This is a genomic window from Pseudomonas sp. B33.4, assembly GCF_034555375.1.
In the GTDB taxonomy this organism is placed as follows: Bacteria; Pseudomonadota; Gammaproteobacteria; order Pseudomonadales; family Pseudomonadaceae; genus Aquipseudomonas.
The window spans coordinates 6,130,028-6,185,856 of sequence record NZ_CP140706.1 but is presented as its reverse complement, the minus strand read 5'-3'; the positions used below and the strand labels follow the sequence as shown (position 1 = coordinate 6,185,856).

The following is a 55,829-nucleotide window of genomic DNA, read 5'->3' as shown; positions in this document are numbered from 1 at the left end:
CGTCGAGCATCACTGGAATCAGTGCGCGCAGAAACAGCAGATCGCCGTCGCGCAACGACACAAAACCATTGGCCGCGACGCTCGACGAGCAACCGCTGAGGCTGGCGCCGAGTCCGGCGGTGGCAAGGAAAGCCGTAGCGGCGAGGCTGAATTTCAGCAGGCCACGGCGGGACAGTGCAGGTGTTTCGGTCAGGCTTGGGTGCATTGTTTTTATTACCCGGCGGTGACGAAGGTTTAGCGAATGAACAGCTTCTGGATCAGCCTCTGAATCGATGTGCCGTAGGGCGGGTAAATCAGTCTGGCTGCGTTGAAGCGCTGTTTAATCAGCACGCCTTTGGCTTTGCTGAAGGTCAGGAAGCCTTCGTGGCCGTGGTAGTGGCCCATGCCGGAAGCACCGATACCGCCAAACGGCATATCGTCCTGAGCCACATGCAGCAACGTATCGTTCAGGCACACGCCGCCGGAATGGGTCTCATGCAGCACGCGGTTCTGTTCGCGTTTGTCGTAGCCAAAGTAGTAAAGAGCCAGAGGACGTGGCCGCTTATTGATGTAAGCAAATGCCTGCTCCAGATCCTGATACGGCACGATTGGCAGCAGCGGGCCGAAGATTTCGTCCTGCATGACGGTCATGTCGTCGCTGACATTCAGCAGCACACTGTGCGGCATGCGTCGGCCCTGGCCCTGCTCGAACAGCGGAATCAATAGCGCGCCCTTGCTGGTGGCATCGCTGACGTAGCCGTTGAGCCGGGCCAATTGGCGTTCGTTGATGATCGCGGTGTAGTCCGGATTGTCGGTGAGTGTCGGGTAAAAACCCTGCACGGCCTGGCGATAGGCTTCGACGAAAGCGCCGACCCGATCTTCCGGCACCAGCACGTAATCCGGGGCAACGCAGGTCTGCCCGGCGTTGAGGGTTTTACCGAATGCGATGCGTTCGGCGGCATCCTTGAGCGGGACATCGCGGGAGACGATGGCCGGCGACTTGCCACCTAACTCCAGCGTCACCGGGGTGAGGTTTTCGGCGGCGGCGCGCATCACGTGTTTGCCGATGCTGGTGGCCCCGGTAAACAGCAAGTGGTCGAAGCGCAAGCGGGAGAACGCCACGCCGATGTCGGCTTCACCGAGCACTACACAGACCAGGTCTTCGGGGAAAATCCGCGCCAGCAGTTCTTTCATCAACAAGCCGGTGGCCGGGGTCGATTCGCTCAGTTTGAGCATCACCCGGTTGCCCGCCGCCAAGGCGCCGACCAGCGGGCCCACCGCCAGATACAACGGGTAATTCCACGGCACAATGACGCCGACTACGCCGAGAGGCTGATACACCACTTTCGCCGACGCTGGCTGGAACGCGATGCCGACCTTGCGCCGCGAAGCTTTCATCCAGCCTTTGAGATGACGGCTGGCGTAATGAATACCATGCAGGCTTGGCATCAGCTCGGCGAGCAGGGTTTCATCGGCGCTGCGATGACTGAAATCGGCGCTGATCGCCTCGATCAATGCCTGACGCTCGTTGCTCAGCAAATCGCTCAGCGCCTTGAGCCATTGCTGGCGTTGGGCGGCGGGCGGCATCGGGTTCGCGGCATACGCGGCCCGCTGCGCCTCGAACAACCTGTCCAGCTCCGCCAGGGGTTGTTGCAGCGTTTGCAGGTAAGCAATGTCGGCAGTCATGGTCTGCTCCGGATTTATTGTAGTGATGAACTTTTTAGAGTCTATGCTCTAGAAAGTCAAATGACTTCCCTGCACAGCAGTGTTTTATCCATTTCCGGTTAGGTCGTAAGATGCCCCCCAACGCACTCTGAATTAAAGCTCAAGCCATGGCCCCACGAATAAAAACCAGCGAGCGTATCGTGCTCAACAGCCTCGAACTGTTCAACCAGCAGGGCGAGCGCAGTATCAGCACCAATCACATTGCTGCCCACATGGAAATTTCTCCGGGCAACCTGTACTACCACTTCCCCAACAAGCAGGCGATCATCGCCGTGTTGTTCAGTGAGTACGAAAGCCTCGTCGACAGTTTTCTGCGCCCGCCGCAGGGGCGTGCGGCGACGGTCGAAGACAAGCGTTTCTATCTCAAGGAACTGCTCTCGGCGATGTGGCGCTACCGCTTTCTGCACCGTGATCTCGAACATCTGCTCGACAGCGACCCGGAGCTGGCCGCCCGCTATCGGCGCTTTTCCCAGCGCTGCGTGATTCAGGGCGCGGCGATCTACGAAGGTTTTGTTGCCGCCGGGATTCTCGATATGGACCGCGTGCAGATCGAATCCCTGACCCTCAACGCCTGGATCATCCTGACATCCTGGGTGCGCTTCCTGTGCACCACCCGCGAAAACTCCAACCACCTCAGTGAACAGGCCATTAAACGTGGCGTGTACCAGGTGCTGGTGCTGGAAGCCGGGTTTGTTACCGAACAGGCGCGTGACGAGGTCAATGCGTTGTTCGAGGAGTTCTACGTGCCGCTGGCCCAGGCCCTTGAAGACGTGAAATAAACCGTTCTGTTGAAATCCCTCAGGAGCCCGTTATGCCGATTGCGCAACTGATCAGCCCCCAAGCACTGGATGCCCGCAAGGCGCAGCCGGGGCTGGTGATTCTCGATTGTCGTTTTGCCCTCGAAGACCCGGACTACGGCCAGCGCAGCTATGCCGAAGGGCACATTGCCGGGGCGAGCTTCGCCGATCTTGAGCGTGACCTCAGCGGCACCGTGGTCAAAGGCGTGACCGGTCGCCATCCATTGCCCGAGCCGGCGGCGCTGATCGAGCGTCTGCAAGCCTGGGGTATCAACAACGACAGCGACGTGATTCTGTATGACGACGGCCCCGGTGCCTATGCCGCGCGGGCATGGTGGTTGCTGGCGTGGCTGGGCAAACGCGACGGCGTGTTCATTCTCGATGGCGGGCTCAAGGCGTGGCATGCGGCGGGGCTGCCGCTGAGCCTGGATGCGCCGACGGTCAATCGCGGCACCTTCAGTGGTCAGCCGGATATGAGCCTGCTGCTCAGCGCCGAGCAACTGCAACAGCGCCTCGGCCAACCGACGCTGACGTTGATCGATGCCCGGGGCTTGCCGCGTTTCAAAGGTGAGGTCGAGCCGATTGATCCGATTGCCGGGCATATTCCCGGTGCTCAGTGCGCAGCGTTCACCGACAACCTCGGCAGCGATGGGCGCTTTCTGCCCGCCGATCAGCTCAAACAGCGTTTTGCCGCGAAGCTCGGCGAGCGCTCGCCAGCGGATCTGGTTGCCTATTGCGGGTCTGGCGTGACGGCGTGTCACAACCTGTTTGCGTTGTGCCTGGCGGATTATCCGTTGGCTGCGTTGTATGCCGGATCGTGGAGCGAGTGGATCAACGAGCCTTCGCGCGGTATCGCCATCGGCGAATAGTCACCACACATCCCTGTAGGAGTGAGCCTGCTCGCGATAGCGGTGTGTCAGTCACCTTTACCTTTACTGACACACCGCTATCGCGAGCAGGCTCACTCCTACAAGGGAACGGCGTTGTCTGAAGGGAACTGTCGGGCGCTGCGGTACGCGGCGGGTCCGACGCCATAAGCCTGCTTGAACTGCCGACTCAAATGGCTCTGGTCGGCAAACCCCAGTTGCGTGGCGACCTCCACCGGCAGGCAGCCGTGTTGCAGAAGTGCGCGCGCCTGGGCGATGCGTTGCTGCATCAGCCAAGTGTGCGGGGGCATACCGGTGGCCCGGCGGAACACGCGGGCGAAATGGAAGGGCGACAGATTGACCGCCGCCGCGAGTTCTTCCAGTGACGGTGGCGCTGCCAGTTGCGCGTGCAACAATTCTTTGCCTAGCAGCACCGCGCGGTGTTCTTTGCCGGCTCGACCGGGCACCGGCACTGCCGCATGGCGCTGTAACAGCAGCAACATCATTTCGCGCCACACCGTTTGCTGCTGCAGCGCTGTGGCCGGGCTTTCGAGCAGGCGGTGCAACTGCGCAAAGCCGTTGACCAGATCCGGATCCCTATACAGCGTGGCGCCGAACGCCGGCAGGTTGGTGGTGGACAGCTCCAGCTCATCGAGCAGCGAAACGATTTGCGAGGTGTCGGGATAAAACGCCCGATACAGCCAGCCATCCTCAGTGCCTTTATGCCCGGTGTGCAACTCGTCCGGATTGATCAACACCAGTGTGCCGCTGCCGGCCAGATGCTCGGCGCCGCGATAACGGTAGCGCTGGGCACCGGCCATTATCATGCCGATCACGAAGCCGTCGTGCACATGCGGGGCGAAACGCTGCTCGATGTAGCGCGCCGACAACAATTCGACCCCGGCCAGCGGCGCGGTTTGCCAGAATCGGATCGACTCGCCCTGATCGCTCATGCGGGCAGGCTGGCCAGCCATTGCGGGATGCGGCGTTCGAGGTAGTAGCCGGGCTGGCGCACTGAGCCGTCGACGAATCCGACGTGCCCGCCGCGAGCCTGCAATTCAAATGCGGTCGAGGCCGACAGTTCATCAGCCTGGGGCAAACTGTGAGGGAATACGAATGGATCGTCCGCTGCCTGAATGATCAACGTCGGCGTGCGGATCTCGCCGAGGAAATAGCGGCTCGACGCTCGACGGTAATAATCCTCGGCATCGGTAAAACCGTGCAGCGGCGCGGTCACCCGGCCATCGAAATCCCAAAACGTGCGCATGTTCTCCAGCGAACCGAGCGCTGCCAAAGCCGCCAGTCCATCCTCGCGCCCGTCATGCTGAAACTGCCGCTGCTTGTTCTTGATGTAGGCAACCATCTCGCGCATGAAGTGCGCCTGATACACCTTGGAAAATCCCCGGCCGATACGGTCGGCGCACTGGTCGAGGCGGAACGGCACCGACACCGCCACCGCACCCAGCACGCCACTGGCGCTACCGGTTTCACCCAGATGTTTGAGCAACACGTTGCCGCCCAGCGAATAGCCGACGGCGTACAACGGCGCCAACGGTCGTTTCGCGCGCAGGTGTTTGATGGATTCGGCGAGGTCTTCGCTGGCACCGGAGTGGTAGCTGCGCGGCAGCAGATTCGGTTCACCCGAACAACCGCGCCAGTTCAGCGCAACGCTGGCCCAGCCTTGATCGGCCAAGGTTTTTTGCACGCCGGCGACGTAAGGCGAATTGGAAGAACCGGTCAGGCCATGCAGCACCAGCACCAAAGGCGCATCGGCCGTGTGCGGGCCATACCAGTCGAGGTCAAGAAAGTCGCCATCCTCAAGCCACAAGCGCTCGCGCTCACGCTGGATATGCACGGTTTTGCGCCACAGCGGCCCCCACAAGGTTTGCAGGTGCGGATTGCCGAGGCCGAGGGCGGGGGTGAAGCGTTCTGAAGAGGCGGACACGATGGTTCTCGATGCAGCGCGGCGACCCTGTGGGAAGGGCCACCGCTCATTCAGACCGGTCGGTTAACCGGCGATCTCTGCCGTACGTTGCCACAGCGCGTAGTAAACCCGGCCGGATTTCTGTTCGCGGTGCAGGCGCCAGTTGCCCGGCAGGCCCAGCGTCGATGGCGCCGTTTCGCTTTCAGTGTAGATCCACGAGTCGGGCGCCAGCCACTGACGTTCTTCGAGCAAGGCGCAAACGGTCGGCAGCAGGTTCTGATTGAACGGCGGGTCGAGGAACACCAGGTCGAACGCACTGGCGGTCTGGGTTTCCAGATAACGCAGGGCGTCGGCGGTCTGCACCTGGCCGTTGGTGCAGCGCAGGGTGCCGAGGTGTTCCTTCAGGCTGGAGACGGCAATGTTGCTGGCATCCAGCGCCTGGCCCATGGCGGCGCCGCGGGACAGTGCTTCGAGAAACAGCGCGCCGCTGCCGGCGAACGGGTCGAGTACCTTGGCCCCTTCAACGTACGGCGCGAGCCAGTTGAACAGGGTTTCACGCACGCGATCCGGCGTCGGGCGCAGGCCCGGTGCGTCGGGGAAGCTCAGTTTGCGGCTGCGCCATTGGCCGCCAATGATGCGCAACTGGTTCACGCCGTTATGGACGTTCTGCGCGGGTTTTTTAGGCGATCGGGTAGCCATTAATGCTCCGGAACCCCGAGCGGTTGCTCGGCAGGTTTATCAGATGGGGCCGGTAACGGCTTTTGCGGCACGGTCGGGCCAGCGGTGACGATGACCATTTTGTCCGTGCTCAGGTGTTTGTTCAGGGCGTCGCGGACTTGTTCTACGGTCAGGCTTTGCGACTGACGCATGAAGTCGTCCAGGTAGCTCAGCGGCAGATTATAGAAGCCCATCGCGCCGAGTTGGCCGACGATATCGGCATTGCTCGCGGTCGACAGCGGGAAGCTGCCGGCCAGTTCACGTTTGGCGTCGTCGAGTTCTTTCTGTGTCGGGCCGGTTTTCAGGTAGTCGGCGAGCACGTCTTGCACCAGTTTCAGCGTGCCTTCACTCATTTCCGCACGGGTCTGCAGGTTGATCATGAACGGGCCGCGTGCCTGCATCGGGCTGAACGCCGAGTACACGCCATAAGTCAGGCCACGTTTCTCGCGCACTTCGCTCATCAAACGAGTGCCGAAACCACCGCCACCAAGGATCTGGTTGCCCATCGACAGCGCGGCGTAATCCGGGTCGTCACGGTCGATGCCCAGTTGCGCGAGCATCAGGTTGGTCTGCTTCGACGGGAACTCGATGTGGTTGACGCTGGCTTTCGGTTCCTGCGGCTTAGCGATCTTCACCAGTGCCGGGCCTTTCGGCAGGGCAGAGGAGACTTGATTGGCGATCGCCTCGGCGTCCGCACGCGAGAGGTCGCCGACCAGCGCGATTACGACGTTGCCAGCGGCGTAGGCCTTGGCGTGGAACTCACGCAATTGCGCGAGGGTGATCTTCGGCACGCTTTGCGGATTGCCGTCGCTCGAGTGCGCGTACGGGTGATCGCCGTACAGACGCTTCATCAGCTCGAGGCTGGCGAGTTTGCCGGGGTTCTGCTTCTGGTATTCGAAACCGGCGAGCAGCTGATTCTTGATGCGCGCGAACGAGTCGGCCGGGAACGTCGGTTTGCCGACTACTTCCGCGAACAGCTTCAGTGCCGGTTCACGCTTGTCGGCAGCACTCAGGCTGCGCAACGAGGCCAGCGCCATGTCCTTGAAAGCGCCGTTGCCAAAATCCGCACCGAGGCCTTCAAAGCCCTGAGCGATGGCGCCGACGTCTTTGCCAGCGACACCTTCATTGAGCATCGCGTTGGTCAGCACTGCCAGGCCCGATGCGCTGCCGTCCTGGCTGCTGCCGGCGGCGAAGATCAGGCGCATGTCGAACATCGGCAGTTCATGGGCTTCGACGAACAGCACTTTGGCGCCTTCGGCGGTGTTCCAGGTCTGTACATCGAGTTTGCGACTGGCCGGGGCTTTGCCATCGAGTTCGGCCAGCGATTGCAGCTTCTGGCTGGTTTTGGCGTTGTCGAGGGCTTCACTGGCCTTGCTGTCAGCGCTTGGCGTCAGATAAAAAGCCGCAGAACCGATCACCGCCACGGCGATCAGGCCGAGCAGCATTATGCGTGGGGTTTTGCGCTCACTCATGAGTCGTCTCCAGTGGCAGGACGTGGGCGACGCTGAGACGTTCGCGGGTGAAATACAGCTTGGCGGCGTTCTGGATGTCTTGCGGGGTCACGCTTTCCAGATCAGCCAGTTCGGTGTCCATCAGTTTCCACGACAGGCCTACTGTTTCCAGTTGACCAATTGCGGTGGCCTGGCTGGTGATCGAATCACGCTCGAAGACCAGGCCGGCAATCACTTGTGCACGCACGCGCTCCAGTTCTTCAGCGGACGGTGCGGTGGTTTTCAGCTGTTCCAACAGTTTCCACAGACCGGCCTCGGCTTGCGCCATGGTCTTTTTCTTCTGCGTGTTCGGGGTTGCCGACAGGGTGAACAGGCTGTCGCCACGGGTGTAGGCGTCGTAGCTCGACGAACCGCCAGAGACCAGCTCTTCGCCGCGCTCCAGTTGCGTCGGGATGCGCCCGCTGTAACCGCCGTCGAGCAGCGCCGAGATCAGGCGCAGAGCGTTGACCGAGCGCTTGTCTTCAGCGGTGGCGATGCTCGGCACGTTGAAACCAAGCATCAGGCTCGGCAACTGAGTCTGCACGTGCAGGGTGATCTGGCGTTCACCTGGCTCGGCCAGTTCCAGCGGTTTTTTCGCCGGTGGCACGTCGCGCTTGGCGATCGGGCCGAAGTAGCGTTGGGCGAGGGTTTTTACCTCGTCCGGGGTGACGTCGCCGACTACTACCAACGTGGCGTTGTTCGGCACGTACCAGGATTGGTACCAGTGACGCAGCTCTTCGACCTTCATGCGGTCGAGGTCAGCCATCCAGCCGATGGTCGGCGTGTGGTAACCGCTGGCCGGGTAGGCCATGGCTTTGTAACGCTCGTAGGCTTTGGACATCGGCTTGTCATCGGTGCGCAACCGGCGCTCTTCCTTGATGACTTCGATTTCCTTGGCAAACTCGTCGGCCGGCAGGCGCAGATTGGCCATGCGGTCGGCTTCCAGTTCGAAGGCCACGCCCAGACGGTCGCGGGCCAGCACCTGGTAATAGGCGGTGAAGTCGTCACTGGTGAAGGCGTTCTCTTCGGCGCCCAGATCACGCAGGATCAGCGACGCTTCGCCGGGGCCGACTTTCTCGCTGCCCTTGAACATCATGTGCTCAAGCGCGTGGGACAGACCGGTCTGGCCCGGGGTTTCGTAGCTGGAACCGACCTTGTACCAGACCTGCGACACCACTACCGGCGCGCGATGGTCTTCGCGCACGACGACCTTGAGGCCGTTGTCGAGGATGAATTCGTGAGTCGGTTGCGGGTCGGCCGCCAGGGCCGAAAGGGGCAGGCAGACTGTGCTGAGCAGCAGGCCTGCAGCGCGGCGGGCTAGAGCATTCATTCGTTTTTTAACCTGTTGGGCTGCCCGCTTGGTCTTAGCCTAGGCGGGCGAGGAGGTGCTAGGATACTGATCCGTTTTACTGGCGGCCACGCCTATCAGGTTTTCAGGCCTGATCCGGCTGTATGGGTTTGCGGCAGAAAGCTGCGGTTTATCGACTAAACTTCGCTTTTTCGCCGAATTTGCCGGTTTAGTCCTTCGTTTATACGATTCTTTGGGGTGCCGCTGGCGCCTCGACAAAATGTTGCGCGTGAACAAGCTGGATGAAACACAGTCTGTTCTGCATCGAATATTTATTTGCCGGGGCGCCCTTATGGCGCGTCGCTACCGTGAGATAGCCGTCCTCCATGTTTGGTTCCAACGACGACAAGAAGACCCCAGCTGCGGCTGGCGAGAAGAAAAGCCTGTTCGGATGGCTGCGTAAGAAACCGCAGGAACCCGTCGTCGAACAGCCGCCCGTGATTCCTGAGCATGCGCCGGAACCTGCTCCGGCTATAGAAGAAGAGCCGGCACCGATTGTGCTGCCGATTGCCGAGCCGGTGTTGCAACCGGTTGAGCCGGAACCCGAGCCTGAAGCGCCTGTGGCGGCTGAACTGCCGCTGACGCCGGCGGCTGAGCCATGGCTGACCTTGCCAGTGGCGGAAGAGCCGGTGGCATTGGTTGAAGAGGCTGCGCCGCACATCACCCCGGAGATTCCTGCGCCTGCTGCGTTCGTTCCAGAGGTTGCTCCGGCGCCGGTGGTTGAGCCGGTTGTCGAGCCTGCGCCGGTTGTTGTCGAGCCTGTTGCGCCCGTGTTTGTTGCGCCAGTTGTTCAACAATCCGAGCCTGCACCTGCACCTGCACCTGCACCTGCACCTGCACCGGTTGTCGCTGCGCCAGTTGCGCCGGTTGAAGTGGTCGCCGAAGCGCCAGTCGAAGGCCCGCGCACCGAAGAAACCAAAGCCGGTTTCTTCGCCCGCCTCAAGCAAGGCCTGTCGAAAACCAGCGCGAGCATCGGCGAGGGCATGGCCAGCCTGTTTCTCGGCCGTAAAACAATCGACGACGATCTGCTCGATGACCTCGAAACCCGTCTGCTCACCGCCGACGTCGGTGTCGAGGCCACCACGCAGATCATCCAGCGCCTGACCCAGAAGGTTGCCCGTAAAGAGCTGGCCGACGCCGACGCGTTGTACAAATCCCTGCAGGCCGAGCTGGCCGCGATGCTCAAACCGGTCGAACAACCGCTAAAGATCACTTCGCAGAACAAGCCATTCGTGATTCTGGTGGTCGGCGTCAACGGCGCCGGCAAGACCACCACCATCGGCAAACTGGCGAAGAAGCTGCAACTGGAAGGCAAGAAAGTCATGCTCGCCGCCGGTGACACCTTCCGCGCCGCTGCCGTGGAGCAATTGCAGGTCTGGGGCGAGCGCAACAAGATCCCGGTGATCGCCCAGCACACCGGCGCCGACTCGGCTTCGGTGATCTTCGACGCCGTGCAGGCCGCCAAGGCCCGTGGCATCGACGTGCTGATCGCCGACACCGCTGGTCGTCTGCACACCAAAGACAACCTGATGGAAGAACTGAAAAAGGTTCGCCGGGTCATCGGCAAGCTCGACGCCGATGCGCCGCACGAAGTGCTGCTGGTGCTCGACGCCGGTACTGGCCAGAACGCCATCAACCAGGCCAAGCAATTCAACCAGACCGTCGAACTGACCGGCTTGGCGCTGACCAAGCTCGACGGCACCGCCAAGGGCGGGGTGATCTTCGCCCTGGCCAAGCAGTTCGGCTTGCCGATCCGCTACATCGGTGTCGGTGAAGGCATCGACGATTTGCGTACCTTTGAAGCCGAACCCTTTGTCCAGGCATTGTTTGCCGAGCGGGAGCGTTCATGATTCGTTTCGAACAGGTCGGTAAACGCTACCCGAACGGTCACGTCGGCTTGCATGAGCTGAGCTTTCGAGTCCGCCGTGGCGAGTTCTTGTTTGTCACCGGCCACTCCGGTGCCGGTAAATCCACTTTGTTGCGCCTGTTGCTGGCGATGGAACGTCCGACCAGCGGCAAACTGCTGCTGGCCGGGCAAGACCTGAGCACCATCAGCAACGCGCAGATTCCGTTCCTGCGCCGGCAGATCGGCGTGGTGTTCCAGAATCACCAGTTGCTGTTCGATCGCACGGTGTTCAACAACGTCGCCTTGCCGCTACAGATTCTCGGGTTGTCCAAGGCCGAAATCGCCAAGCGTGTCGATTCGGCGCTGGAGCGCGTGGCACTGTCGGATAAAACCGATCTGTACCCGGGTGACCTGTCCACCGGTCAGCAGCAGCGTGTCGGCATTGCCCGCGCCATCGTGCATCGCCCGGCCTTGCTGCTGGCGGACGAACCGACCGGTAACCTCGACCCGCGTCTGGCGGCCGAGATCATGGGCGTGTTCGAAGACATCAACCGGCTGGGCACCAGCGTGCTGATCGCCAGTCACGACCTGGCGCTGATCGCTCGCATGCGCCACCGCATGTTGACCCTGCAACGTGGCCGATTGATCGGTGACGGGGAGGCCGGGGTATGAGTGCGACACGCAGTCCCAAGGTTTCCGAGCGCGTGGCCCCGAAAGCCGCCGATCCGCAGCCGTCGAAGAAGAAAAAACACGACGAAGACGATGGCCCGGACTTCGCCACGCTGTTCCGTGCGTGGATCGAAAGCCATCGCGCCAGCCTGCTCGACAGCCTGCGCCGTCTCGGCAAGCAGCCGATCGGCAGCTTCTTTACCTGCATGGTGATGGCGGTGGCGCTGAGCCTGCCGATGGGGCTGTCGCTGTTGCTTAACAACGTCGAGCGTCTCGGCGGTTCGTGGCAGCGTGCGGCGCAGATATCGTTGTATCTGCAACTCGACGCCAGCCCGGAGCAGGGCGAGTCGTTGCGTGAACAGATCAAAGGCATGCCTGGCGTAGCTGATGCTGAATATGTCGGCCGTGATCAGGCGCTGGAGGAGTTCCAGCAACAGTCCGGGCTGGGTGAAGCCCTGCGCGAGCTGCCGGAGAACCCGTTGCCGGGCGTAGTGCTGGTGACGCCGAACGAAGTCGACAAGCCGACGCTGGAAGCATTAAGACAAAAACTTTCCGAGCTGCCCAAGGTACAACAGGCGCAACTTGATCTAGTCTGGGTCGAGCGTCTGGCCGCCATCCTCAAGCTTGGCGACCGTTTTGTTTTCGGTCTGACGGTGCTTTTGGTTTCTGCATTACTTTTGGTGATAGGCAATACCATTCGTCTTCATATTGAAAACCGCCGCACCGAGATAGAAGTGATTAAACTCGTCGGCGGCACTGACAGCTATGTGCGACGTCCCTTCCTTTATATGGGGGCGTTGTATGGCTTCGGTGCGGGACTGTTGTCCTGGGGTGTATTGGCGTTCGGCCTGAACTGGCTGAACGACGCGGTGGTTGGACTGGCCGGCTTGTACGGCAGTGATTTCGCGCTGGCCGGAGTGCCAGTTGCCGACGGTCTGTCGCTCTTGCTTGGCGCGGTGCTGTTGGGTTATATCGGTGCATGGATTGCAGTCGCACGCCATCTCAGGGAGCTGGCGCCGAAGTAGAATCTTTTTTGCGCGTGATTGACCTCGCGGTTTTTTGGGAACTTGTACTTGAGTTCCCGGTCAATTTTTCGCAGTGCCGAGAGGCACGAGTATGTAAGTGGGAGGTTTTTTCGTATGACCAATTCTTTGCAACCTGCGTATGCGTTGGTTCCGGGTGCGAACCTGGAAGCCTACGTGCACACCGTCAACAGCATTCCATTGCTGACGCCGGAGCAGGAGCGTGAACTGGCCGAGAGTCTCTACTATGAGCAGGATTTGGGGGCGGCTCGGCAGATGGTGCTCGCCCACCTGCGTTTTGTCGTACACATTGCCCGTAGCTATTCCGGCTACGGTCTGGCTCAGGCTGACCTGATCCAGGAAGGTAACGTCGGTCTGATGAAGGCCGTTAAACGCTTCAACCCGGAAATGGGTGTGCGTCTGGTGTCGTTCGCCGTGCACTGGATCAAGGCGGAAATTCACGAGTTCATCCTGCGCAACTGGCGCATTGTGAAAGTCGCGACCACCAAGGCCCAGCGCAAGCTGTTCTTCAACCTGCGCAGCCAGAAGAAACGTCTGGCGTGGCTGAACAACGAGGAAGTCCACCGTGTGGCGGAAAGCCTTGGCGTTGAACCGCGTGAAGTGCGCGAGATGGAAAGTCGCCTGACCGGCCATGACATGGCCTTCGACCCGGCTGCTGAAGCCGACGACGACAGCGCTTTCCAGTCGCCGGCCAACTATCTGGAAGACCACCGGTACGACCCGGCGCGTCAACTGGAAGATGCTGACTGGAGCGACAACTCCAACAGCAATCTGCACGAAGCACTGGAAGTGCTGGACGAACGCAGCCGCGACATCCTCTACCAGCGCTGGCTGGCCGAAGAGAAAGCTACGCTGCACGACCTGGCGCAGAAGTACAACGTGTCGGCCGAGCGGATTCGTCAGCTTGAGAAGAGCGCGATGAACAAGCTCAAGTTGTCGATCGCCGCATAACCGGCGCTCAGGCAATAAAAAACGCCCCGATCAGCGATGATCGGGGCGTTTTCATTTCTGGCGTCACACAAAACAATTGTAGGAGTGAGCCTGCTCGCGATAGCGGTGTGGCAGTCAGCATTGCCGTCACTGATGCACCGCTATCGCGAGCAGGCTCACTCCTACATTTCGATCCTCGGTGTTATCGCGACCACGGTGCCCGCCGCGAATCATTGAGCCCCAGCAAGTAACTGTCCCCACCCAACTGATTCATCTGCTGCCGAATCCACCCTGCCCGACGCGACACATAAGCGGTTGGATGGCTCGCACTCCATACCCGCGGATTGGGCAGTACAGCCGCCAGATAACTCGCCTGCTGCCGCGACAACGACTTCGCACTCACACCAAAGTGATGACGGGCCGCAGCTTCCGCGCCAAACACCCCGTCATCCCACTCGACACTGTTCAGATACACCTCAAGAATCCGCTGCTTGGGCCAGAATACTTCGATCAGCGCGGTAAACCAGGCTTCCAGGCCTTTACGCAGATAGCTGCGCCCGGCCCACAGAAACAGGTTCTTCGACACTTGCTGGCTCAAGGTGCTGGCGCCACGAATCGAGCCGCCCAGTTCGTTGTGCGCCAAGGCGGCCTGGATTGCGCTGAAATCAAAGCCCCAATGCTCGGGAAACTTCTGATCCTCACCGGCCATGACCGCGACTTTGAGGTCATCGGAAATCTCGTCCCATGGCTTCCAGGTACGTTGCAGGTCAATCGGCTCGCCATCGACCCAGGATTCGACTTTGCGCTCGACCATCAACGCCGTGCCCGGCGGCGGCACGAAGCGAAACACCAGCACCAGCAAGATGCTGCCGCCCGCGAACCAGAGCAGGGCCTTCGTGAGACGACGGAAAATAGTACGCAGCATAGAGATGGCTTGGCCGAACCCGTGGAGCGGGCCATTATACAGACCCTGCCGATCGCGTCTGACTGGAGTTCCCCATGCTGCGTGGCTTTTTAATGTTGGCTGCTTTTTTCGGTTTCACCGGTGTTGCACTGGGCGCGTTTGCCGCCCATGGCCTGAAAAACCGCCTGACACCCGACTACCTGGCGATTTTCCACACCGGCGTCACGTATCAACTGGTACACACCTTGGCGCTGTTCGGGGTGGCGCTGTTGGCCACGCAGATTCAGGGCCGACTGGTCACTTGGGCGGGCGTATCGTTCACCGTCGGTATTCTGCTGTTTTCAGGCAGTCTGTACGTGCTGACCACCACCGGCATCAGCAAGCTCGGCATCATCACCCCGTTCGGTGGCCTGGCATTTCTGGTCGGCTGGCTGTGCCTGGGGCTCGCCGCCTGGCGCCTGCAGCCAACCGCTTGACGCTTGGTGCTGACCTTTAGGTCATGATCGGGCTAGAATGCCAGCCCCTAAAAATGATGGCGGCGTTGTGCATGCGCATTCAATTGAACGGCGAATCCCTTGAACTGCCCGACGGCGAGACCGTTGCGGCCCTGATCACCCGTCTGGAACTGACCGGACGCCGGGTGGCAGTCGAACTCAATCTGGATATCGTCCCGCGCAGCCAGCATGCCGACACCACGCTCAATGACGGTGACAACGTCGAAGTCGTGCACGCCATCGGCGGCGGCTGATTGTGCGGCCCGCGAGGGCACAGAATTCTGCAAGACCCTCACCCTTAAAGAGGATTCCCCATGAGCATCGTTCGTAGCGACAAGCCTTTTGTGCTGGCCGGTCGTACTTACCAGTCGCGTTTGCTGGTCGGTACCGGCAAGTACCGTGACATGGAAGAAACCCGTCAGGCCATCGAAGCCTCGGGTGCCGAGATCGTCACCTTCGCCGTGCGCCGCACCAATCTGGGCCAGATCGAAGGCGAGCCGAACCTGCTCGACGTGCTGTCGCCGGAGCGCTACACCTTCCTGCCGAACACCGCCGGTTGCTACGACGCCATCGAAGCCGTGCGCACCTGCCGCCTGGCCCGTGAGCTGCTCGACGGCCACAACCTGGTGAAGCTGGAAGTCCTGGCTGACCAGAAGACCCTGTTCCCTAACGTCATCGAAACCCTCAAGGCTGCCGAAACGCTGGTCAAGGAAGGTTTCGACGTGATGGTGTACACCAGCGATGACCCGATCATTGCCCGGCAACTGGCGGAAATCGGCTGCATCGCGGTGATGCCGCTGGCCGGTCTGATCGGCTCCGGTCTGGGGATCTGCAACCCGTACAACCTGCAGATCATCCTCGAAGAAGCCAAGATCCCTGTGTTGGTCGATGCCGGTGTCGGCACTGCATCCGATGCGACCATCGCCATGGAACTGGGTTGTGATGCGGTGCTGATGAACTCGGCCATCGCCCACGCCCAGCAGCCGGTGATGATGGCTGAAGCCATGAAACACGCCATCGTTGCAGGCCGTCTGGCCTACCTCGCTGGCCGTATGCCGAAAAAACTCTATGCCAGCGCCTCTTCGCCGCTGGATGGTCTGATCAAGTAAGAGCCATTGATGACTGAATCGAACGACACGCCTATCCAGACGGAAGAAGGCGACGAGCGCCAACACCGCCGCATCAAGAGTTTCGTGATGCGCGCCGGGCGCATGACCGAAGGCCAGCAAAAAGGTCTGGATCAAGGCACGCCGCTGTTCGTGCTGCCGCTGGCCGACGCGCCGGTGGATTACGATCAAGTGTTCGGCCGTTCGGCACCGCGCTCGCTGGAGATCGGTTTCGGCATGGGCCACTCGCTGCTGGAAATGGCAGCGGCTGCACCGGATCAGGATTTCATTGGTGTGGAAGTTCACCGTCCGGGTGTCGGCGCGCTGCTCAATGGCGTGCTGACTCAGGGCCTGACCAACCTGCGGGTCTACGATTGCGACGCGATCGAAGTGCTCAACCGCTGCATCGCCGACAACAGCCTCGATCGCCTGATGCTGTTTTTCCCGGACCCGTGGCACAAGAGCCGTCACCACAAGCGTCGTATCGTTCAGGCGTCGTTCGCTGAACTGGTGCGCAGCAAGTTGAAGGTCGGCGGCATTCTGCACATGGCCACCGACTGGGAACCGTACGCCGAATACATGCTGGAAGTGATGAACGTCGCCCCGGGCTATCGCAACCTCGCCGAAGACGGCAAGTGCGTACCGCGCCCGGCCGAACGCCCGATCACCAAGTTCGAACGCCGCGGCGAACGTCTTGGCCATGGCGTGTGGGATCTGAAGTTCGAAAAACAGTCCTGAGTATCACGCGATACCCCTGTAGGAGCTGCGGCACGCTGCGATCTCTTGATCTTCAAATCAAGATCAAAAGATCGCAGCGTGCCGCAGCTCCTACGGTCGTTTTGGGTGTACTGAAAGATCAGCGGCGGTCGGCGACTACGCCGATGAGGACAAGGACTACCAGCAGGACTGGCGCCAGGCTGTAGTTGTTGAACTGGCTCAAACCCTTGATCACCCATGGCGTGGCGTAGATCAGTGCGGCGCCGCTGCCGATCACGCAGAGCAGCGCCATCAATGGCACGCGCAAGGCGCCGGCGATGCTGCCCAGGCGTTGCTCGACCCAGCCTTTGAAGTCGGCGCCGAACAGCACCAGCAGGCAGCCCACCAAGGCCAGAGCGATTTCCGAGAGGTTGCTGCGGCTCCAGCGGGAGACGGTGGCGAGCAGGTCGAGTATCAAATCCATGCGGTTTTCCTTGGGGCTGAAGTTGAGGGTTGGGCTCAGTTCAGAAATTGTTGCAGCAAGTCGTTGAGAAACAGCTGTCCGCGCTCGGTGGCCGCCAGACGTGACGGTTCGACCTGCAACAGACCGCTTTGTTCTGCCGCTGCCCGGCCTTCGGCGAGGCTTTCCAGTGACAGGCCAGTGCGCTCCGGATACAGGCGCGATTCAACTCCGGCGGTCAGGCGCAAGGCGTTCATCAGAAACTCGAACGGCATCTCGTCGTTGGTCAGCGCTTTCTCGCCGGCCTGAAAGCTTTTTGCCGGGTTGAGATAGTCCTTTGGCAACCGGGTTTTCCAGGTGCGCACAATGCGCCCGTCCGGATGACTCAACTTGCCATGGGCACCCGCACCGATGCCGATGAAGTCGCCAAAACTCCAGTAATTGAGGTTATGCCGTGCCGGACGCCCGGCCTGTGCATAGGCCGAGACTTCGTACTGCGCGTAACCGTGCTCGGCCAAAAGCGCCTGCCCGGCTTCTTGAATGTCCCATAGCGTATCGTCTTCCGGCAGCACCGGTGGCTGGTTCCAGAACACCGTGTTCGGCTCCAAAGTCAGCTGATACCAGGAAATGTGCGTAGGATTCAGCGCGATAGCCTGACGCAGATCGCTCAGGGCGTCGTCCAGCGACTGATCGGGCAAGCCGTGCATCAAGTCGAGGTTGAAGTTATCGAACCCGGCCTGACGCGCCATGCCGGCCGCACGCACCGCTTCGTCACCGTTGTGAATGCGGCCGAGCGCCTTGAGCTTTTCCTGCTGGAAGCTCTGGATACCGATCGACAGACGATTGATCCCCAACTTGCGGTAGGCGACGAACTTCTCTTGCTCGAACGTGCCCGGATTGGCTTCCAGGGTAATTTCGATGTCGTCAGCAAACGGGACGCGCTGCTCGACGCCTTCGAGCAAACGCCCAAGCGCTTCAGCGCTGAACAGGCTCGGCGTACCACCACCGAAGAAGATCGACGTCAGCTCACGACCATAAACCGCGTGCAGATCCTGATCGAGATCGGCCAGCAAGGCGTCGACGTATTCCTGCTCCGGCAACACCGGGCTGGCGGTGTGCGAGTTGAAATCGCAATACGGGCATTTGCGCACACACCACGGGATGTGGATGTACAGCGACAAGGGCGGCAGCGTTGGCAGCGGCGCCCGAGGCGAAGAAGCGGCGCCGCCGATGATCAGCGACGACGCAGAAGAGTCACGGGTCATTTCAAGCCCAGACGCTGGCGCAGCAGATCCATTGCACGGGCGCGGTGGCTGATCTGGTTCTTGTCGGCCGGGCTCAGCTCGGCGCTGGACACATCACGCTCCGGCACCCAGAACAGCGGGTCATAACCGAAACCGTGCTCGCCGCTGGCAGCGGTCAGAATCCGTCCGTGCCACAGGCCTTCGCAGAGGATCGGCAATGGATCATCGGCATGACGCACCAGCGCCAGCACGCACACGAACTGCGCACCGCGTTCAGCTTCCGGCACGTCCTTCAAGGCGTCGAGCAGTTTGGCGTTGTTCGCTGCATCGCCCTTGCCGTCGGCATAACGCGCCGAATAGATGCCCGGCGCACCGCCGAGGAAATCCACCGCCAGACCGGAATCGTCAGCCAGCGCTGGCAGCCCGGAAATACGTGCGGCATTGCGCGCCTTGAGGATCGCGTTCTCGACGAACGACAGACCGGTTTCCTCCGGCTCGACCTTGCTCCACTCGCCAATCGAGCGCAGTTGCACCGATTCGCCGAGCATGGCCTGGAGTTCTTTGAGTTTGCCGGCGTTATGGCTGGCCAGTACGAGCTGCTTGATGTTCATCATTCGCCGGGAAAGAGTTCTTGGTTGAAATTGATGGTGTTGATCTTGTCGCCGTTTTGCACCTTGATCTCAAAGGTGCGGGTTTCCTGCTGTTCCACCGGGTACTGGGCGATGTAGTACACCGCGCCCTGTTCGGTGACCTGACGGAAATTCAGCGGTACGCTTTGGCTGGTCAGGTCTTTGACTGTGCCGGTGACGTTGGCGACCAGTGGTTTGCCGTCCTTGATCACCGAGACATTGATCACGCCCTGATTCTTGCTGCGGATCAGCTCCGCGGCCTTGGCGATGTCCGGTTGCAGGAACGTCGAGTTGAAGGTGTTGTAGTGCACCGTGACGTCGCCAAAGGTTTCCTTGCGCTCACCCTTGATGACATCCGCCGCCAGAGCGCTGGCGCTCAGGCAGGCGGTCAATAACAACAACGCTAAACGACCCATGATCGTGCTCCTCGAAATGACGGGATTCAGACCGCGACTTTGTGGTCTGCAAGCTGCGGGCTGCTGACGCGGTAGATACCGATCTCACCTAACAGATTAGGCCATAGCTTACTGGCCCACCCGTGACGGTGCTGTTGATCCACGGCAAGCCGATCAATGACCTTCGCATCACGTTCGCGGCAAAGTTCTTCAAAGTCTTCGAAGGTGCAGAAGTGGATGTTCGGCGTGTTGTACCAGGTGTACGGCAGAAACTCGGACACCGGCATGCGGCCCTTGCTCGCCAGATACCAGCGGCAGCGCCAGTGGCCGAAATTGGGGAAGGTGATGATGCACTGACGGCCGACCCGGAGCATTTCGTCGAGGATCTTGTCCGGGTAGTGCACGGCTTGCAGGGCCTGGGTCATGACGACGATGTCGAAACTGTTGCTGGCGAAGTTGCCCAGCCCCTTGTCCAGATCCTGCTCGATGACGTTGATGCCCTTGGCCACGCACTCGGCGATGTTGTCGGCGTCGTTTTCCAGGCCATAACCGGTGACGTTCTTGTTGTCGCGCAGCCAGGTCAGCAGCTCGCCGTCACCGCAACCGAGGTCGAGGACGCGGCTGCCGGCGGGGATCCATTCCTGGATGATTTCCAGATCAGCTCTCATGGCTTTCTCACAACGTGATGCGGTTCATGTAATTGCCGAACGCCTGCAAGTAGCGCGGGATCGGAATCAGGAAGGCGTCGTGGCCCTGCGGCGCATCGATTTCCAGATAGCTGACGTCTTTGCGCGCCGCCATCAGCGCATCCACCAGCTCCCGCGAACGGGCCGGGGAGAAGCGCCAGTCGGTGGTGAACGACATTACGCAGAACTTGGCCGTGGCGTTCTCGAAGGTTTTCGCCAGGTTATCGTCGAAGTTCGCCGCCGGATCGAAGTAGTCCAGCGCCTTGGTCATCAGCAGATAGGTGTTGGCGTCGAAGCGTCCGGAGAACTCTTCGCCCTGATAGCGCAGGTAGCTTTCGACCTGGAATTCGACACTGTGGAAGTCGTAGTTGAGCTTTTCGCTCTTCAGGCCACGGCCGAATTTCTCGCCCATCGAATCATCGGACAGGTAAGTGATGTGGCCGACCATGCGCGCCAGCATCAAGCCGCGCTTGGGGATCACACCCGCTTCCTGGAACGAGCCGCCGTGGAATTCCGGGTCGGTGAGGATCGCCTGACGCGCGACTTCGTTGAAGGCGATGTTCTGCGCCGACAGCTTCGGTGCCGAGGCGATGGCCAGGCAATGACGCACTCGATCGGGGTAAGTGATGGTCCATTGCAACGCCTGCATGCCGCCGAGGCTGCCGCCAATCACCGCCGCCCACTGGCCGATGCCGAGCAGGTCAGCGAGACGCGCCTGGCTGTGCACCCAGTCTTCTACGGTGAGTACCGGGAAGTCGGCACCGAACGGTTTGCCGGTCTCCGGGTTGATGCTGCTCGGGCCGGTGGAGCCGTTGCAGCCGCCGAGGTTGTTCAGGCTGACCACGAAGAACTTGTTGGTGTCGATCGGTTTGCCGGGGCCGATGCAGCTGTCCCACCAACCGGGCTTGCGGTCGTCGACGCTGTGATAACCGGCGGCGTGGTGGTGGCCGGACAAGGCGTGGCAAATCAGCACGGCGTTGCTCGCTTGCTCGTTCAGCGTGCCGTAGGTTTCGTAGATCAGGTCATAGGCGGCCAGCGAACGGCCACAGGCCAAGGCCAGCGGTACGCTGAAGTGCGCGGTTTGCGGCGTCACCAGACCAACAGAATCGGGGGGAAAGGCAGTTGGCATCGACCCTGCTCTCGTTGAAATGAGGCGTAAGTCTAAAGACCGGGGGGGTTAGCGGCAAGCAGCCCTAACCCTAGCCCTCTCCCAGAGGTAGAGGGGACCGACCGAGGTGTTCTTTTGAGCTACGCCGACCTGATCTATCCGGGCTGAACTCAGGTTCCGAAAACACCCTGGATCGGCTCCCTCTCCAGGGGAAGAGGGTTGGGGTGAGGGGCACAGACACCGCAAAACTCAAGACAAGCGCCCAATCAACCCAGGCAAATCCGGCAACTTCTTCGGCGAACAAATCTTCACCCGCTTCTGCCGGTTCAACTCACCGCTGAGCAAACTGACCTGGCTCTTCGAAACGCCAAATGCCTTGGCTAGAAAGCCCATCAGATAAGCATTGGCCTTGCCCTCGACCGGCGGCGCAGTCAGGCGGATCTTCAGACGATCGCCGTGCAGCCCGGCGAAGTCATCGCTACGGGCTGCCGGTTGCAGGTGACACTCAAGGATCAAGTCGTCACCGTCCCAACGGAACCAGCTCACATCAGCAGTCGGAGGATTTCCGGCATCATCGTCATCGCCGCCAGATTATTGATCACCAGCATGTCGATCAGCTTCAGCACGAGGAAGGCGAAGATCGGCGACAGGTCCAGGCCACCCATGCTCGGCAGAAAACGACGGAACGGTGCCAGCGCCGGCTCGCAGATCTGGTTGACCAGCTCAGCGCCCGGATTGTGGCTGCCCGGTGCGACCCACGAGAGGATCACGCTGATGATCAGGGCGAAGAAGAAAATCTTCAGGAACAGCGCGGTCACGCCAATGATCGACCAGATAAACAGTTGCAGCGGGTTACCGGTGGTGCCGTAAGTCAGCAGCAGGGTCAGCGCCATCAGCGCCAGCTGCACCAGGATCGCCAGCACCAGCGACGACATGTCCAGACCGAACAGGCTCGGGATGATCCGGCGCAGTGGCTTGAGCAGTGGCTGGGTGGCTTTGACGATGAACTGGCACAGCGGGTTGTAGAAGTTTGCCCGCACCAGTTGCAGGACGAAGCGCAGCAGCACGATCAGCAGGTACAGGCTGCCGAGGGTTTGCAGCACGTAAACCGCTGCAGTGTTCAATCCAATCATGTAAGGCTCCTTATTTGCCCAGTTGTTCGGCCATTTCGGCCGAGCGGTGCGCGGCGGCGCCGAGTGCGGTTTCGACCAGGGCTTCGAAGCCATTGGCCTGGAATGAATTGATCGCAGCTTCCGTGGTGCCGTTTGGCGAGGTCACGCGACGGCGCAGTTCGGCAGCGTCAACATCGCTGGACACAGCCATGTGCGCGGCGCCCAGCGCGGTCTGCAGGGTTAGCTGTTCAGCGATGTCCTTCGGCAGGCCGAGTTTGACGCCGGCGGCGGTCATGGCTTCGATCAGCAAGAAGAAGTACGCCGGGCCGGAGCCGGAGACGGCGGTCACCGCATCGAGTTGTTGTTCTTCTTTCAGCCACAGGGCGATACCGACGGCGGACAGCAGCTCTTCAGCTTGCTGACGTTGCTCGGCGGTCACTTCGCTGGTCGCGTACAAACCGCTGACGCCCTGACGCAGCAGCGCCGGAGTGTTTGGCATGCAGCGCACGATCGGCTGTTCGCCAAGCCATGCGGTCATGCTTGCGCAAGTGATACCGGCCGCGATGGACACCACCAGTTGATTCGGTTTCAGGCTTGGACGAATCGCCTCGCACACAGCTTTCATGGCCTGTGGTTTGACCGCCAGTACGACCACATCCATGCCGGCGATGGCCTGAGCGTTGTCGGCAAAGGTTTCGATGCCGTGTTCGGCGCTGACCTTGGCGCGGGTTTCTTCACCCGGGTCGCTGGCGCGGATCTGCGTCGCTTCCAGACCCTTGGCGCGCAAGCCGCCGATCAAACTGGCCGCCATGTTGCCCGCACCGATAAACGCAATACGTGTGTTGCTCATGTGTGGTCCTTATCTGGAAACGTTCAAGATTGGGAATAGTCGCGGGCGCCAAACAGGGCCGTACCGATACGAACCCAGGTGGCGCCTTGGGCAATGGCCGACTCGAGGTCGTGGCTCATGCCCATGGAAAGTGTGTCGAGCGGCAGATCGAGGCTCGCCTGCAATTTCTGCACGGCGGCGAAGGCCGCGTCTTGTTCGGTGCGGTCGTCGGTCGGCTCGGGAATCGCCATCAAGCCGCGCAGCTTCAGGCGCGGCAACGCGTTGATGGCCTCGGCCAATGCCGGCAGATCGGCCGGGGTGCAGCCAGATTTGCTGGCCTCACCGCTGACGTTGACCTGAATGCAGATATTCAGCGGCGCCAGTTCGGCCGGGCGCTGTTCGGACAGGCGTTGAGCAATTTTCAGGCGATCCACGGAATGCACCCAGTCGAAATGCTCGGCAATCGCGCGAGTCTTGTTCGATTGAATGGGGCCGATGAAGTGCCAGATCAAGGGCAGATCCGCCAGTTCGAGCTGTTTGCTCAAGGCTTCCTGCAGATAGTTCTCGCCGAAGTCGCGCAGGCCGGCGGCATAGGCTTCGCGCAGGGCTTCAGCGGGTTTGGTCTTGCTCACGGCGAGCAGCTGAACGCTGTTTTCAGGACGGCGTGCGGCTTGGGTCGCGGTCTGGATGCGCGAACCAACGTGGGAAATGTTGTCTGCTATCGTGGACATCAAGAGGTGCCGGCGGTCTGAAGGTTCGCGGCATTCTACTGGAATTGAGGAGCGCTATGGATATCACTGAACTGCTGGCCTTCAGCGCCAAACAGGGAGCTTCCGACCTGCACCTGTCGGCCGGTCTGCCGCCGATGATCCGTGTCGATGGCGATGTGCGGCGGATCAATCTGCCGGCGCTGGATCACAAGCAAGTGCACGAATTGATCTACGACATCATGAACGACACCCAACGCGTCGACTTCGAGAAACATCTGGAAACCGACTTTTCCTTCGAAGTGCCGGGTGTCGCGCGTTTCCGGGTTAACGCCTTTAACCAGAACCGTGGCGCCGGCGCCGTATTCCGTACCATTCCGTCGAAAGTGCTGAGCATGGAAGACCTGGCCATGGGCGACGTCTTCCGCAAGATCACCGATGCGCCGCGCGGGCTGGTACTGGTGACCGGGCCGACCGGTTCGGGCAAGTCGACCACGCTGGCGGCAATGATCGACTACCTCAACACCCATCGCCACCATCACATTCTGACCATTGAAGACCCGATCGAATTCGTCCACGAATCACGCAAATGCCTGATCAATCAGCGCGAAGTCCATCGTGATACCCGCAGTTTCGCTACTGCTTTACGCTCGGCGCTGCGCGAGGACCCGGACGTGATCCTGGTCGGTGAGATGCGCGATCTGGAAACCATTCGCCTGGCGCTGACCGCCGCCGAAACCGGGCATCTGGTGTTCGGCACGCTGCACACCACATCGGCAGCGAAAACCATCGACCGGGTGGTGGACGTGTTCCCCGGTGACGAGAAGTCGATGGTGCGCTCGATGCTGTCGGAGTCGTTGCTGGCGGTGGTCTCGCAGACGCTGATCAAGAAGATCGGCGGCGGACGGGTGGCGGCGCACGAGATCATGCTGGGGACGTCGGCGATCCGCAACCTGATCCGCGAAGACAAGGTGGCGCAGATGTACTCGGCGATTCAGACCGGCGGGTCGTTGGGGATGCAGACACTGGACATGTGCCTGAAGGATCTGGTGACAAAAGGTTTGATCAGTCGCGAACATGCACGAGAGAAGGCGCGTACGCCGGATAATTTCTGAGGGGGAGTTGTGTTGCTATTACCGGCCTCTTCGCGAGCAGGCTCGCTCCCACAGGGGATTTGCGTCGTTCACAAATCAAATGTGGGAGCGAGCCTGCTCGCGAAGGGGCCAGTACTGCTTGAGCAGATTCCGGATCAGTCAGCTCAGCGTTGAACCACGCGCATCTGGCTCTGTTCCTTCGGCAACACACGCTTGGCAACCACGTAATGCTGCTGCCAATACGGCTTGTTCAGCGTATCGATGCTCACCGCTTTGCCCCGACGAGGCGCGTGGATGAAGCGGTCGTTGCCCAGGTAGATGGCAACGTGGTTGACCCGACGGCTCTTGATGTTGAAGAAAATCAGGTCGCCCGGCTTCAGATCCTTGCGCTCGACTTTCTCGCCGTGACCGCTGGCCATGGCGTTGGAGGTGCGTGGCAGGTCGAACGTAGCGTCGTTGAACGCGTATTTCACCAGACCGCTGCAATCGAAACCTTTACTTGGGCTGCTGCCGCCCCAACGATAAGGTGTACCGAGGACGTTGACCGCACGGCTCAGCACATTGCTGCTTTCCTTGCTCGCCATCGGTGGCACCAGCTTGCTGTGGCTCTTGCTGCTCAGCGTGGTGGTTTTGCTTTTGCTGCTTTTGCTCGAAGGAGCCGAAGCGTGGGATTTAGGGGTAAAGCCGTTAACGTTAGGAAGACGTTGCTCACGATTGGTGGCGTGGGCGGCCAGTGGCATTAATAGGCAGATGGTTAGCCATGTCTTGAAAAATGGTCGCATTAGGCGTGGCTCTTCAGTGATAGCGCGCAACTTTATAACAGAGTTTTTTTTCATTCCGAGTCCGTTGGTCGATTCAGTTGGCGGCCAACGGAACCAAATAAGCGGCAAATGGACGCAATTGTCGGACAGAAGTCAGGTGCTATAAGGCTTTGACGGTAGCAACGGTAACATTTGCCGTACGTCGGCTACCTGTAAAAAAGTCACAAAGAATTCAAGAATATTTATCTATCGTGTGAATCGAGGTCTTCATGAACCCCTATCAACAATTCGTTCAGCAGCAAGATACGCACAGCAAAATCATTGGTTATCTGCTGTGGATTTTCGGTTTTACCGGCGCCCACCGCTTCTATTACGGCAAGCCGGTGACCGGGACGATCTGGTTCTTCACCTTCGGTCTGCTGGGTATTGGCTGGCTCATCGACATGTTTCTGATCCCGGCGATGGATCGCGAGGCGGATCTGCGTTTTACCGCAGGACCGATCGAATACAACGTGGCGTGGATTCTGCTGACGTTCCTTGGCGCGCTCGGCGTGCACCGGATGTATCAAGGCAAGTGGATCAGCGGACTGATTTATCTGCTCACGGGCGGGTTGTTCTTTCTGGGGGTACTGTATGACTTCTGGACGCTGAATGATCAGGTCTCCGTACGCAACGCCGAAGGCAGAGGCGCCTTCCAGTAAGTCTTCGCGAGCAGGCTCGCTCCCACAGGGTTCACGGTGATCCTTGTGGGAGCGAGCCTGCTCGCGAAAGGGGCGACGCGGTATCAAGCCTGGTGGCTGATCCGCCCATCCACTAGCGTGTAGCGAACCACACCCGGCAAAGTGTGCCCGATGAACGGGCAGTTCTCGCCCTTCGACAACCAGCCTTCGCCAGCCACCGTCGAAGCCTGCGGGTCGAACAGCACGATATCCGCCGCACCACCAACCGCCAGCTTACCCGCCGGCAGGCGCAATGCCTCAGCCGGGCCTGCGCTCAAACGCGCCAGCAGCGTCGGCAGATCGAGCAAACCATCCTCAACCAGCGTCATCGCCAGTGGCAAAAGCAGTTCAACACTGCTGATGCCGGGCTCGGTTGCGCCGAACGGCGCCAGTTTGGCGTCGCGCTCGTGCGGCTGGTGATGGCTGGAGATCGCCGACACAACCCCGGACTTCACCGCTGCACGCAGGCCATCGCGGTCAGCACGCGTACGCAGCGGTGGCTGCACGTGGTACAGACTGCTGAAGTCGATCAGCGCTTCGTCAGTCAGAATCAACTGATACAACGCGACATCCGCCGTCACCTTCAAACCACGGGCCTGAGCCTGCGCGATCAGGGCAACACCGCGAGCGCTGGTCAGTTGGCTGAAGTGCGCGCGCACGCCGGTTTGTTCAACCAGCAACAGATCCCGGGCCAGCGCCACCGTTTCAGCGGTTTCCGGAATCCCCGGCAAGCCGAGGAAACTGGCCACCGCGCCTTCGTGAGCCAGACCGCCTTCGGCGAGATCATGATCCTGCGAGTTGAAAATCACCGTCAGATCAAACGTCGCCGCATATTCCAGCGCCCGGCACAGGGTGCGGGTGTTGCGGAAACTCTCCAGGCCGTTGCCGAACGCCACACAACCGGCGTCGCGCAGCGCCACCAGCTCGGCCAGTTGCTCGCCGTCCAGACCTTTGCTCAGCGCGCCAATCGGGAACACCTTGGTGTTGCCGGCTTCGCGGGCGCGGTCGAGGATCAGCTCGGCCACGGCGGAGGTGTCGAGCACCGGTTTGGTTTTCGGCGGGCAGCACAGGCTGGTCACTCCACCGGCGGCCGCTGCGCGGGTTTCGCTGATGATCGAGCCTTTACGGCTGTAACCCGGCTCGCGCAGGGCCACGTTCAGATCGACGAGGCCCGGAGCGGCGACGAGGCCTTGGGCGTCGATGGTTTCAACTGCCGTGAAACCCGCTGGGGCGGCGCCGAGGGCGACGATCTTGCAGGCTTCAACGTGAATGTCGGTGATTTGATCCAGGCCGCTGCTTGGGTCGATGACGCGTGCGCCGAGAATGCTGAGCTTCACTGGGCGTTCTCCTGCTCGAATTGACGCTGCGCGGTTTGTCCGCTCATGGCCATGGACAACACAGCCATACGAATCGCAATGCCGTAGGTCACCTGATTGAGGATCACCGAGTGCGGGCCGTCGGCCACTGCGGACTCGATTTCGACGCCACGGTTGATCGGCCCCGGGTGCATGACGATGCAATCCGGTTTGGCCCCGGCCAGACGCGCGGTGGTCAGGCCGAATAAGCGGTAGAACTCACCTTCGCTCGGCAACAGGCCACCAGTCATGCGTTCACGCTGCAGGCGCAGCATGATCACCACGTCGACGTCTTTCAGGCCTTCAGTCATGTCGGTGTAGACCTTCACACCGTATTGCTCGATGCCGATCGGCAGCAGGGTTTTCGGCGCGATTACGCGGATGTCCGGGCAACCGAGGGTTTTCAACGCGAGCATGTTCGAACGTGCCACCCGCGAGTGCAGGATGTCGCCGACGATGGCCACCGAAAGGTTTTCGAAACCACCCTTGTGCCGACGAATGGTGAGCATGTCGAGCATGCCCTGCGTCGGGTGCGCATGACGGCCGTCGCCGCCGTTGATGATCGCCACTTGCGGGCAAACATGTTCGGCGATGAAGTGCGCGGCACCGGAATCACCGTGGCGCACGACAAACATGTCGGCGGCCATGGCTTCGAGGTTGCGCAGGGTGTCGAGCAGCGTTTCACCCTTGCTTGCCGACGAGGTCGACACGTTCAGGGTGATCACGTCCGCCGACAGCCGCTGGGCCGCCAGTTCGAAGGTGGTGCGGGTGCGCGTGGAGTTTTCGAAGAACACGTTGCACACGGTCTTGCCGCGCAGCAACGGGACTTTCTTCACCGCCCGGGCACCGACTTCGAGGAACGAGTCGGCAGTGTCGAGGATTTCCGTCAGCAACTCGCGGCGCAGGCCGTCGAGCGAGAGGAAGTGGCGCAGCTGGCCCTGATCATTGAGCTGCAGCGGGCGCTTGGTATCTAGAGGCGTCATCGCGAAGGGGACTCTCAATAGGGCGGATTAAAGGTTGAAGTCTTGCAGTTCGAGCGTCAGCGGCTCGGGGCCGGACAGCTTCACCCGTTCGTGAGCGTCCAGCGACAGCGTCGCACCGACCACGTTCGGGCGGATCGGCAGCTCGCCGGCGTCCAGGTCCAACAAGCAGACCAGGGTCACGCTGGCCGGGCGGCCGTAGTCGAACAATTCGTTCATGGCGGCGCGGATGGTGCGGCCGCTCATCAGTACGTCGTCGATCAGCACCAGATGCTGGCCTTCGATCTCGAAGGGCAGGGCGGACGGGCGCACTTGCGGGTGCAGGCCGTTCTGGCTGAAGTCGTCGCGGTAGAAAGAAACATCCAGCGTACCCAGTGGCGCGTCGCTGCCCAATTCCTTGAGCAGAGCCTGCGCGACCCAGATACCGCCAGTGCGAATGCCGATGTAACGCGGTTCAGTGATTTCACGCTGGGCAAGGTGCGCCTTGAGGCGGGTCGCCATCTGGCTGATCAGATCGGCGGGATTTGGCAGGCTCATGGTTGCTCCTTGTTGGGGGCGAGTCGGGTCCTTGGACGCGACTCGGTTTTTCACTCAAAAGAAAAGCGCCGAAGCGCTTGTCAGGATTCAAACAATGCAGTGTTTTCATCGAGCCAGCCCTGCAATAGCAGAGCGGCGGCGATGGCATCCACCGGGTTGTCGCGGTAACTGCCTTTCTGACCGCCACGGGCCAGTCGTTCGCCTTTGGCCTCGAACGTGGTCAGACGCTCGTCATGGGTATAGAAGGGCAGGTTGAAGCGGCCATTGAGGCGCCGGGCGAACTTTTCCGCACGTACGCACATGTCGCTCGGCGTGCCGTCCATGTTCAGCGGCAGGCCGACGACCACGGCGTCAGGTTTCCATTCTTTTATAAGGGCTTCGACCTGGTTCCAGTCAGGCACGCCGTTCTGTGCCTTCAAGGTGCACAGCTCGCGGGCCTGGCCGGTAATCACCTGGCCGACCGCGACGCCGATCTGTTTGGTGCCGTAGTCGAAGCCGAGAATCAGGCGCAGGGCCATCAGGCGTGACCTGCCTGGCTGGTCAGCAGGCTGAGGTTGATCCCCAAATGCCGGGCCGCCGCTTCGAGGCGCAATTCGCTGCTGGTGTTGAAGAGGATGTCGGCGTCGTACGGGCAGGTCAGCCAGGCGTTGTCGGCCATTTCGGCTTCCAGTTGCCCTGCCTCCCAACCGGCGTAACCGAGGGCAATCAGGCTTTTCGCCGGGCCTACACCGTCAGCGATGGCAAACAGCACGTCCTGCGAGGTCGACAGGGCCAGATCACCGTCCAGTTGCGCGGTGGCCTGGAAGGTCTTGCCCGCCGGATGCAGCACGAAACCGCGATCGGTCTGCACCGGACCGCCAATGAAGATCGGCACGTGCTGGCAGAGTGCTGGCGGATCGATGTCCGGGCGCAGCTGCTCAAGGATGTCGGCCAGATTCAGCTCTTGCGGCCGATTGACCACAATCCCCATCGCGCCATTGGCCGTGTGCTCGACGATGTAGGTCAAGGTGTGGGCAAAGTTCGGGTCGGCCATGTGTGGCATGGCGATCAGGAATTGATGCTTGAGGTAGCTGGGGCTGACGTTTTTCATGTGCGCTAGTGTGGCGTTCGGGGGGCAAACTGACAAGCTGGAGATGCTGACAACAACACAGATCCATTGTAGGAGTGAGCCTGCTCGCGATAGCGGTGTGCCAGAATCGAAATTGTTGACTGATACACCGCTATCGCGAGCAGGCTCACTCCTACAAGGGGTCTGTGGTGTGTCAGTTGCTCGAGAGCTTGTCGCCTCGGGCGAATTTCCAGGTACGGATGATTTCCAGACGGTCGATATCCGACAAGTCCCCGGTAAACGGGGCAAACGGTGCCGCCAGTCGGACGATACGCTGCGCCGCCTGATCCAGCAGCGGCTGGCCGGACGATTCCAGCACCAGCACTTCATACAGCGAGCCGTCGCGATTGATCGAAACCATCAGGCGCAAATTGCCGTAGATCTGCTTGCGCCGTGCTTCCTCGGGGTAATTGAGGTTGCCGATGCGTTCGACCTTCTTGCGCCAGTCGTCTTTGTACCAGGCACCCTTGTCACGCATGGTCGAGGCGGCGCTCAAGCGGTGGATGCGCGGGCGCTTGGCGTACAGCTGTTGTTCCTTGGCCAGTTCGGCTTCGAGGCTGGCGATGTCGCTGGACAGCTGCGAGCTATCGAACTCCGGCGCCTCGACCGTCGGTTTGACTTCAGTCTTGGTTTCTTCTTTCTTGGTCGGCGCTTTTTTCGGTTTCGGCGCAACAGTCGTCACCGCAGCCTTGGGCGCGGCTTCCTGCACTTGCGGCTTTGCAGCCGGTGGCGGGGTGACTTTCTTGACCTGATTGTCCTGAAATGGCGCCACCTCGGTGGTTTTCGGGATCGCCTTCTTGTCCAGCGTGCCGCTGCCTTCCTGATGCTCTTGAGCGAGAAAATCCGCCTTCTCCGGCTTCTTTTCGCTCTTGAAGGTGGCGAGGGTGATTTCCAGGGTTTTGCTGATTTGTTTGGGCTCGACCATCGTGAAGCCGACGCCGAGCAGCAGCGCCAAATGGATCAGCGCCGCGAGGAACAGGGTAAAACCGAGGCGATCGGCCGGGCGCACGCCACGGTGGGCGAGTTCTGCGGGCAGATCGGACGGGAGGGTCATGACAGAAAAACCAACATCGCGTTTTTACGGGCTCGGCATGATAACGCAATGTTGGTTTTTAGCTGCAAGCTTCAAGCGGCAAGCGACAGGCTGCGCACTGCTGGCTTCAAGCTTGCGGCGTGCGGCTATTAGCTTGCAGCTTGCTTTCGATCGCATCCATGAGCAGGCCGCCAATGTCAGTGCCAAAGGCATTGTCGATTTCACGGATGCAGGTCGGGCTGGTGACGTTGATTTCGGTGAGGCTTTCACCGATCACATCGAGACCGACGAACAGCAGGCCTTTTTCGCGCAAGGTCGGGCCGACCTGAGCGGCGATCCAGCGATCCTTTTCAGTCAGCGGACGCGCTTCACCACGGCCACCGGCAGCGAGGTTGCCACGGGTTTCGCCCTGTGCCGGAATCCGCGCCAGGCAGTAATCCACCGGCTCGCCGTCGATCATCAGGATGCGTTTGTCGCCGTCCTTGATTGCCGGCAGGTAAGCCTGGCCCATGATCTGCTGGCCACCGAGGGCGGTCAGGGTTTCCAGGATCACCGACAGGTTCGGATCGCCCGCGCGATGACGGAAAATAGAAGTGCCGCCCATGCCGTCCAGCGGCTTGAGGATCACGTCGCCGTGCTTGGCGGCGAATTCACGCAGCACGTCGGCGCGACGGCTGACCACGGTCGGCGGCGTGCACTGCGGGAACAGCGTGGCGAATAGCTTTTCATTGCAGTCGCGCAGGCTCTGCGGCTTGTTCACCACCAGCACGCCAGCGGTTTCGGCCTGTTCGAGCAGGTAGGTGGAGTAGACGAACTCCATGTCGAACGGCGGATCCTTGCGCATCAGGATCACGTCCAGATCGCTCAGCAGGTTGTCCTGCTCGGCGTCCAGTTCGAACCATTTTTCCGGGTTGGCGAAGACTTTCAGCGGCCTCATGCGCGCCCGTGCCTGACCTTCGCCCTGATACAGGTCGCGCTGTTCCATATAGAACAGTTCCCAGCCGCGCTTTTGCGCGGCCAGCAGCATGGCCAGCGAGCTATCCTTTTTATAGGAGATGCTGGCGATAGGGTCCATGACAATCCCGACGCGAACGCTCATTGGGTTTTCCTCGAAAATTGGCTACCGGATCGGTATTGAAAAAGTGCCGCCAGAGTGGCGCCGGGCGGGTTTTCGGTCAAGGAAAAACCCGTCGATAGATTGCATCTGGAGACTGTGCTAAAAAGGCTGGCGAAGCGTGCTGGCCCTTGAACATCAAGGGTTTCGAGCCATTCATAACCGCAAAACGGACAAATTGATTCGCAAAGGCGACGGTAGAGCCCTCTTATGGAACAGCAGTCCAGCGCCTTGAAGGTCATGGTCATCGACGACTCGAAAACGATTCGTCGCACCGCCGAAACCTTGTTGAAGAATGTCGGGTGCGAAGTAATCACGGCGATCGACGGTTTCGACGCTTTGGCGAAGATCGCCGACAACCATCCCGGGATCATTTTTGTCGACATCATGATGCCGCGTCTGGATGGTTATCAGACCTGCGCTTTAATCAAGAACAACAGTGCGTTCAAGGCCACACCGGTGATCATGTTGTCATCGCGAGACGGGCTGTTCGACAAGGCCAAGGGGCGGATTGTCGGTTCTGATCAGTTTTTGACCAAGCCGTTCAGCAAGGAAGAGCTGCTCAACGCGATCCAGGCCCATGTTCCGGGCTTCGCCGCCGTTTTGCCGCAGTAAGACACGTACAGTGACGCTCGGCCAGCGGGCCGCACGTCGACAAGAAAAATGGGGAAAACCATGGCACGTATCCTGATCGTCGATGATTCGCCGACTGAAATGTACAAACTCACCGGCATGCTCGAAAAGCACGGCCATGAAGTGCTCAAGGCCGAAAACGGCGCCGACGGCGTGGCCCTGGCCCGTCAGGAAAAACCTGACGCGGTGCTGATGGACATCGTCATGCCCGGCCTCAACGGTTTTCAGGCCACTCGCCAGTTGACCAAGGACGCCGACACCAGCCACATCCCGGTGATCATCATCACCACCAAGGATCAGGAAACCGACAAGGTCTGGGGCACCCGTCAGGGCGCCAAGGATTACCTGACCAAACCGGTCGACGAAGACACCCTGATCAAGACCCTGAATAACGTGCTCAAAGGCTGATCGCGCAACCATGAGCGAATCGCTGACCGCCTTCGAACTGCTCTGGCAAATCGACCAGCGCTGCCGCTTGCTGGCGGCGGACCTGCCGTCGCAACCGGCGCGCCAGGATCGCTGGAGCGGCATCGGCTTTCGCCTTGGCGAGCATTGGTATGTGGCACCGATGGGCGAAGTCAGCGAAGTGCTGCACGAACCGCGCTTCACTCAATTGCCCGGGGTCAAGCCGTGGGTCAAGGGCGTGGCTAACCTGCGCGGGCGGCTGCTGCCGATCATGGATCTGTGCGGCTTCTTCGGCCATGAACTGTCGCCGTTGCGTAAACAGCGGCGGGTCTTGGTGGTCGAGCACGGCGACGTGTTTGCCGGGTTGATGGTCGATGAGGTTATTGGTCTGCAGCATTTCGAGCAGGACAGCTTCGAACCGATCTCGATCAGCAAGCGCCAGGGCTCCAAGGCCGAGTTCGTCAAAGGCTATTTTCGGCGCGAGCAGAACTGGCGGGTGTTCAGCCTGTTTGCCCTGGCCAAATCCCCGGTGTTCATGAGCGTCGCGATATAGCCGTTACAACAAAGATCCCTTGTAGGAGTGAGCCTGCTCGCGATTCAGGCACCGCGGTGTATCAAGTACACCGCGTTATCGTTCAATCGCGAGCAGGCTCACTCCTACAGGTTCTACCGGTGAGCTTCAAACAGGCGAGGACCGATGATAAAAGCAAAAACAGGCAAGCCGGCGGAAGGATCGCGCAGTCGCTCGCAGATCATCGTGCTGTTCATCGCACTGATCGTGTTCATCATGCTGCTGTTCGCCAACTTCGCTTACCTCAATACCCAGGCGAACTACGACAAGCAGTACATCGGCCATGCCGGTGAGCTGCGCGTGCTCTCGCAACGCATCGCCAAAAACGCCACCGAAGCCGCCGCCGGCAAAGCTGCCGCGTTCAAGCTGCTCAGCGATGCGCGCAACGATTTCGCCCAGCGCTGGGGTTACCTGAAGAAGGGCGATCCGGCCACCGGCCTGCCTCCCGCCCCGGCCACTGTGCGCCCGGAAATGCGCGCCGTGCAGCTCGACTGGGAACGCCTGCTGAAAAACACCGACGCGATTCTTTCCAGCGAACAGACGGTGCTGTCTTTGCACCAGGTCGCCGCGACCCTGGCTGAAACCGTGCCGCAGTTGCAGATCGAATACGAAAAAGTCGTCGAAATCCTCCTCCAGCGCGGTGCCCCGGCCGCGCAGGTCGCCATGGCCCAGCGTCAGTCGCTGCTAGCGGAACGCATCCTCGGCGCGGTCAACACCGTGCTCGCCGGTGACGAAAACTCGCAGCAAGCCGCCGATGCCTTTGGCCGCGATGCCACCCGTTTCGGCCAAGTGCTCAACGGCATGCTGCAAGGCAACCCGGCGCTGAAAATCAGCCAGGTCGAAGACCGCGACGCCCGTGCGCGTTTGAGCGAAATCTCCGAGCTGTTCCAGTTTGTATCCGGCTCCGTCGATGAAATCCTCGAAACCTCGCCGGAGCTGTTCAAGGTTCGTGAATCGGCGAGCAACATCTTCAGCCTCTCGCAAACCCTGCTCGACGAAGCCTCGCACCTGGCCACTCGCTTCGAGAACCTTGCCGGCGGACGCAATACCGACACCATCGGTGGCTACGTCCTCGGTTTGCTGGCGCTGGCCTCGATCATCCTTATCGGTTTGGTGATGGTCCGTGAAACCAACCGGCAACTGCGCGAAACCGCCGAGAAGAACGAGCGCAACCAGAACGCGATCATGCGTCTGCTCGATGAAATCGAAGACCTCGCTGACGGCGACCTCACCGTGACCGCTTCGGTGACCGAAGACTTCACCGGCACCATCGCCGATTCGATCAACTATTCCGTCGACCAATTGCGTGATCTCGTCGCGACGATCAACCTCACCGCCGGCCAGGTCGCCGCAGCGGTGCAGGAAACCCAGGCCACCGCCATGCATCTGGCGCAGGCCTCGGAGCATCAGGCCCAGCAGATTTCCGAAGCCTCGACGGCGATCAGCGACATGGCCGAATCCATCGATCAGGTCTCGGCCAACGCCGCCGAGTCTTCAGCGGTAGCCGAGCGCTCCGTGGAAATCGCCAACAAGGGCAACGAGGTGGTGCATAACACCATCCACGGCATGGACAACATTCGCGAGCAGATTCAGGACACCGCCAAACGCATCAAGCGTCTGGGCGAGTCGTCGCAGGAAATCGGCGACATTGTCAGCCTGATCGACGACATTGCTGACCAGACCAACATCCTCGCCCTCAACGCGGCGATTCAGGCGTCGATGGCCGGTGATGCCGGACGCGGTTTTGCCGTCGTCGCCGACGAAGTGCAGCGGCTGGCCGAACGCTCGTCCGCCGCCACCCGACAGATCGAAACCCTGGTGCGGGCGATTCAGACCGACACCAACGAAGCCGTGATTTCCATGGAACAGACCACCACCGAAGTGGTGCGCGGCGCGCGACTGGCGCAGGATGCCGGTGTGGCCCTGGAAGAAATCGAAGGCGTGTCGAAGACCCTCGCGGCGCTGATTCAAAGCATCTCCAACGCGGCGCAGCAGCAGACGACTTCCGCCGGGCAGATCTCGCTGACGATGAATGTGATCCAGCAGATCACCTCGCAAACCTCGTCCGGCTCCACGGCCACCGCCGAGAGCATCGGCAACCTGACGAAAATGGCCAGTCAGTTGCGGCGTTCGGTGTCCGGGTTCACCTTGCCGGCGGCGACAGATAAAGCGTGATCGGAGTGGTTATGGGTGATCGGCACGACTATGTGGCCCTCGAATGGGTCAAAGGCGAAATTGCCGAAACGCTGAGACAGGCGCATCAGGCGATTGAAGCCGTGCTCGAAGATCCGCAGGCCTTCCCCGGGCTGGACGAGTGCCACGATTACATCCATCAGGTCCACGGCAGTTTGCAGATGGTCGAATTCTACGGCGCAGCCCTGCTCGCCGAAGAAATGGAACATCTGGTCGAAGCCCTGCAGCACGAGCGCGTCAGCCATCGCGACGAAGCCCTGCACCTGTTGCTGCAAGCCCTTGGGCAACTACCGATCTACCTCGACCGCGTGCAAAGCGCCCGCCGTGATTTGCCGCTGGTGGTGTTGCCGCTGATCAACGATCTGCGCAGCGCCCGTGGCGAAAGCCTGCTTTCGGAAACCAGTTTGTTCAGCCCGCAATTGCCCGGACTACCGTCCTTGAGCGCCGATGAACTGGCGCTGCTGGAGCCGGCGGAACTGCCCAACGTGCTGCGCAAATTACGCCAGATGCTGCAAATGGCGTTGGTCGGTCTGTTGCGCGAGCAGGACGACCAGACGCACCTCGAATACTTGGCGAAAGTCTTCACCCGCCTCGAAGCCCTGAGCGGTGATTCGCCCCTGAGCCCGTTGTGGCAAGTCGCCTCGGCGCTGGTCGAAGGCATGCGCGAAGGCGTGATTGCCAACAGCCCGGCGCTACGCAGCCTGTTCAAGGATGCCGACAAAGAGCTCAAGCGTCTGCTCGACCAAGGCATTTCTGGCCTCAACCAGTCGCCACCGCCGGACCTGCTGAAAAGCCTGTTGTTCTATATTGCCAAAGCCGAACATCCCACCGGGCAGATGCTGACCATGAAAGATCGCTACTCGCTGGATGACGCGTTGCCCGACAGCGCGATGGTCGACGAAGAGCGCGCGCGCCTGGCCGGCCCCGACCGCGATGCGATGCGCTCGGTGCTGGCGGCGCTGTGTGAAGAGCTGGTGCGGGTCAAGGAACGCCTCGACCTGTTCGTGCGCAGCGACCGCCAGCACACCTCGGATCTGGAGAGCTTGCTGGCGCCGCTGCGGCAGATCGCCGACACCCTCGCCGTGCTCGGTTTCGGCCAGCCGCGCAAAGTCATCATCGATCAATTGGCGGTGGTGCTCAGCCTCGCCCAGGGCCAGCGTGAGCCGAACGACGCAATCCTGATGGACGTCGCCGGCGCCTTGCTCTACGTCGAAGCGACGCTGGCCGGGATGGTCGGCACTGTCGAGCCAGAAAGCCCGGAAGACGCGCGCTTGCCGACCACCGACCTGACGCAGATTCATCAGATCGTGATCAAGGAAGCGCGTATCTGCCTGCAACAGGCCAAGGACATGATCGTCGACTACATCGACGCCGATTGGGATCGCCAGCACCTGCAACCGTTGCCGGCGCTGCTGACCCAGGTGCGCGGTGCGCTGGCGATGATTCCGCTCAGCCGGGCGGCGAGTCTGGTCGAGGCGTGCAACGGTTTTATCCGCGAACATCTGCTGCTCGATCCGCATGAGCCGGGCTGGGAGCAACTCGATCATCTGGCCGATGTCATCAGCAGCCTCGAGTATTACCTCGAACGTCTGAGCGACGATCCGCAGGCGCCGAGCGAGCAGTTGCTGGATGTCGCGCAGAAGTCTCTTGCGAGTCTGGGTTTCTTTCCAAATGAGCCGCATGTGCCCGTGCTCGAAGACGTGCTTAGCCCCAGCGAAGCGCTGGTGATGCAGGACATGCAGGCGCTCGATGATCCGGAAACCGTACAGTCGCTGGCCGACGTTCTGGCCAGCCCGGTTTCTGCGGTTAACCCGCCAGCGCTGATCACCCCCGGCAGCCTGATGCCGCCACCGGCCGATGAAGAACCGGTCGACGACGAATTGCGCGAAGTGTTCCTCGAAGAGACCGACGAAGTCCTCGAAGTCCTCCACGAATACCTGCCGCGCTGGACCGCCAATCCGCAGGATCGCGACGCGCTGACTGAACTGCGCCGCGCCTTCCACACCTTGAAGGGCAGCGGGCGCATGGTCCGTGCGCTGATCCTCGGCGAGCTGGCCTGGGCGGTGGAAAACCTGCTCAACCGCGTGCTCGAACAAAGCGTCGAACCCGGTTCGGTGGTGCAGCAACTGCTTACCGACACGGTGCTGTTGCTGCCGGAACTGATCAACGAATTTGCCACCAACAGCCAACGTCAACGCAGCGATGTCGACCAACTTGCTGCCCGCGCACATGCCTTGGCCAAGGGTGACGAACCACTGGCGGCCGAAGACGTCGACGATGTGGCGGCGCTCGATCCGTTGTTGCTGGAGATCTTCCGCAACGAAGCCGAAACGCACCTCGCCAGCCTCAACCGTTTTCTCGATCAGGCCGCCGAACACTTACCGTTGCAAGCCAGCGACGAGTTGCAGCGCGCCTTGCACACGCTCAAGGGCAGCGCCTCGATGGCCGGCGTATTGCCGATTGCCGAACTCGCTGCACCGCTCGATCAACTGGCCCGCGAGTTCAAGGCGCACCAGTTGCCGCTGGACCTCGACGAAGTGGAGTTGCTCCTCGAAGCCGAGGGCCTGTTCCGCGTCGGCCTGCGTCAGCTCAAGCACGATCCGTTGGCGCCGATTGTCGGTGCGCAGTCGCTGATCAAGCGCTCGGAAACCCTGCTCGCCGAGCGTCTGGCGTCGATCCTCGATGCGCCGAATACCGGCCTGCGGATCAAGCGCGATCCGCAACTGATCAATAACTTCCTCGCTCAAGGCATGGACATCCTGCTCGATGCTGAGAGCCTGCTACAACGCTGGCAGCAACACCCCGGCGAGCGTCAGGAACTCAGCGCGCTGCTGGATGAGCTGACCACCCTTGGCGAAGGCGCGCATCTGGCCGATCTGCTGCCAGTCGATGTGTTGTGCGAAGCCTTGCTCGACCTGTATGGCGCGGTGGAAGAAAGCAGTCTGGCGGTCAGCGAACAGTTTTTCCGCGAAGCGCAGAACGCCCACGAAGCACTGATCAACATGCTCGACGAACTGGCTGCCGGGCAGGAAGTCACGCCACAGCCAGAGCGGATTCGTGCCTTGCATGATCTGCTCGATGAGAGTCTCGACCCGTCGTCGATGGGCCTTATTCGCAGCGATGGCAGCCGCACCTTGAGCATCCGTGAACTGGGCAGCGCCACCGCCGAGTTGCAGCAAAAGGCAACGGCGCTTGAGCCCGATGACGAGATCGTCGAGATCTTCCTTGAAGAGGCCGTGGACATTCTCGACAGCTCCGGCCAAGCCTTGCAGCGCTGGCTGAGCGACACCGACAACGTCGCGCCACTGTCCTCGTTGCAACGGGATTTGCACACGCTCAAGGGCGGCGCGCGGATGGCCGAAGTCGAGGCCATCGGCGATCTGGCTCAGGAGCTGGAAAGCCTTTACGAAGGACTGGTCGATCGTCGCTACCACTACAGCGAAAGCCTGGGACGTTTGCTGCTCAAGAGCCATGACCGCTTGGCGCTGTTGCTTGATCAACTGCAAAACCATCAGCCACTGACCCCAGCGCAGGATCTGATCGAAGCGATCCGTCAGGTACGTCAGGGCCACAGCGTCGCTGAAACGCCGCCAGCAACAACCGAGCACGACAGCGCCGGCCACGACCCGGAGTTACTGGAGATCTTCCTCGAAGAAGGTTTCGACATCATCGAAAACTCCGGCGCCGCATTGCTGCGCTGGCAGGCCGAGCCGGGCAATCGTCAGGAAGTGGAAACCCTGCTGCGCGATCTGCACACCCTCAAGGGCGGCGCGCGGATGGTCGAAATCGGCCCGATCGGCGACCTCGCCCATGAGTTGGAATACCTTTACGAAAGTCTTTCCAGCGGCGCTTTGCAGCCGTCGGCGGAGCTGTTTGCGCTGGTGCAGCGCGGTCATGATCGCTTGGCGCAAATGCTTGATGGCGTGCGCGCCGGGCAACCGTGCCCACCGGCCGATCGGCTGATCAACGCGATCCAGAATTTCAGCCACCCGGCGACGATAGAAACGCCGCCAGTGCTACCTGTTCCGGTCAAGGCTGACGCGGCGCTGCCGGCTGCCGACGCTGGCGCGGACATGGTCAAGGTCTCCGCCGAACTGCTCGACGAGTTGGTCAATCTGGCCGGGGAAACCTCGATCTTCCGGGGCCGTATCGAACAGCAAGTCAACGATGCACAGATTGCCCTGAACGAGATGGAAACCACCATCGAACGCATGCGTGATCAGTTGCGCCGCCTCGATACTGAAACCCAAGGGCGGATTCTCAGCCGTCAGCAAGTCGATGCCGAACGCCTCGGCTACGAAGAATTCGATCCGTTGGAAATGGATCGCCATTCGCAGTTGCAGCAACTGTCGCGGGCGCTGTTCGAATCCGCCTCCGACTTGCTCGATCTCAAGGAAACCCTCGACCGCCGCAATCACGACGCCGAGAACCTGTTGCAGCAACAGGGCCGCATCAACACCGAATTGCAGGAAGGCCTGATGCGCACGCGCATGGTGCCGTTCGAGCGCATGTTGCCGCGCCTCAAACGCATCGTCCGTCAGGTCGCTGAAGAGCTGAACAAAGACGTCGCCTTCGTCATTGGCAACGCTGAAGGCGAGATGGATCGCAACGTCCTCGAACGCATGGCCGCGCCGCTGGAACACATGCTGCGCAACGCCGTCGACCACGGTCTGGAGTCCGCCGAAGTGCGGCTGGCGGCGGGTAAACCGGCGCAAGGTCAGATCAGCCTCGATCTGTCGCGCGAGGGCGGTGACATCGTTTTCGACATTCGCGATGACGGTGCCGGGGTGCCGCTGGAAGCCGTGCGGCGCAAAGCAATCAAGCGTGGATTGCTCGCACCGAATGCCGAGATCAGCGACCGCGACGTGTTGCAGTTCATCCTCCAGCCGGGGTTTTCCACAGCAGAAAAAATCACGCAGATTTCCGGACGTGGCGTCGGCATGGACGTGGTGCACGAAGAAGTGCGGCAACTGGGCGGCAGCATGAGCATCGATTCGGTGCCGGGGCAGGGCGTGCATTTCCGCATTCGTCTGCCGTTCACCGTGTCGGTCAACCGCGCGTTGATGGTGCAGTGTGGCGAGGATCAATATGCGATTCCGCTGAACACCATCGAAGGCATCGTCCGCGTGTTGCCGAATGATCTGGAAGCTTACTTCCGGGTTGATCCGCCGCGCTATCAGTACGGCGGCCAGACCTATGAACTGTGCTACCTCGGCGAACTGCTGAAAACCGCGCCACGACCGAAACTGCTGGGGCAGAACCTGCCGTTGCCGGTGCTGCTGGTGCACTACAACGACCGGCGCATCGCGGTGCAGGTCGACACCATGGCGGGTACGCGCGAGATCGTGGTGAAGAGTCTCGGCGCGCAGTTCGCGGCAGTGCAGGGCGTGTCCGGGGCGACGATTCTCGGCGATGGCCGGGTAGTGCTGATTCTCGATTTGCTCGCGCCGATCCGTGCCATGCAGGCACGGGTTGCGCAGCCGCCGACGGTGCCGGAGATCGACAGCGAACCGCACAAACCACTGCTGGTGATGGTGGTCGACGACTCGGTCACCGTGCGCAAGGTCACCAGCCGTTTGCTCGAACGCCACGGCATGAACGTGCTGACCGCCAAGGACGGTGTCGACGCCATGCTGCTGCTCGAAGAGCACATGCCCGACCTGATGCTGCTCGACATCGAAATGCCGCGCATGGACGGCTTCGAAGTCGCCACCCAGGTGCGCAACGACGAACGCCTGCAACACTTGCCGATCATCATGATCACCTCGCGCACCGGCCAAAAACACCGCGACCGCGCCATGGCCATCGGCGTCAACGACTACCTCGGCAAGCCGTATCAAGAGTCGGTGTTGCTTGAAAGCATTGCCCAGTGGAGCAAGAAACATGCATGAACGCCGGCACAATCAGCGCAGCAGTCAGCTGACCGGGTTGCTGCTGCCATTGGCGGATCGCAATCTGATCCTGCCTAACGTTGCTGTTGCTGAGTTGATCGATTACCAGGCCAGCGCCTTCGATCTGGACTCGCCGCCGTGGTATCTCGGCAGGGTCATGTGGCGTGAGCGGCAGATACCGTTGCTCAGTTTTGAATCGGCGTGCGGGCAGAAAATCGTCATTGGCGAGCGCGCGCGGATCGTGATTTTGAATGCGCTCGGTGGGTTGCCGGAGTTGAAGTTCATTGCGCTGCTGGTGCAGGGGATTCCGCGTTCGTACAAGCTCGACAGCCAGTTGAGTTATGTCGATGTGCCGTTGTGTGCGCTGGAGCAGGCGGCGGTGCAGGTCGGGGAACAGGTGGCGAAAGTGCCGGATTTGTTGGGGCTGGAGAGGTTGTTGGTGGATGCTGGGCTGATCCACTGATTCAGAACTTTCATTGGCCTGACTGGCCTCATCGCGAGCAGGCTCACTCCTACATTTGGAATGCATTCCCCTGTAGGAGTGAGCCTGCTCGCGATAGCGCCTGCGGCATCCACCAAAATCCGACAGACAAATCCTCAATCCCCGCAGCGCAATAAACGCATCCAGGCACATCTGTTTAAAGACACCCGGTGTTACGGCTCCCTAGCCTACAAATCCTTGCGCCGCTGCCTACGCATGCACCAGAATCCGCCGGCTTGTGCGCCTTGGTCATGCTGCGTAACTTGATTCCGTCACTGATTCCCAGTGATCGGGTTTAGCAGCCCGTGGTTAATCTAAGGGTGCACATGCATCATCGTCAGGCTCAGCGCCTGCATTCGATGGCGGCTGTGCGCAGGGCGCTTCGGCGCGCCGGCTTCCTTAGGTTCCCCGGTCTGCTAACCTGCGTTCAGCTGCCACCCCTTCTTTTAGCAGAGAAGTGGTTCCAGCTTTATTTCGGAACCTGAAGATGATTAAACCTACGCCTAACCCCCCGCTCGCAGATCCAGCATCCCCCTACGAATCCCCCGATTCGAAGAAATTCCACGAAGCCGCCGAACGCGCGCTCGACCATTACCTCGGCCCTACCAACGCCGATCTGATGGCCACGCCCTACACCCCCAACACGCTGTACATGGCTAATCCCAATGCCGACACCGAATCCCTGCTGGCTGACGCCAGCGAAACCCTAGGCTCGGCTACGGTGATGCTCAACAATCATGCGGCAACGGTGGAAGGTACGCACCGCAAGACTGTGCAAGGTATTGCGCAGGTGGTGATGGTGGCGGAGATGGCGGTCAACCGTGTTTTGGATAAGTTGGTGCCGACGGAGTGATTTAAACGCCGACCCTCACCCCAGCCCTCTCCCGGAGGGAGAGGGGGCCGACCGTGGGATGCTCACAAGTGACGCCGACCTGAAAATACTGCTGTGAATCCATAATCGACTCGGTGGGGCAGGTCGATGTATGGCGCCAGACACCTCGGTCGGTCCCCTCTCCCTCCGGGAGAGGGCTAGGGTGAGGGCGCTCTTGATCGTTACCCTGAGCGTAATGATTCACCACCGCGCTTGATTGATGCCCCCACCCCACACGCCTACCTTAGCTCCACGACAGCGAACCCCGTGGAGTGAGCATGACAACAACAATTTCCCCCGACTCGCGCTGGACGCGGCGGCGCGATGAGAAGCAGCGCCGCCTCGACAAAGTGCGCGGGCTGGCCGACGGTGTGGTGTTGCCCACCGACAAGATCGTCGCCGCGCTCGAAGCGCTGATTCATCCCGGCGACCGTGTGGTGCTGGAGGGCAACAACCAGAAGCAGGCGGATTTCCTTTCGCGCTCGCTGGCCAAAGCCGACCCGGAAAAGCTCCACGACCTGCACATGATCATGCCCAGCGTCGGCCGCTCCGAGCACCTCGACCTGTTCGAACGCGGCATCGCCCGCAAGCTCGATTTCTCCTTCGCCGGCACCCAGAGCCTGCGCATCAGCCAGTTGCTCGAAGACGGCTTGCTGGAAGTCGGCGCGATCCACACTTACATCGAACTCTACGCCCGGCTGGTGGTGGACCTGATCCCCAACGTCGTGCTCTCGGCCGGGTTCATGGCCGACCGCGCCGGCAACATCTACACCGGCCCGAGCACCGAAGACACCCCGGCACTGATCGAACCGGCGGCGTTCAGCGACGGCATCGTCATCGTTCAGGTCAACCAGTTGGTCGACGACGTCAGCGAACTGCCTCGCGTGGACATCCCCGCCTCATGGGTCGATTTCGTCGTGGTGGCCGACAAGCCGTTCTATATCGAACCGTTGTTCACCCGCGACCCACGCCACATCAAGCCTGTGCACGTGCTGATGGCGATGATGGCGATTCGCGGCATCTACGAAAAACACAACGTGCAGTCGCTCAACCACGGCATCGGTTTCAACACCGCCGCCATCGAATTGATCCTGCCGACCTACGGCGAATCCCTCGGCCTCAAAGGCAAGATCTGCCGCAACTGGACGCTCAATCCGCACCCAACACTGATCCCGGCGATCGAGAGCGGTTGGGTCGAAAGCGTGCATTGCTTCGGCACCGAACTGGGCATGGAAAACTACATCGCCGCGCGCCCGGACGTGTTCTTCACCGGACGCGACGGCTCGCTGCGTTCCAACCGGATGTTCTGCCAACTCGCCGGGCAATACGCGGTGGACCTGTTTATCGGCGCGACGTTGCAGGTCGATGGCGATGGCCATTCCTCAACCGTGACCCGTGGCCGCCTTGCCGGTTTCGGCGGTGCACCGAACATGGGCCACGACCCGCGCGGTCGGCGTCACGGCACCCCGGCGTGGCTGGATATGCGTCATGACGATTCGCAGCAACCGATGCTCGAACGCGGCAAAAAGCTTGTGGTGCAAATGGTCGAGACCTTCCAGGAGGGCGGCAAACCGACCTTCGTCGAAACCCTCGACGCCGTGGAAGTGGCGAAGAAAAGCGGCATGCCGCTGGCGCCGATCATGATCTACGGCGACGACGTCACCCACCTGCTCACCGAAGAAGGCATCGCCTATCTGTACAAGGCGCGTTCGCTGGAAGAGCGCCAGGCGATGATCGCTGCGGTCGCCGGCGTCACCGCCATCGGCCTGCGCCACAACCCGAAAGACACCGAACGCATGCGCCGCGAAGGCCTGATCGCCTTGCCCGAAGACCTCGGCATCCGCCGCACCGACGCCACCCGCGAACTGCTCGCGGCGAAGAGCGTGGCCGATCTGGTCGAGTGGTCCGGCGGCCTGTACAACCCGCCCGCCAAATTCAGGAGCTGGTAATGCACGCATTTAACCTGCAAGCGAAACCGCTTTCTCTGGCTGATCGATTGGCCGATCTGGCGGTGGACGCGCTGATCGACGAAGCCGATCTGTCGCCGAAACCGGCACTGGTCGACCGTCGCGGCAACGGCGCGCACACCGATTTGCACCTGGGTCTGATGCACGCTTCGGCGCTGTCGTTGTGGCCGGCGTTCAAGGAAATGGCTGAAGCGGCGGTTGCAATCGGCGAAGTCGTTTCAACGTTGCGCGAAGCGATTGGCCGCATCGGCCGTGAAGGCGAGCAAGCCATGCTCACGACCACCAACGGCGTGAACACGCATCGTGGTGCAATTTGGGCGCTGGGGTTGTTGGTGACGGCCGCTGCGCTCGAACCGCAATCCTCCAGCGCTAACGCCGTGACCCTGCGTGCTGCACGTCTGGCCTTGCTGGACGATCGCCACGCGCCGAAACCCTTGAGCCACGGCGCCCAAGTCGCCCTGCGTTTCGGCGCACGCGGTGCTCGCGAAGAAGCGCAACTCGGCTTCCCTTCGGTGCTGCAACGCGGTCTGCCGCAACTCAAGCTCAGCCGTGCCCAAGCAAGCGGCGAACAGAACGCCCGGCTCGACGCCTTGCTCGCAATCATGACGAATCTGGCCGACACCTGCGTGCTCTACCGCGCCGGCGAAGAGGGTTTGCAGGCCATGCAACACGGCGCGCAAGCGGTGCTCGACGCCGGTGGCAGCGCCAGCCTCAGCGGTCGACGCCGCTTGCACGAACTCGATCAACAACTCATCGCATTGAATGCCTCGCCCGGTGGCGCCGCCGACTTGCTCGCCGCCACGCTGCTGCTCGATCGCATCGAGCGCGACGGCATCCTTCAGGGAGCGTTTTGATGGAAACCCTATCGTTTGAATTCCCCGCCGGGCAGCCGCCACGCGGTCGTGCGCTGGTCGGTTGTGTCGGTTCGGGTGATCTGGAAGTGCTGATCGAACCGGGTCTGGCCGGCAAGCTGACCATCAACGTGCAGACCTCGGTCAACGGCGCGCAGCTGCGCTGGCAGCACCTGTTTGCGCGGATGTTCGACGGCACCACGCCGCCGGCGATGGCCATCGATATCCACGATTTCGGCGCGACGCCGGGGGTGGTGCGCTTGCGTCTGGAACAAGGTTTCGAGGAGATCGGCCATGACTGACAGCGCCGCGTTGCTCAACAAACACAGCTTCGTCGAACTCGGTGCGCGGCAACGGGCGAAGGCCTTGCTCGATGCCGGCAGCTTTCGTGAATTGCTCGACCCGTTTCAACGGGTGATGTCGCCGTGGCTTGAACGCCAGGGCGTGGTGCCGCAGGCCGATGACGGCGTGGTGATCGCCAAGGGCAGCCTCGACGGTTTGCCGGTGGTCATCGCCGCGATTGAAGGCGCGTTTCAGGGTGGCAGCCTTGGCGAAGTCGGCGGGGCGAAGATCGCCGGCGCGCTGGAACTGGCGGCTGAAGACAACCGCAAAGGCATTCCGACCCGCGCGGTGTTGCTGCTGGAAACCGGTGGTGTGCGTTTGCAGGAAGCCAATCTCGGGCTGGCGGCGATTGCTGATATTCATGCGGCGATTGTCGATTTGCAGCAGTACCAACCGGTGGTCGGCGTGGTCGCGGGTAGCGTTGGGTGTTTCGGCGGTATGTCGATTGCGGCGGCGCTGTGCAGTTATTTGCTGGTGACTCAGGAAGCACGCCTCGGTTTGAACGGCCCGCAGGTGATTGAGCAGGAAGCCGGAATCGAAGAATACGATTCCCGCGACCGGCCCTTCATCTGGAGCCTGACCGGTGGCGAGCAGCGTTTTGCCAGTGGTCTGGTGGATCGTTACGTCGCGGATGACGTGGCGAAGATTCGTCAGCAGGTCGGTGAATTGCTCCAGCAAGGTTTGCCGAAGCAACCTCGCAGCCAGAGCGCCGAATGGTTTCTGCAACGTCTCGGCAGTCTGAACACTGACCCGCAAATCGAACCGTCGGTGGTTCGCGATCTGTATCAAGGAGAGCGCTCATGAGCGGTTATTCGCTGCGTGGTTTGAACTGGTTCAACGCCTTGAGCGCGGGCGCGGGCGCTGTCGAAGGGCTGCCGCCATCGTTGAAGGTTGCTGACAGTGAGCTGGGGCGTTTTATCGCTGTGGTCGCTGATCCGGACAATCGTTTTCCGCGTGCTCGTAATGGCGAAGTCGGCTTGCTCGAAGGTTGGGGTCTGGCCAAGGCTGTGGATGACGCGATCAGCGCTGACCGTGACAAAGCGCAGAAGCGCCCGATCATCGCCATCGTCGATGTGCCGAGCCAGGCTTACGGTCGGCGCGAAGAAGCCCTCGGCATTCATCAGGCGTTGGCCGGTGCGGCGGACAGTTATGCCCGCGCGCGTTTGGCCGGGCATCCGGTGATTGCGTTGCTGGTCGGTAAGGCGATGTCCGGGGCGTTTCTGGCGCATGGTTATCAGGCCAACCGTTTGATTGCGTTGCGCGATCCCGGCGTGATGGTGCATGCAATGGGCAAGGCGTCGGCGGCGCGGGTGACGTTGCGCAGTGTTGAAGAGCTGGAAGCGCTGGCCGCCACTGTGCCGCCGATGGCCTATGACATCGACAGTTATGCGAGTCTCGGATTGCTCTGGGAAACCCTGTCGGTGCAGCAGATTGAGCAGCCAACCGCAGAGGATCTGGCACGGGTGAACGAATGCCTGAAACAGGCCATCAGCGATATCTCCAGCACTGACTTGAGCAATCGTCTCGGCGCGAAGAATCGTACGGCCTCCAGCAAGGTGCGTGAACTGTTGAGGGCGCAGTGGTGAGCACGCCTCTGGCCCACGATCTGCTCTGGGGCATGACCCCGGCGCAGTTGCCGGCGGATGCGCCGTTGTGGGCAGTCGAGTCGCTGGCCGCTGGGCAACCGGTGGTGGTGCGGCGTGCGTTGAGTGCTGAAGGTTTTGTCGCGGTGGGCGTGCGCGGGGTGTTGCGCGAGCAGCGGTTGGCGGCGTTTATGGCGTTGGATTCGATTGCCTGTCGGGTCAGTCCGGAAGCGCTGTGTCATGTCGACAGCGAGCGCGATCTGCCGGTCATGCAGGCGCTCAAACAACTGCGGCCGATGCTCGACGATTGCGGTTGGGTATGGGGTGTCAGCGGCAGTGTCGGGTTTGAATTGGCCAGCGGTTTTAAAGCGATGCACGCGGCCAGTGATCTCGATCTGATTCTGCGTACACCGCAACTGTTCACGCGTAACCAGGCACGCAAACTGGTCGAGCTTTTTGATCAAGCCGTGTGCCGGATCGACATGCAACTGCAGACGCCGTTAGGTGCTGTGGCATTGCGTGAATGGGCCAGCGGTTCGGCGCGCGTGCTGCTGAAAAATGCTCATCAGGCTTGTCTGGTGATTGATCCGTGGAACCCGCAGGAGCAGGCAGCGTGAGCAGTCTGCTGGTGTTCCCCGGTCAGGGCGCGCAGCAGGCGGGAATGCTTCAGCGTTTGCCTCGGGAGACCTTGGTTGAGGCCAGCGATGTGCTTGGCGAAGATGTTTTGTTGCTGGATTCCAGCGATGCGTTGCGCACGACAAGGGCGGTTCAGCTATGCCTGCTGATTGCCGGAGTCGCTGCTTCGCGGCAGTTGTTGCAGGACGGACTGACGGCGGACTACGTCGCCGGCCTGTCCATCGGCGCTTACCCGGCAGCAGTGGTTGCCGGCGCTTTGAGCTTCAGCAATGCGTTGCATCTGGTCAGCCTGCGCGGTGAGTTGATGCAACAGGCTTATCCACAGGGCTACGGCATGACCGCGATCATCGGCCTGCAATTATCCACAGTCGAAACGTTGCTGGCGCAGGTGCACAGCGAAGATTCGCCGGTGTATCTGGCCAACATCAACGCCGACAATCAGGTGGTGATTGCCGGCAGTGACAAGGCCATGCAAACGGTGGCCGAACTGGCGCGCAGTCGTGGTGCCGGTCTGGCAAAACGTCTGGCGGTGAGTGTGCCGTCGCACTGTCCGCTGCTGGAAAATCCGGCGCAAACCCTCGCCGAAGCTTTCGCCAAGATTGAACTGAAAACCCCGAAAATCGCCTACCTGAGCGGCAGTCGTGCACGCCCTGTGACCAAAGTAGAAGCGCTGCGCGACGACCTCGCCTTCAACATGTGCCGCGTGGTGGATTGGCGCGGCACCGTGCAAAGCGCTTACGAGCGCGGCGTACGTTTACAGATCGAACTGCCGCCCGGTGCGGTGCTGACCGGGCTGGCGCGCCGGGTGTTCGAACAAGGCACCGTGACTGCCTTCGACAGTGCGCGTCTCGACACCTTGCAGGCGCTGTTGCGTGAGGAGGGTGGCCGCCAACTCTAAAACCGCCGACTCAAGCTTCGAACAACAAAAACAACATTCGACGATGCACTTTGAGGACTACAACAATGATTATTTACGGTGTGGCGCTGCTCGCGATCTGTACGCTGGCAGGGGTGATCATGGGTGACATGCTCGGCGTGTTGTTGGGCGTGAAATCCAATGTCGGCGGGGTCGGCATCGCCATGATCCTGCTGATTTGCGCACGGTTGTGGATGCAGAAACGCGGCGGCATGACCAAGGAATGCGAGATGGGCGTCGGCTTCTGGGGCGCGATGTACATTCCGGTGGTGGTGGCGATGGCCGCGCAACAGAACGTCGTCACGGCGCTGCACGGCGGGCCGGTGGCGGTGCTGGCGGCGATTGGTTCGGTGGTGGTCTGTGGTTGCACGATTGCCTTGATCAGCCGCACCCATAAAGGCGAGCCATTGCCCGACGAACCGGCGGAAATTTCCCCGGTCGGCACGCCAGTAGGAGGCCGCTGATATGTGGGATCTCATCGAGAAAGGTCTGGAACACAACGGGCTGGTCACTGCATTCGCCTTCGTCGGCGTGATCATGTGGGTGTCGGTGGTGCTCTCCAAACGCCTGACGTTCGGACGCATTCACGGTTCGGCGATTGCCATCGTTATTGGTCTGGTTTTGGCGTGGGTCGGCGGCACCATGACCGGCGGGCAGAAAGGCCTGGCGGATCTGACGTTGTTCTCCGGCATCGGCCTGATGGGCGGGGCGATGTTGCGTGACTTTGCGATTGTTGCCACCGCGTTTGAAGTGCAGGCGACCGAGGCGAAGAAGGCCGGGTTGATCGGTGTCATTGCCTTGCTGCTGGGCACGATCCTGCCGTTCATTGTCGGCGCGTGCATGGCCTGGGCGTTCGGTTATCGCGATGCGGTGAGCATGACCACTATCGGCGCAGGCGCGGTGACTTACATTGTCGGGCCGGTGACGGGTGCGGCGATTGGCGCGACCTCGGATGTAATGGCGCTGTCGATTGCCACCGGGTTGATCAAGGCGATTCTGGTGATGGTCGGCACGCCGGTCGCGGCGCGCTGGATGGGCCTGGATAACCCGCGTTCGGCGATGGTGTTTGGTGGGTTGGCCGGGACTGTGAGTGGCGTGACTGCTGGGCTGGCGGCGACGGATCGGCGGTTGGTGCCCTATGGGGCGTTGACGGCGACGTTCCATACCGGGCTGGGGTGCTTGCTTGGGCCTTCGTTGTTGTTCTTCATTGTTCGCGCGATTGTGGGCTGAAGATCAAAAGCCCCTCACCCTAGCCCTCTCCCGGGGGGAGAGGGGACTGACCGAGTTGGATGTGGGACGTACGCCGACTTGAAAGTCCTGAGTCGAACTCAGGCAGTGAAAAGCCTGCCGATCTGCACCCTTTCCCCCTCTACCCTTTGACGGAGAGGGGACTGACCGAGTTGGATGTTGGAGGTACGCCGACTTGAAAGTCCTGAGTCGAACTCAGGCAGTGAAAAGCCTGCCGATCTGCACCCTTTCCCCTCTACCCTTTGACGGAGAGGGGACTGACCGAGTTGGATGTTGGAGGTACGCCGATTTGAAAGTCCTGAGTCGAACTCAGGCAGTGAAAAGCCTGCCGATCTGCTCCCTTTCCCCCTCTACCCCTTGGGGGAGAGGGCTGGGGTGAGGGGGTAGCTCTTGATCTTGATCTAAACCCCAGCCTGGCGATTGGCATACATCCGACACTCTGCCAACAACGCCAGCAAATTCGGATCGCGCTCCTTGGCTTTCAAAAAAACCACACCAATGTGCTGCTGCAACCGGTACTTCGCCTGCAACGGAATCAGCTTCACCCGATTCTCATACACCGCCGCAATCCTTCCCGGCAGCAACGCATAACCCACCCCCGAACTGACCATGCTCAACAGCGTGAAAATGTCATTCACCTGCATCGCCACTTTCGGCTCGAACCCCGCCTGCTTGAACACCCGCACACCATCCTGATGCGTGGCAAAGCCCTGGGTCAGGGTGATGAACGTTTCATCGCGCACCTCAGCCAGATCCACTTCACTGCGCTGGGCAAACTTTGAATCCGCCGGGGTGGCGAGGAAGATGTCGTCGGAAAACAGCGCAATCTGCTCGCAATCCGGGTCGTTGATGCTGTCGTCGAGCGACACCAGAATCGCGTCGACTTCCATGTTTTTCAGCTTGTAGAGCAGGTCGATGTTCGAGCCGAGGATCAGGTCGATGTTGAGTTCGCTGCGGCGGATTTTCAGGCCCATTATCAGCTGCGGCACGGTTTTCACTGTCAGTGAATACAGCGAGCCGAGTTTGAATCGTTCAGCCGAGAACCCGGCGGCTTCGCGGGTCAGGCGCACGCTTTCGACCACGTCGTTGATCAGCTTCTGCGCGCGTTCTTCCAGCACGTAAGCACTTTCCAGCGGCGTCAGGTTGCGGCCTTCGTGTTTGAACAGCGGGCAGCGCAGGGCGCTTTCCAGCGAATGAATGGCGCGGTGCACGCTGACGTTGCTGGTCTGCAACTCGGCAGCGGCGCGGGCAAGGTTGCCGGTGCGCATGAACGCGAGGAACACCTCGAGTTTTTTCAGGGTCAATTCTTCGTCGATCAGCATGGCGCGGACTCTTTTTGGTATCGGCCGATTGTGCACGCAAGAGCAAAAGATCGCAGCCTTCGGCAGCTCCTACATTGGAATGCGATCACCTGTAGGAGCTGCCGAAGGCTGCGATCTGTTGATCTTGGCTTTGAACAGAAACATTGCGCTTTTACGCTCAAGGCCCGAGCCTTGCGCGCTGCGGTAACGAATTATTGAGGTAAGTGACACATGTATCACGGAGAAAAACTCAACGCCTGGACGCATTTGGTCGGGGCGGTGGCGGCTTTTGTCGGCGGGGTCTGGATGCTGGTGATTGCCTGTCTGGACGGTAGCCCGTGGAAGATTGTCAGTGTGGCGATTTACGCGTTTACCTTGCTGGTGCTCTACAGCGCCTCGACCGTGTACCACAGCGTGCGCGGGCGCAAGAAAGCGATCATGAAGAAGGTTGATCACTTTTCGATCTACCTGTTGATTGCCGGCAGCTACACGCCGTTCTGTCTGGTCACGCTGCGCGGGCCATGGGGCTGGACGTTGTTCGGGATTGTCTGGGGGCTGGCGTTGATCGGCATCTTGCAAGAGATCAAACCGCGTTCGGAGGCGCGGATTCTGTCGATCGTGATTTATGCGGTGATGGGCTGGATTGTGTTGGTGGCGGTGAAGCCTTTGATTGCGGCGCTGGGTACTACAGGGTTTGCCTGGCTGGCGTCGGGCGGGGTTTTGTACACGGTGGGGATTATCTTTTTTGCCCTTGATCACCGGTTGCGGCATGCGCATGGGATCTGGCATCTGTTCGTGATTGCGGGGAGTTTGCTGCACTTTGTCGCGATCTTGTTTTACGTCCTCTAGACCGAGGCGCGGCTAATCGCTGGCAAGCCAGCTCCCACAGGGTTTAGCGTTGTTCACGGATGTTGTGGCCAACAAGGATCCTGTGGGAGCTGGCTTGCCAGCGATGGGGCCTTAGAAATCCCCCCAAAGCTGCTGAGCCACCGCCAATGCCACCACCGGCGCGGTCTCGGTGCGCAACACGCGCGGGCCGAGGCGGGCGGCGTGGAAGCCGTTGCCTTTGGCCTGCTCGACTTCGGCGTCAGTCAAACCCCCTTCAGGTCCGATCAGAAACGCCAGCGTCGCCGGTTTGGCATGACTCACCAACGGCTCGGCCACCGGGTGCAGCACCAGTTTCAACTCGGCTTCGGTCTGCTTGATCCAGTCCGCCAACAACACCGGCGGATGAATCACCGGCACCCGCGAACGCCCGCACTGTTCACATGCGCTGATCGCCACTTGACGCCAATGCAACAGGCGTTTGTCGGCGCGTTCGTCCTTGAGGCGGACTTCGCAGCGATCACTGAAGATCGGCGTAATTTCATTCACGCCCAGTTCGGTGGCTTTCTGAATCGCCCAGTCCATGCGTTCACCCCGGGACAAGCCCTGGCCGAGGTGGATGTGCAGCGGCGATTCGACCTGGCCGGCGAATTGCTCGTCGATCTGCACGGTCACGCGCTTCTTGCCGACGTCCAGCAGGGCGCCGCGAAACTCATGGCCGGAACCGTCGAACAACTGCACCGCATCGCCCTCGGCCATGCGCAGCACGCGGCTGATGTAATGCGCCTGGGCCTCCGGCAATTCGTGTTCGCCGGTGCTCAGCGGGGCGTCGATAAAGAAGCGGGACAGTCTCATGCGGGGTCTCTGTAAAATTTGTCAAAGTCTGGCGGCCCCATCGCTGGCAAGCCAGCTCCCACAGGGTTTTGCGCAGAACCTGTGGGAGCTGGCTTGCCAGCGATGACGGAAGTCCGGTCACCGCTGAAGCTTAAGTGAAGTAGATCAACCCGGATCGCGGAAGCCGGGGTGGAAGTCTTTCGGCACGGCCACGCTGACGCTGTCACGCGTAGCGATGTCGATGCCTTCGCTGGCGACTTCAGCAAGGAAGTCGATCTGCTCCGGGGTGATCACGTACGGCGGCAGGAAATACACCACGCTGCCGAGCGGGCGCAGCAACGCGCCACGTTCCAGCGCGTGCTGGAACACCTTCAAACCACGACGTTCCTGCCAAGGGTAGGCCTCTTTGGTGGCTTTATCCTTGACCATCTCGATGGCCAAAACCATGCCGGTCTGGCGCACTTCAGACACATTCGGGTGATCGACCAGATGCGCCGTCGCCGAGGCCATGCGCTGAGCGAGAGCCTTGTTGTTCTCGATGACGTTGTCTTGCTCGAAGATATCCAGCGTCGCCAATGCTGCGGCGCACGCCAGCGGGTTGCCGGTGTAACTGTGCGAATGGAGGAACGCGCGCAAGGTCGGATAGTCGTCGTAGAACGCGCTGTAGACTTCGTCGGTGGTCAGGCACGCGGCCAGCGGCAGGTAACCGCCGGTCAGGGCCTTCGACAGGCAGAGGAAATCCGGGCGAATGCCGGCCTGTTCGCAGGCAAACATGGTCCCGGTGCGGCCGAAACCAACGGCGATTTCGTCGAGGATCAGATGCACGCCATAACGGTCGCACGCCTCGCGCAGCAACGTCAGATACACCGGGTGATACATGCGCATGCCGCCGGCGCCCTGAATCAACGGCTCGACGATCACTGCCGCGACACTGTCATGGTTCTCGGCCAAGGTCTGTTCCATGGCGGCGAACATGTTGCGCGAGTGTTCTTCCCAGCTCATGCCTTCGGGGCGCCCGTAGCAGTCCGGGCTCGGCACTTTGATGGTGTCCATCAGCAGGGCTTTGTAGGTTTCGGTGAACAGCGGCACGTCGCCGACCGCCATCGCCGCCATGGTTTCACCGTGGTAGCTGTTGGTCAGGGTGACGAAGCGCTTCTTGTTCGGTTGGCCGCGATTGAGCCAGTAGTGAAAGCTCATTTTCAACGCGACTTCAATGCAGGACGAACCATTATCGGCGTAGAACACCCGATTCAGGCCCTCCGGCGTCATCTTCACCAGACGCTCGGACAGCTCGATCACCGGTTGATGGCTGAAACCGGCGAGAATCACGTGCTCCAGTTGATCGACCTGATCCTTGATGCGCTGGTTGATACGCGGGTTGGCATGGCCGAACACGTTGACCCACCACGAACTGACGGCATCGAGGTAGCGCTTGCCTTCGAAGTCTTCGAGCCAGACGCCTTCACCGCGCTTGATCGGGATCAGCGGCAGCTGTTCGTGGTCTTTCATCTGGGTGCAGGGATGCCACAACACCGCGAGGTCGCGTTGCATCCACTGGTTATTCAGGCCCATTTACAGTCTCCTCGAGGCGGCTCGCGACAGGCGCGGGCAAACAATCGCGCAAGCCTATGCAATGCTTCGCGCGGGGACAACCCATTGTGTCGATTGAGCTACTTTGTATGAGCCGATAGACGTCGCTGGCGGCGTTTTGATGGCTAACGTATTCTTCGCGGTTCTTTGGGTCGTCTGACCCGCAAAACTGCTTTTTCCTACGTGTATTTCCGGAGTTCGCTGAATGTCTGTCGGTTGGCTGCGCGCCTGTGCGCTGGTGATGTTGGGGCTGTTCAGCGTTACAGCGCTGGCCAAGGATAAAACC

The 55,829-nt window shown here is 60.9% G+C and carries 59 protein-coding genes (2 of these 59 running past the window's edge); 30 read left to right on the top strand and 29 right to left on the bottom strand.

What is annotated here, in order from left to right:
• Together U6037_RS27460 and U6037_RS27455 are read right to left on the bottom strand one after the other, a co-directional pair.
• Positions 1–205 carry the beginning of a twin-arginine translocation pathway signal protein gene (locus U6037_RS27460; protein ID WP_322845153.1) on the bottom strand. It extends 341 nt beyond the left edge of the window, so only the first 205 of its 546 coding nucleotides appear in the window; its start codon is at positions 203–205; its stop codon lies beyond the left edge, outside the window.
• A gap of 29 nt (positions 206–234) precedes the next feature.
• Positions 235–1,665, bottom strand: a complete 1,431-nt coding sequence (locus U6037_RS27455) for a coniferyl aldehyde dehydrogenase (RefSeq protein WP_322845152.1) — start codon at positions 1,663–1,665, stop codon at positions 235–237.
• Positions 1,666–1,811: 146 nt separating this feature from the next.
• Here U6037_RS27455 and U6037_RS27450 point away from each other — a divergent pair, with 146 nt between their 5' ends.
• Positions 1,812–2,483, top strand: coding sequence for a TetR/AcrR family transcriptional regulator (locus U6037_RS27450; protein ID WP_007913599.1), 672 nt, complete (start codon positions 1,812–1,814; stop codon positions 2,481–2,483).
• A gap of 32 nt (positions 2,484–2,515) precedes the next feature.
• Positions 2,516–3,370, top strand: coding sequence for a sulfurtransferase (locus U6037_RS27445; protein WP_322845151.1), 855 nt, complete (start codon positions 2,516–2,518; stop codon positions 3,368–3,370).
• 98 nt (positions 3,371–3,468) lie between these two features.
• On the opposite strand, the gene U6037_RS27440 is transcribed toward U6037_RS27445, so the two are convergent.
• The 5 genes from U6037_RS27440 to U6037_RS27420 form a co-directional block, all read right to left on the bottom strand.
• Positions 3,469–4,320 carry an AraC family transcriptional regulator gene (locus U6037_RS27440; protein ID WP_322847368.1) on the bottom strand — a complete coding sequence of 284 codons (852 nt, stop codon included), beginning with the start codon at positions 4,318–4,320 and terminating at the stop codon, positions 3,469–3,471.
• Positions 4,317–5,312 (bottom strand): hydrolase, encoded by a 996-nt coding sequence (locus U6037_RS27435; RefSeq protein WP_322845150.1) that lies wholly within the window; start codon positions 5,310–5,312, stop codon positions 4,317–4,319. Before U6037_RS27435 ends, U6037_RS27440 begins: the two co-directional genes overlap by 4 nt.
• A gap of 63 nt (positions 5,313–5,375) precedes the next feature.
• Positions 5,376–5,990 (bottom strand): 16S rRNA (guanine(966)-N(2))-methyltransferase RsmD, encoded by a 615-nt coding sequence (rsmD, locus tag U6037_RS27430; protein WP_127930124.1) that lies wholly within the window; start codon positions 5,988–5,990, stop codon positions 5,376–5,378.
• A complete protein-coding gene (locus U6037_RS27425; protein WP_322845149.1) occupies positions 5,990–7,480 on the bottom strand; it encodes a pitrilysin family protein in 1,491 nt (496 codons plus the stop codon). The genes rsmD and U6037_RS27425 overlap by 1 nt, the downstream gene beginning before the upstream one ends.
• Positions 7,473–8,828, bottom strand: coding sequence for a pitrilysin family protein (locus U6037_RS27420; RefSeq protein WP_322845148.1), 1,356 nt, complete (start codon positions 8,826–8,828; stop codon positions 7,473–7,475). The genes U6037_RS27425 and U6037_RS27420 overlap by 8 nt, the downstream gene beginning before the upstream one ends.
• Positions 8,829–9,172: 344 nt before the next feature.
• Between U6037_RS27420 and ftsY the strand changes: the two genes are divergently transcribed.
• The 4 genes from ftsY to rpoH all read left to right on the top strand — a co-directional run bounded on the left by ftsY (position 9,173) and on the right by rpoH (position 13,355).
• A complete protein-coding gene (gene ftsY, locus U6037_RS27415; RefSeq protein ID WP_322845147.1) occupies positions 9,173–10,696 on the top strand; it encodes a signal recognition particle-docking protein FtsY in 1,524 nt (507 codons plus the stop codon).
• Complete coding sequence (ftsE, locus tag U6037_RS27410) at positions 10,693–11,364, top strand: cell division ATP-binding protein FtsE (protein ID WP_003229148.1); 672 nt, start codon at positions 10,693–10,695, stop codon at positions 11,362–11,364. The genes ftsY and ftsE overlap by 4 nt, the downstream gene beginning before the upstream one ends.
• Positions 11,361–12,386 (top strand): permease-like cell division protein FtsX, encoded by a 1,026-nt coding sequence (ftsX, locus tag U6037_RS27405; RefSeq protein WP_322845146.1) that lies wholly within the window; start codon positions 11,361–11,363, stop codon positions 12,384–12,386. Before ftsE ends, ftsX begins: the two co-directional genes overlap by 4 nt.
• 114 nt (positions 12,387–12,500) lie before the next feature.
• Complete coding sequence (gene rpoH, locus U6037_RS27400) at positions 12,501–13,355, top strand: RNA polymerase sigma factor RpoH (protein WP_007913617.1); 855 nt, start codon at positions 12,501–12,503, stop codon at positions 13,353–13,355.
• Positions 13,356–13,536: 181 nt separating this feature from the next.
• On the opposite strand, the gene mtgA is transcribed toward rpoH, so the two are convergent.
• Complete coding sequence (mtgA, locus tag U6037_RS27395; protein WP_322845145.1) at positions 13,537–14,259, bottom strand: monofunctional biosynthetic peptidoglycan transglycosylase; 723 nt, start codon at positions 14,257–14,259, stop codon at positions 13,537–13,539.
• A gap of 74 nt (positions 14,260–14,333) precedes the next feature.
• On the opposite strand from mtgA, the gene U6037_RS27390 reads away from it, so the two are divergent.
• From U6037_RS27390 to trmB, 4 genes are all read left to right on the top strand, one after another.
• Positions 14,334–14,714: a DUF423 domain-containing protein gene (locus U6037_RS27390; RefSeq protein WP_322845144.1), complete on the top strand. Its 381-nt coding sequence runs from the start codon at positions 14,334–14,336 to the stop codon at positions 14,712–14,714.
• Positions 14,715–14,785: 71 nt separating this feature from the next.
• On the top strand, positions 14,786–14,986 hold the full coding sequence (gene thiS / locus U6037_RS27385) for a sulfur carrier protein ThiS (RefSeq protein ID WP_122604433.1): 201 nt from the start codon (positions 14,786–14,788) through the stop codon (positions 14,984–14,986).
• 60 nt (positions 14,987–15,046) lie between these two features.
• Complete coding sequence (locus U6037_RS27380) at positions 15,047–15,841, top strand: thiazole synthase (protein ID WP_007913621.1); 795 nt, start codon at positions 15,047–15,049, stop codon at positions 15,839–15,841.
• A gap of 9 nt (positions 15,842–15,850) precedes the next feature.
• The gene (trmB, locus tag U6037_RS27375; RefSeq protein WP_201231625.1) at positions 15,851–16,576 is read left to right on the top strand and encodes a tRNA (guanosine(46)-N7)-methyltransferase TrmB; all 726 of its coding nucleotides are present in this window, start codon (positions 15,851–15,853) and stop codon (positions 16,574–16,576) included.
• 118 nt (positions 16,577–16,694) lie between these two features.
• Here trmB and U6037_RS27370 read toward each other — a convergent pair whose 3' ends face one another.
• The 10 genes from U6037_RS27370 to U6037_RS27325 all read right to left on the bottom strand — a co-directional run bounded on the left by U6037_RS27370 (position 16,695) and on the right by U6037_RS27325 (position 23,728).
• Positions 16,695–17,018, bottom strand: a complete 324-nt coding sequence (locus U6037_RS27370; protein WP_007913629.1) for a DUF3392 domain-containing protein — start codon at positions 17,016–17,018, stop codon at positions 16,695–16,697.
• A gap of 35 nt (positions 17,019–17,053) precedes the next feature.
• Positions 17,054–18,259 (bottom strand): radical SAM family heme chaperone HemW, encoded by a 1,206-nt coding sequence (gene hemW / locus U6037_RS27365; protein ID WP_322845143.1) that lies wholly within the window; start codon positions 18,257–18,259, stop codon positions 17,054–17,056.
• Positions 18,256–18,852 carry an RdgB/HAM1 family non-canonical purine NTP pyrophosphatase gene (gene rdgB / locus U6037_RS27360; protein ID WP_008083802.1) on the bottom strand — a complete coding sequence of 199 codons (597 nt, stop codon included), beginning with the start codon at positions 18,850–18,852 and terminating at the stop codon, positions 18,256–18,258. The genes hemW and rdgB overlap by 4 nt, the downstream gene beginning before the upstream one ends.
• Complete coding sequence (locus U6037_RS27355; RefSeq protein ID WP_322845142.1) at positions 18,849–19,283, bottom strand: DUF4426 domain-containing protein; 435 nt, start codon at positions 19,281–19,283, stop codon at positions 18,849–18,851. Before U6037_RS27355 ends, rdgB begins: the two co-directional genes overlap by 4 nt.
• Positions 19,284–19,309: 26 nt before the next feature.
• Entirely contained in the window at positions 19,310–19,930 is a 621-nt protein-coding gene (gene metW / locus U6037_RS27350) for a methionine biosynthesis protein MetW (RefSeq protein ID WP_008083798.1), read from the bottom strand.
• Positions 19,931–19,937: 7 nt separating this feature from the next.
• Positions 19,938–21,077 (bottom strand): homoserine O-succinyltransferase MetX, encoded by a 1,140-nt coding sequence (metX, locus tag U6037_RS27345; protein WP_322845141.1) that lies wholly within the window; start codon positions 21,075–21,077, stop codon positions 19,938–19,940.
• Positions 21,078–21,305: 228 nt separating this feature from the next.
• A complete protein-coding gene (locus U6037_RS27340; protein ID WP_322845140.1) occupies positions 21,306–21,602 on the bottom strand; it encodes a DUF167 domain-containing protein in 297 nt (98 codons plus the stop codon).
• Positions 21,599–22,189, bottom strand: coding sequence for a YggT family protein (locus tag U6037_RS27335; protein WP_322845139.1), 591 nt, complete (start codon positions 22,187–22,189; stop codon positions 21,599–21,601). The genes U6037_RS27340 and U6037_RS27335 overlap by 4 nt, the downstream gene beginning before the upstream one ends.
• A 10-nt stretch (positions 22,190–22,199) precedes the next feature.
• The gene (gene proC, locus U6037_RS27330) at positions 22,200–23,018 is read right to left on the bottom strand and encodes a pyrroline-5-carboxylate reductase (RefSeq protein ID WP_322845138.1); all 819 of its coding nucleotides are present in this window, start codon (positions 23,016–23,018) and stop codon (positions 22,200–22,202) included.
• Positions 23,019–23,041: 23 nt separating this feature from the next.
• Positions 23,042–23,728, bottom strand: a complete 687-nt coding sequence (locus U6037_RS27325; protein WP_322845137.1) for a YggS family pyridoxal phosphate-dependent enzyme — start codon at positions 23,726–23,728, stop codon at positions 23,042–23,044.
• A gap of 56 nt (positions 23,729–23,784) precedes the next feature.
• On the opposite strand from U6037_RS27325, the gene U6037_RS27320 reads away from it, so the two are divergent.
• A complete protein-coding gene (locus U6037_RS27320; protein WP_007953348.1) occupies positions 23,785–24,819 on the top strand; it encodes a type IV pilus twitching motility protein PilT in 1,035 nt (344 codons plus the stop codon).
• 143 nt (positions 24,820–24,962) lie between these two features.
• Here the strand turns inward: U6037_RS27320 and U6037_RS27315 are convergent, their stop codons facing one another.
• Positions 24,963–25,580, bottom strand: coding sequence for a C40 family peptidase (locus tag U6037_RS27315; protein ID WP_016985978.1), 618 nt, complete (start codon positions 25,578–25,580; stop codon positions 24,963–24,965).
• A 248-nt stretch (positions 25,581–25,828) separates the two neighbouring features.
• Between U6037_RS27315 and U6037_RS27310 the strand changes: the two genes are divergently transcribed.
• Positions 25,829–26,260 (top strand): TM2 domain-containing protein, encoded by a 432-nt coding sequence (locus tag U6037_RS27310; protein WP_322845136.1) that lies wholly within the window; start codon positions 25,829–25,831, stop codon positions 26,258–26,260.
• Between the two features lie 83 nt (positions 26,261–26,343).
• On the opposite strand, the gene U6037_RS27305 is transcribed toward U6037_RS27310, so the two are convergent.
• The 7 genes from U6037_RS27305 to gshB form a co-directional block, all read right to left on the bottom strand.
• The gene (locus U6037_RS27305) at positions 26,344–27,615 is read right to left on the bottom strand and encodes a dihydroorotase (RefSeq protein WP_236427400.1); all 1,272 of its coding nucleotides are present in this window, start codon (positions 27,613–27,615) and stop codon (positions 26,344–26,346) included.
• Positions 27,612–28,616, bottom strand: coding sequence for an aspartate carbamoyltransferase catalytic subunit (locus U6037_RS27300; protein ID WP_007913665.1), 1,005 nt, complete (start codon positions 28,614–28,616; stop codon positions 27,612–27,614). The genes U6037_RS27305 and U6037_RS27300 overlap by 4 nt, the downstream gene beginning before the upstream one ends.
• Positions 28,617–28,643: 27 nt before the next feature.
• On the bottom strand, positions 28,644–29,150 hold the full coding sequence (gene pyrR / locus U6037_RS27295) for a bifunctional pyr operon transcriptional regulator/uracil phosphoribosyltransferase PyrR (RefSeq protein WP_322845135.1): 507 nt from the start codon (positions 29,148–29,150) through the stop codon (positions 28,644–28,646).
• Positions 29,151–29,230: 80 nt separating this feature from the next.
• The gene (gene ruvX, locus U6037_RS27290; RefSeq protein ID WP_064589634.1) at positions 29,231–29,668 is read right to left on the bottom strand and encodes a Holliday junction resolvase RuvX; all 438 of its coding nucleotides are present in this window, start codon (positions 29,666–29,668) and stop codon (positions 29,231–29,233) included.
• Complete coding sequence (locus tag U6037_RS27285) at positions 29,668–30,240, bottom strand: YqgE/AlgH family protein (protein WP_008077846.1); 573 nt, start codon at positions 30,238–30,240, stop codon at positions 29,668–29,670. Before U6037_RS27285 ends, ruvX begins: the two co-directional genes overlap by 1 nt.
• A gap of 172 nt (positions 30,241–30,412) precedes the next feature.
• Positions 30,413–31,312: an energy transducer TonB gene (locus U6037_RS27280; protein ID WP_322845134.1), complete on the bottom strand. Its 900-nt coding sequence runs from the start codon at positions 31,310–31,312 to the stop codon at positions 30,413–30,415.
• Positions 31,313–31,418: 106 nt separating this feature from the next.
• Positions 31,419–32,390 (bottom strand): glutathione synthase, encoded by a 972-nt coding sequence (gene gshB / locus U6037_RS27275; protein ID WP_322845133.1) that lies wholly within the window; start codon positions 32,388–32,390, stop codon positions 31,419–31,421.
• 225 nt (positions 32,391–32,615) lie between these two features.
• Here gshB and pilG point away from each other — a divergent pair, with 225 nt between their 5' ends.
• From pilG to madM, 16 genes are all read left to right on the top strand, one after another.
• Positions 32,616–33,020, top strand: coding sequence for a twitching motility response regulator PilG (gene pilG / locus U6037_RS27270; RefSeq protein ID WP_007913673.1), 405 nt, complete (start codon positions 32,616–32,618; stop codon positions 33,018–33,020).
• Between the two features lie 60 nt (positions 33,021–33,080).
• Positions 33,081–33,446, top strand: a complete 366-nt coding sequence (pilH, locus tag U6037_RS27265) for a twitching motility response regulator PilH (RefSeq protein WP_007913674.1) — start codon at positions 33,081–33,083, stop codon at positions 33,444–33,446.
• 10 nt (positions 33,447–33,456) lie between these two features.
• Positions 33,457–33,996 carry a chemotaxis protein CheW gene (locus U6037_RS27260; protein WP_007913675.1) on the top strand — a complete coding sequence of 180 codons (540 nt, stop codon included), beginning with the start codon at positions 33,457–33,459 and terminating at the stop codon, positions 33,994–33,996.
• Between the two features lie 144 nt (positions 33,997–34,140).
• Positions 34,141–36,189 (top strand): methyl-accepting chemotaxis protein, encoded by a 2,049-nt coding sequence (locus U6037_RS27255; protein ID WP_123454282.1) that lies wholly within the window; start codon positions 34,141–34,143, stop codon positions 36,187–36,189.
• A gap of 11 nt (positions 36,190–36,200) precedes the next feature.
• Positions 36,201–42,098, top strand: a complete 5,898-nt coding sequence (locus U6037_RS27250; RefSeq protein WP_322845132.1) for an Hpt domain-containing protein — start codon at positions 36,201–36,203, stop codon at positions 42,096–42,098.
• Complete coding sequence (locus U6037_RS27245; protein WP_322845131.1) at positions 42,091–42,561, top strand: chemotaxis protein CheW; 471 nt, start codon at positions 42,091–42,093, stop codon at positions 42,559–42,561. Before U6037_RS27250 ends, U6037_RS27245 begins: the two co-directional genes overlap by 8 nt.
• A 505-nt stretch (positions 42,562–43,066) precedes the next feature.
• Positions 43,067–43,432, top strand: coding sequence for a DUF6124 family protein (locus U6037_RS27240; protein ID WP_322845130.1), 366 nt, complete (start codon positions 43,067–43,069; stop codon positions 43,430–43,432).
• Between the two features lie 296 nt (positions 43,433–43,728).
• A complete protein-coding gene (mdcA, locus tag U6037_RS27235) occupies positions 43,729–45,399 on the top strand; it encodes a malonate decarboxylase subunit alpha (RefSeq protein WP_007913685.1) in 1,671 nt (556 codons plus the stop codon).
• Positions 45,399–46,271 (top strand): triphosphoribosyl-dephospho-CoA synthase, encoded by an 873-nt coding sequence (locus U6037_RS27230; RefSeq protein ID WP_322845129.1) that lies wholly within the window; start codon positions 45,399–45,401, stop codon positions 46,269–46,271. Before mdcA ends, U6037_RS27230 begins: the two co-directional genes overlap by 1 nt.
• Complete coding sequence (locus tag U6037_RS27225) at positions 46,271–46,570, top strand: malonate decarboxylase subunit delta (RefSeq protein ID WP_007913697.1); 300 nt, start codon at positions 46,271–46,273, stop codon at positions 46,568–46,570. The genes U6037_RS27230 and U6037_RS27225 overlap by 1 nt, the downstream gene beginning before the upstream one ends.
• Positions 46,563–47,414 (top strand): biotin-independent malonate decarboxylase subunit beta, encoded by an 852-nt coding sequence (locus U6037_RS27220; RefSeq protein WP_322845128.1) that lies wholly within the window; start codon positions 46,563–46,565, stop codon positions 47,412–47,414. The genes U6037_RS27225 and U6037_RS27220 overlap by 8 nt, the downstream gene beginning before the upstream one ends.
• Positions 47,411–48,196 carry a biotin-independent malonate decarboxylase subunit gamma gene (gene mdcE, locus U6037_RS27215; RefSeq protein ID WP_322845127.1) on the top strand — a complete coding sequence of 262 codons (786 nt, stop codon included), beginning with the start codon at positions 47,411–47,413 and terminating at the stop codon, positions 48,194–48,196. Before U6037_RS27220 ends, mdcE begins: the two co-directional genes overlap by 4 nt.
• Positions 48,190–48,810: a malonate decarboxylase holo-ACP synthase gene (locus U6037_RS27210; protein WP_322845126.1), complete on the top strand. Its 621-nt coding sequence runs from the start codon at positions 48,190–48,192 to the stop codon at positions 48,808–48,810. Before mdcE ends, U6037_RS27210 begins: the two co-directional genes overlap by 7 nt.
• The gene (gene mdcH, locus U6037_RS27205; protein WP_322845125.1) at positions 48,807–49,727 is read left to right on the top strand and encodes a malonate decarboxylase subunit epsilon; all 921 of its coding nucleotides are present in this window, start codon (positions 48,807–48,809) and stop codon (positions 49,725–49,727) included. Before U6037_RS27210 ends, mdcH begins: the two co-directional genes overlap by 4 nt.
• A 65-nt stretch (positions 49,728–49,792) precedes the next feature.
• Entirely contained in the window at positions 49,793–50,209 is a 417-nt protein-coding gene (madL, locus tag U6037_RS27200; RefSeq protein ID WP_038358777.1) for a malonate transporter subunit MadL, read from the top strand.
• 1 nt (position 50,210) lies between these two features.
• Positions 50,211–50,975, top strand: a complete 765-nt coding sequence (gene madM, locus U6037_RS27195) for a malonate transporter subunit MadM (RefSeq protein WP_322845124.1) — start codon at positions 50,211–50,213, stop codon at positions 50,973–50,975.
• 419 nt (positions 50,976–51,394) lie between these two features.
• On the opposite strand, the gene U6037_RS27190 is transcribed toward madM, so the two are convergent.
• Positions 51,395–52,315: a LysR substrate-binding domain-containing protein gene (locus U6037_RS27190; protein WP_322845123.1), complete on the bottom strand. Its 921-nt coding sequence runs from the start codon at positions 52,313–52,315 to the stop codon at positions 51,395–51,397.
• 210 nt (positions 52,316–52,525) lie between these two features.
• Between U6037_RS27190 and trhA the strand changes: the two genes are divergently transcribed.
• Entirely contained in the window at positions 52,526–53,143 is a 618-nt protein-coding gene (gene trhA / locus U6037_RS27185) for a PAQR family membrane homeostasis protein TrhA (protein WP_064388099.1), read from the top strand.
• Positions 53,144–53,254: 111 nt separating this feature from the next.
• Here trhA and U6037_RS27180 read toward each other — a convergent pair whose 3' ends face one another.
• Both U6037_RS27180 and U6037_RS27175 read right to left on the bottom strand, forming a co-directional pair.
• Entirely contained in the window at positions 53,255–53,974 is a 720-nt protein-coding gene (locus U6037_RS27180; RefSeq protein ID WP_322845122.1) for a 16S rRNA (uracil(1498)-N(3))-methyltransferase, read from the bottom strand.
• Positions 53,975–54,118: 144 nt separating this feature from the next.
• A complete protein-coding gene (locus U6037_RS27175) occupies positions 54,119–55,525 on the bottom strand; it encodes an adenosylmethionine--8-amino-7-oxononanoate transaminase (protein WP_322845121.1) in 1,407 nt (468 codons plus the stop codon).
• A 223-nt stretch (positions 55,526–55,748) separates the two neighbouring features.
• On the opposite strand from U6037_RS27175, the gene U6037_RS27170 reads away from it, so the two are divergent.
• Positions 55,749–55,829 carry the 5' end (the start) of a flavin monoamine oxidase family protein gene (locus U6037_RS27170; RefSeq protein WP_322845120.1) on the top strand. 1,689 nt of this gene lie beyond the right edge of the window, so the window shows 81 of its 1,770 coding nt (coding positions 1–81); it begins with the start codon at positions 55,749–55,751; the stop codon falls past the right edge of the window.

Coding starts and splice junctions, on each gene's coding strand:
- pilH (WP_007913674.1), top strand. CDS start 33,081: ATGGCACGTATCCTGATCGTCGATGATTCGCCGACTGAAATGTACAAA.
- U6037_RS27355 (WP_322845142.1), bottom strand. CDS start 19,283: ATGGGTCGTTTAGCGTTGTTGTTATTGACCGCCTGCCTGAGCGCCAGC.
- ftsY (WP_322845147.1), top strand. CDS start 9,173: ATGTTTGGTTCCAACGACGACAAGAAGACCCCAGCTGCGGCTGGCGAG.
- U6037_RS27180 (WP_322845122.1), bottom strand. CDS start 53,974: ATGAGACTGTCCCGCTTCTTTATCGACGCCCCGCTGAGCACCGGCGAA.
- U6037_RS27320 (WP_007953348.1), top strand. CDS start 23,785: ATGGATATCACTGAACTGCTGGCCTTCAGCGCCAAACAGGGAGCTTCC.
- U6037_RS27225 (WP_007913697.1), top strand. CDS start 46,271: ATGGAAACCCTATCGTTTGAATTCCCCGCCGGGCAGCCGCCACGCGGT.
- ftsX (WP_322845146.1), top strand. CDS start 11,361: ATGAGTGCGACACGCAGTCCCAAGGTTTCCGAGCGCGTGGCCCCGAAA.
- mdcA (WP_007913685.1), top strand. CDS start 43,729: ATGACAACAACAATTTCCCCCGACTCGCGCTGGACGCGGCGGCGCGAT.
- pyrR (WP_322845135.1), bottom strand. CDS start 29,150: ATGAGCCTGCCAAATCCCGCCGATCTGATCAGCCAGATGGCGACCCGC.
- U6037_RS27280 (WP_322845134.1), bottom strand. CDS start 31,312: ATGACCCTCCCGTCCGATCTGCCCGCAGAACTCGCCCACCGTGGCGTG.
- trmB (WP_201231625.1), top strand. CDS start 15,851: ATGACTGAATCGAACGACACGCCTATCCAGACGGAAGAAGGCGACGAG.
- ftsE (WP_003229148.1), top strand. CDS start 10,693: ATGATTCGTTTCGAACAGGTCGGTAAACGCTACCCGAACGGTCACGTC.
- mdcE (WP_322845127.1), top strand. CDS start 47,411: ATGAGCGGTTATTCGCTGCGTGGTTTGAACTGGTTCAACGCCTTGAGC.
- U6037_RS27245 (WP_322845131.1), top strand. CDS start 42,091: ATGCATGAACGCCGGCACAATCAGCGCAGCAGTCAGCTGACCGGGTTG.
- U6037_RS27230 (WP_322845129.1), top strand. CDS start 45,399: ATGCACGCATTTAACCTGCAAGCGAAACCGCTTTCTCTGGCTGATCGA.
- proC (WP_322845138.1), bottom strand. CDS start 23,018: ATGAGCAACACACGTATTGCGTTTATCGGTGCGGGCAACATGGCGGCC.
- U6037_RS27450 (WP_007913599.1), top strand. CDS start 1,812: ATGGCCCCACGAATAAAAACCAGCGAGCGTATCGTGCTCAACAGCCTC.
- U6037_RS27425 (WP_322845149.1), bottom strand. CDS start 7,480: ATGAGTGAGCGCAAAACCCCACGCATAATGCTGCTCGGCCTGATCGCC.
- U6037_RS27220 (WP_322845128.1), top strand. CDS start 46,563: ATGACTGACAGCGCCGCGTTGCTCAACAAACACAGCTTCGTCGAACTC.
- thiS (WP_122604433.1), top strand. CDS start 14,786: ATGCGCATTCAATTGAACGGCGAATCCCTTGAACTGCCCGACGGCGAG.
- U6037_RS27370 (WP_007913629.1), bottom strand. CDS start 17,018: ATGGATTTGATACTCGACCTGCTCGCCACCGTCTCCCGCTGGAGCCGC.
- U6037_RS27285 (WP_008077846.1), bottom strand. CDS start 30,240: ATGAAAAACGTCAGCCCCAGCTACCTCAAGCATCAATTCCTGATCGCC.
- U6037_RS27310 (WP_322845136.1), top strand. CDS start 25,829: ATGAACCCCTATCAACAATTCGTTCAGCAGCAAGATACGCACAGCAAA.
- gshB (WP_322845133.1), bottom strand. CDS start 32,390: ATGAGCGTTCGCGTCGGGATTGTCATGGACCCTATCGCCAGCATCTCC.
- U6037_RS27250 (WP_322845132.1), top strand. CDS start 36,201: ATGGGTGATCGGCACGACTATGTGGCCCTCGAATGGGTCAAAGGCGAA.
- U6037_RS27255 (WP_123454282.1), top strand. CDS start 34,141: ATGATAAAAGCAAAAACAGGCAAGCCGGCGGAAGGATCGCGCAGTCGC.
- U6037_RS27335 (WP_322845139.1), bottom strand. CDS start 22,189: ATGATTGGATTGAACACTGCAGCGGTTTACGTGCTGCAAACCCTCGGC.
- U6037_RS27325 (WP_322845137.1), bottom strand. CDS start 23,728: ATGTCCACGATAGCAGACAACATTTCCCACGTTGGTTCGCGCATCCAG.
- madL (WP_038358777.1), top strand. CDS start 49,793: ATGATTATTTACGGTGTGGCGCTGCTCGCGATCTGTACGCTGGCAGGG.
- madM (WP_322845124.1), top strand. CDS start 50,211: ATGTGGGATCTCATCGAGAAAGGTCTGGAACACAACGGGCTGGTCACT.
- hemW (WP_322845143.1), bottom strand. CDS start 18,259: ATGACCCGTGACTCTTCTGCGTCGTCGCTGATCATCGGCGGCGCCGCT.
- U6037_RS27190 (WP_322845123.1), bottom strand. CDS start 52,315: ATGCTGATCGACGAAGAATTGACCCTGAAAAAACTCGAGGTGTTCCTC.
- U6037_RS27315 (WP_016985978.1), bottom strand. CDS start 25,580: ATGCGACCATTTTTCAAGACATGGCTAACCATCTGCCTATTAATGCCA.
- rdgB (WP_008083802.1), bottom strand. CDS start 18,852: ATGATGAACATCAAGCAGCTCGTACTGGCCAGCCATAACGCCGGCAAA.
- trhA (WP_064388099.1), top strand. CDS start 52,526: ATGTATCACGGAGAAAAACTCAACGCCTGGACGCATTTGGTCGGGGCG.
- U6037_RS27455 (WP_322845152.1), bottom strand. CDS start 1,665: ATGACTGCCGACATTGCTTACCTGCAAACGCTGCAACAACCCCTGGCG.
- U6037_RS27240 (WP_322845130.1), top strand. CDS start 43,067: ATGATTAAACCTACGCCTAACCCCCCGCTCGCAGATCCAGCATCCCCC.
- rpoH (WP_007913617.1), top strand. CDS start 12,501: ATGACCAATTCTTTGCAACCTGCGTATGCGTTGGTTCCGGGTGCGAAC.
- pilG (WP_007913673.1), top strand. CDS start 32,616: ATGGAACAGCAGTCCAGCGCCTTGAAGGTCATGGTCATCGACGACTCG.
- ruvX (WP_064589634.1), bottom strand. CDS start 29,668: ATGGCCCTGCGCCTGATTCTCGGCTTCGACTACGGCACCAAACAGATC.
- U6037_RS27420 (WP_322845148.1), bottom strand. CDS start 8,828: ATGAATGCTCTAGCCCGCCGCGCTGCAGGCCTGCTGCTCAGCACAGTC.
- U6037_RS27260 (WP_007913675.1), top strand. CDS start 33,457: ATGAGCGAATCGCTGACCGCCTTCGAACTGCTCTGGCAAATCGACCAG.
- U6037_RS27390 (WP_322845144.1), top strand. CDS start 14,334: ATGCTGCGTGGCTTTTTAATGTTGGCTGCTTTTTTCGGTTTCACCGGT.
- U6037_RS27440 (WP_322847368.1), bottom strand. CDS start 4,320: ATGAGCGATCAGGGCGAGTCGATCCGATTCTGGCAAACCGCGCCGCTG.
- metW (WP_008083798.1), bottom strand. CDS start 19,930: ATGAGAGCTGATCTGGAAATCATCCAGGAATGGATCCCCGCCGGCAGC.
- U6037_RS27175 (WP_322845121.1), bottom strand. CDS start 55,525: ATGGGCCTGAATAACCAGTGGATGCAACGCGACCTCGCGGTGTTGTGG.
- U6037_RS27300 (WP_007913665.1), bottom strand. CDS start 28,616: ATGACGCCTCTAGATACCAAGCGCCCGCTGCAGCTCAATGATCAGGGC.
- rsmD (WP_127930124.1), bottom strand. CDS start 5,990: ATGGCTACCCGATCGCCTAAAAAACCCGCGCAGAACGTCCATAACGGC.
- metX (WP_322845141.1), bottom strand. CDS start 21,077: ATGCCAACTGCCTTTCCCCCCGATTCTGTTGGTCTGGTGACGCCGCAA.
- U6037_RS27380 (WP_007913621.1), top strand. CDS start 15,047: ATGAGCATCGTTCGTAGCGACAAGCCTTTTGTGCTGGCCGGTCGTACT.
- mtgA (WP_322845145.1), bottom strand. CDS start 14,259: ATGCTGCGTACTATTTTCCGTCGTCTCACGAAGGCCCTGCTCTGGTTC.
- U6037_RS27445 (WP_322845151.1), top strand. CDS start 2,516: ATGCCGATTGCGCAACTGATCAGCCCCCAAGCACTGGATGCCCGCAAG.